Here is a 57,671-nt window from a genome sequence, read left to right on the forward strand (position 1 = left end):
GTCGCCGACGCGCCTTGCTTGTCCGAGTGTGCCGGCACAAGCGCGGCATCCAGATCCACCGTCACCAGGCCACCTTCCCGGCTGCCTGGTGTCCCGGCCAGCGGGCGGCGCTGCTCCCACACCGCTTGCCGGGCGCCTGCTCGGGCTGAGCGGATCGCCGGCAGCGCCGCGTCGATGTCGGCCGCCAACGTGCTGAACAGCCTGGACACCGTGGGATCACTGGCGACCGGGCCGAACAACTCCGGCTGAGCCCGCAGCACCGCCACATCGGCCAGACAATCCCCGCCCAGCGCCACCGCCGTGGCGACATCCAGCAGCACCTTGCCCGGGTCATGGACCGCGCGCCGGCCACGCCACGGCGCCAGCGCCTTCGACAACACTCGATCCAGCCCCGACAACCGGGACACCTGCCGCAACAACACCCCGCCCGAGGACGACACCAACGACTCGCGGACCGAATCCAGAACCACACCACGGGCTCGGCTATTCTTCACCTACGGAGTGCCTTCCACTCGGAACGACTTGGACCTTCGACAAGCCCAATTCTTCCAAGCAGGACAGGCACTTCCGTACTCTCAGGCGCGTGTCACCACAGGCCAGGCGAAATCTCGAGGCTAGAGCGTGTCCTGCGCTACTCGTCTCGTACGGCGCCGTCGACCAGGTGCAAGCGCCGGTCGGCGGCGTCGGCGACTTCGGGGTCGTGTGTCGCGATCACGACGGCGGCGCCGGCCGCCGCGGCCTCCCGCAGGCACGCCACCACCCGGTCGCGGTTGTCGGCGTCCAGCTCCGAGGTCGGCTCGTCGGCCAGCAGCAACTGCGGCTCCACGCACAACGCCCGCGCCACCGCCACGCGCTGTTGCTGGCCGCCCGACAGCTGGTCGATCGGGCGGGTACCGAGCCCGGCCAGCCCGACCCGCTCCAACGCGGCAGCGGCCCGCCGTCCGGCTTCCCGGCCGCCGACACCACGCGAACGCAACCCGACCTCGACGTTCTCCTGCGCGGTGAGCACGCCGAGCAGCCCGTACAGCTGCAGCACCATGCCCACCTGCAACAGGTGCGAACGATCGCCCGGCCGCAACACCGTGCCCTCGGAGGCCCCACGCCCGAACCGCACCGAGCCGTCATCCGCGGCCACCAGCCCGCCCAGCACGCTGAGCAGGGTCGTCTTGCCGGACGCCGACGCTCCCGTCACCGCGAGCACTTCCCCGGCCGCGACCGTGCACGACACTCCGGAAAGGATCCGGCGCCCGGACCGGACGACGACGACCTCCGAGGCCGACGTCCACCAGCCGGTGACGGTACGCGTGGACGACTCCATCCCGTTCACCTCTCGACCTTCGTCAACCGCGCCGCCCCCAGCTCGGGCTCCGGCTCGACGTGGATCAGCGTGCCGGCCGGCCAGTGCGCCAGCAGGCGTTCGGGCAGATGGATCGACCCGTCGACGCCGACCACGGCGTACTCCTCGCCATGCATGCCTTCCGCGCCGACCCGGCCGTCCCTGATCGTGACGGTACGGCCGAGCCGCTGCGCCACGTCGGCGTCGTGGCTCACCACGATCACGGTCGTGCCGAACTCCTCGTTGACGCGTTCCAGCAGCTCGATCACCTGCCATCGGTGGTCGGACGACAGCTGCGAGGTCGGCTCGTCGGCCAGCAGCAGGCCGGGCCCGTTCGCCACGCCGACGGCCAGGGCCACCCGCTGCTGCTCACCACCGGACAGGAAGTGCACGGGCCGGCTCGCCGACGCGTCGAGCCCGAGCGACGCCAGCAGCTCGCGCGCGGCCGGCAGCCGCCGGCGTACGCTGCGCGACAACGCCCGGCGGACGAACTCCACGTTGTCGAGCGCCGAGCCGTACGGCAGCAGGTTGCGCGCGGCACCTTGCAGCAGCGTGCTGACCCGGTTGGCCCGCAGCCCGACCAACGCCGACTCGGCACGGCGGGAGATGTCGTCGCCGTCGATCAGGATCTGGCCCGCGCTCGGCCGCTGCAGCCCGCCCAGCAGGTTGAGCAACGTCGACTTGCCGGAGCCCGAGGGACCGAGCAGCGTGAGCCGTTCGCCGGCACCGATGTCGAGGTCCACGCCGCGCAGCGCCACGACGTCCGTACCGTCGTCGGCGCGGTAGATGTGGACGACGCCGAGGCAGGTGACCGCGACTCCCGTGGTCGTGGTCCCAGTCCCACTTGTGGTCCCCGTTGTGGTCATGGCCGTGCCTCCCTGAGTACCTCCGGCCGGCTGGTCCGGATCAGCCACACGGCCACCAGCCATCCGATCCCGAACAGAACGAGCGTCATGCCGGCGGTCAGCCCACCGAGCTGCGCCCATGGCTGGCCGGGCGCCCGCGGCCCGAACAACGCCGACACGGCGTTCGGTGCGGCCACCGAGATCAGCGGCGTCGACAGGTACGCGCAGCCGAACATCAGCAGGCCCGCGGCCCAGAACAGCGTGATCGCCTCCGCCGCCTCCGCCCACCGAACGCTGCGAGGACTCACGCCGGCCACCGAGAGCGCCGCCACCTCGTAACGCCGTCGCCGGGCCGAGATCACCAGCAGCAGGACCGTGCCGCTCAGCGCCAGCCCGAAGGCCGCGATCGACGCGACCAGGAACACCGTCTGTGCGATCGCGGCTCCGCTGCCGTCGAGCTGGTCCAGCCTGGCCTCGATGCTGCGCTCCGGCCCGATCAGGAAGCCTTCGGCCTCGAGCGTTCGCAGGATCGACGCCGGCGCATCGGCGGTCATCCAGACCTCGGCCTTGGCGCCGAACGGCAGCGGCTGCGCCTCCCGCTCGGCGTACTCCAGATCCATCAGTACGCCCTCACGGCCAAGCCTCGGCAGCAGCTCCGCCTGCCCGGCGCTCCGCACCGGCCGGCCCGCGCTGTCGACACCGCGGCCCGCCAGCAGCCCGCCGGCCGGCCGCTCGATCCCGTCGTACCGTTCCAGCGCCGACTTCTCGGCTCCGTAGAACTGCTCCAGCTGGGTCGTCGACGCACGTACGACCGGCAGCACCGCCGGCAGGTCGCGCGGGGTGAGGCCGAGCTCCTGCGCGGACTGGCCGACGTGCAGGTCGGCGACCAGGCCCTGCCGAGCAGCCGCACCTGCTTTGCCGGCCGGGACCACCACCGCGCGTGGCGGCTGCGACTGCATGCCGCTCAGCGCGAGCGCCGAACGCCAACGGTCGGCGCCGGCGGTGAAGCCCGCGTCGACCGGCTTGCCGTCCACCCGGAGCTCGCGGAACACCAGCCGGGCGTCGAGGGCGACGGGTGTCAGGCGTTCCATCGTGAGCTTGCGCAGGCGGCAGCCGACCTGGCAGCTCGGCAGCTCGGCCCGGTAGGTCCGGACACCGGGACGCAGCTTGCCCAGATCACCCACCAGCTTGGATCCCGGCTTCGATCCGCCGGTCGTCTCGGCCTCGAACCGCAACGAGACCGGCTCGGCGGACTTCAGCTTCGCGGTGTCGACGGTCAGCTCGATCAGGTTGCCCTTGAACAGCACCGAGGACTGGGCCGGCTCGCGCAGCCGCTTGGCCAGATCCGCGAGCGGGCTCGGTCCCCAGCCCGGCGCCCAAGCCGCGACGTTCGCCAGCCGGCTGCTGTCGACGGCGAGGAGCCGATCCCCGCCCCTGCTGTCGCTCGGGGTGTTCTCGACGACGGTCATGGCGTACCGGCCGGCCGGGTCGGCCTGGCGTACCGCCGCCATCAGCTCGGCCGGGCTGCGCAGGTTGAGCTGGACGTCGCGGACGACCGGCGCCGACAGCTCGAAGTACGCCTGCGAACGCCTGGTCTCCATGCCCGTCAAGAGTGCATTGGCACCGAACAGCACCAGCACACCCGAGGTCACCAGCAGGATGACGACCCGTCCGTTGCCGCGCCGCCGCGCCAGCTGGCGTGCGGCCAGCCAGCCCGCGACGCCACGCCTCGCCCGCGACAGTCCGATCCAGCTCCGGGCAAGCAGCATCACCAGCTGTGTCCCGAGGATCCCGGCAGCCATCGCGATCAGGGCGGGCGTCAGCAGCCCGAGTCCGGACGCTGTCACGGTGTCGCCGAGCGAACGCAGCTGATAGATGCCCGCGGCCGCCAGCGTCACCAGCACGGCACCGACCACGAACACCGCGATCCGCCGGCGTACACGCGTGCCGCCACGCAACTGCTCGGCCACCGGATCCCGCGCCAGCCGCCAGCTCGCCAGCACGATCGCGGCCAGCCCACCCACGGCCGTGATCGCGAGCGCCGCGAACGTCGGCCAGCCGAGCGTCACCTCCGTGCCGGGCGGCAGCAGCTGGCCGCGTAGTGCGTTGACCGCGGCCCAGCCGAGCACGGCTCCGATCGGCACGGCCGCGACGAGCACGAGTACGGGAAGCGAGACGCCGAACACGAGAGTGCTGCGCAGCCGGTGACCGCGCAGCTTGGCCAGTGCGAACTGCGCTTCCCGGGCCTCGCTGAACGCCTGCACCATCAGGTAGAGCAGGTACCACGACAGCAACAGGATCTGCAGGACGACCAGCAGGCCGGCGCGCTCGACGAGGATCCGTTCCTTCTCGAACGTGTCCAGCACGGGTACCAGATCGGCTTTGTAGCGCGTGTTGTCGACCCGTGGCGCCTGGCTGAGCGCAGTCAGCTTGGCCGTCAGTACGGACAGGTCGCCGATGTGGACCTTGTCCCGCTGGAGCATCCAGTCGGTGACCGGTATCGCCAGCAGCCGGCGAGCCTGCTCCTCCGAGAGGAGCGGCGATCCGATCCGAGGTGGGGTGGGGGGAACCTGGATCTCCCTGCGGCGCTCGAAATAGCTCCGGTCACCCCAGTACGGATCCTTGGGATCCTTCGGCTGGTACCACCCGACAACCTTGCCCAGGGGTTCCGGGTAACGCGGATCGTTGAGCACGAAGCCGAGCTTGATGCCGAACTGCTTACCGTCGGCAGCCAGCACGGCGATGCCGTCGCCGGCGGTCGGACACGTGCCCCGCACCATGACGACGTGCTCGCACTGGTTCTCGCGCCAGGCGGCCACCGTCCGGGCCTCCTGGGTCTCACTGATCGTCAGCTTGACCGTCCTGCTCTCGATCCCCCGGACAGGCGGCGCGAAGTAGCGGGTGAGCTCCGGATCGGCCACCTTGCGTACGGCCTGGGCGGAGTCGACGTCCGTGATCGACAGCCGGGCGGCCGCGTCCGACGTCTGCGCCAGCCGCTCGCTGAGCATCGCCTCCTGCACCGATGCCGCGTAGATCGACGTTCCCACCGCAGCCGCCACACCGCCGACGGCGACCACCAGCAGCGCCAGCGAAAGCCCTTTCCCCCACAACACGGCTCGCAGGGTCAGCCAGAGTCCTCCCATGGCCTAAAAGCCTGCGGTATGGCAGGGGAAGGTTCGAGCACGACGGACGAATGTGGCTGAACAGTTATGTCGGCAGGCGCATATTACCCGTACATTTTCGACGCTTTTCAGCCCTTCGAGGCACCGCTGGCCAGGCCGCCGATCAGCTGGCGCTCGGCGACCGCGTAGAACGCGAGCGCCGGCACCATCGACAGCGTCACGTACGCCAGGATCTGTGCGGTGTCCTGCCCGTGCTCGGTCGAGAACTGCGTGACGCCGAGCGGGATCGTCCACCATTCCGGGCTGATGAACACGACCAGCGGCAACATGAAGTTGTTCCAGCTCGCCACGATCGCCAGCACCGACACTGTCGCGAGGGCAGGCCGCGCCATCGGCAGCAGGATCCGCCAGAAGAAGCCGAACGTCGTACAGCCGTCCAGCGTCGCCGCCTCCTCGATCTCCGCCGGGATCGCCCGGAAGAACGCGCGCAGGATGATGATCGTCACCGGCAAACCGAACGCCGCCTGCGTGAGGATCACGCCCATCGGATTGTCCAGCAGGCCGAGACCACGCAGTATGACGAACAACGGCAAGATCGCCACCGCGAACGGAAACATCAGCCCGACCGTGAACAGCATGAACAGGAACTCCCTGCCGCGGAACGCGAACCGGGCGAAGACGAACGCCGCCAGCGCCGCGACCCCGACCAGCAGGACCGTGGTGGCCAGTGCGATGAACGCGCTGTTCCACAGCGGTCGCCAGAACGCCGTACCCGAGCCCAGGATCTCGCCGTACTTGGAGAAGATCCACGGGTTGGGCAGCCCGAACGGGTTGGTCGCCAGCTGCCCGTCGTCCTTGAAGCCGCTGATCGCGCCGTACGCGATCGGCACGACGACGAACGCGCTGACCAGCGCGGCGATCACGTACAACACGAACACCTTGGTCCGGCTCATCCCGATCATCGCTGGTCTCGCATTCCGGTGATCGCTCCTTCGATGTCCCTGCGCATGACGAACCGCTGGTATCCGATCGCGAACAGCAGGCTGATCACGAACATCACCATGCTGATCGCACCCGAGTAGCCGACCTGGCGACGGACGAAGCCGACGTCGAACATCGTCACGGCCAGGGTTTCGGACGAGTGCAACGGCCCGCCCTCGGTGAGTACCCACACCAGGTCGAACAGTTGGATGGTGCCGATCACCGAGAGGAAGACGCTGATCCGGATCGTCGGTCCGAGCAACGGCAACGTGACGTAGCGGAAGATCTTCCACTCGCTGCCGCCGTCGATGGCCGCCGCCTCGATCAGCTCGTTCGGGATGTTCTGCCGGCCGGCCAGGTAGAGAATCATGTGGAAGCCGAAGTACTTCCAGGTCATGACGAAGAACAGCACGTACACCACGATCGACGGGTCGGCCAGCCAGGTGATGCCGAGATCGGCCAGGCCCAGCACCTTCATCACCTGGTCGGCGAGTCCGGTGTCCGGCGCGAAGATCATCGTGAACAGGACGCCGGCGATGACTTCGGACAGCACGTACGGCGCGAAGAACAGCAGCCGGAAGAACGCGCGGCCACGGATGCGCTGGTTCAGCAGCAGCGCGATGCCGAGCGCCATCGGCAGCTGGACCACGAGCGACAACACGATGATCAGCCCCGCGTTGCGCAGGTCGCCGAAGAACACCGGGTTGCCGAACAGCTTGGTGAAGTTGTCCAGGCCGACGAAGTCGGTCGGCATCCCGCCGTAGCCGTTCCAGTCGAACAGGCTGGTGTACGCCGCCACCAGGATCGGCGCCAGTACGAGCAACCCGAACAGCACCAGCGCGGGTAGCAGGAACAGTGCGATCGTCACCAGGTTGACCAGCACCCGGCGACGGCGAGCCGGCGAACTGGTTGCCGGCTCAGTCGTCGCGGGTCTGGGCTTTGTCGCCAGGCTCATCTATCGGTCCTCGGGTCGCGTCTGCCCTTGGTTGCCGCCGGTCGCACGCCTCTCCACGCACGACCGGCGGCTGCTCGAAGGTGTTCCACTGTCAGTTGCTCTGGGCTGCTGCCGTGATGTCCTTGGCGACATCCTCCGGACTCTTCTGGCCGGCGATCAGCGCTGCGACCGCATCGTTGACCGTCGAACCGACCTCGGGCGGGTACGCCTGGTCGAGGTAGAGCTGGAACCCGGACGCGTGCGCCAGCGTGTCGGCGATCACCTTGCGGCCCGGGTCCTTGAGCGCGTCCTCTGCACCCTTGGTGACCGGCAGAACGCCGTTGACGGGTGGGGCGGCGAGGTGGCGCTGGTTTTCGACGCTGGAGATGAACTTCAGGAAGTCGACCGCCTCCGCCGGCGCGTCCTTGCCGACGGCGAACCCGCCGCCGCCACCGAACACGTCGCTCGCCGAGCCCTTGCCGCCCTCGACCGCAGGGAACGCGAAGAAGCCGAGGTCCTTGCCGAGGCCCTTCTTGTTCTTGGCGTTCTCGGCGTGCGCGCCAGGTGCCCACTGCCCCATCAGCTCCATGGCCGCCTGGCCGTTGCCGACGATCGCGGCCTCACCAGACGTCGTCCCGTAGGCCGTTCCGAGGTAACCCTTCTGGAACGGGTCGAGGTCCGCGAGCTCCTTCACGTGCTGGCCGGCCTTGATGAAGTCAGGCGTGTTGAAGTTGCCGTCCTCGGCGGCCTGCTTGAGCGCGTCCAGGCCGGCGACGCGCATCGCGAGATACGCCCAGTAGTAGTGGCCGGGCCATTTCTCCTTGCCGGCAAGGGCGATCGGCGTGATGCCGGCGGCCTTCAGCTTGCGTACGGCGTCGAGGTACTCGGTCCAGGTCGTCGGCGGCTGCGTGATGCCGGCCTGGGTGAAGAGCTTCTTGTTGTACCAGAAGCCGACCATGCCGATGTCGTACGGAATGGCGTAGGTCTTGCCGTCGAACTGGTACGGCGAGACGCTCGCCGGCGTCAGCGTGTCGAGCCACGGCGCGACGTCCTTGCTGATGTCCTTGACCAGCCCGGCGTCCAGCTGATCCTTGAGCACGCCGCCGCCCCAGGTCTGGAACAGGTCGGGCGGCGTACCGGCTTGGGTGACTGTGGTCAGTTTCGCCTTGAACGCCTGGTTTTCCAGGGTTGTGATCTTGATGTCTACGTTCTTGTGCTTGGCCTCGTACGCCTTGGCCAGCTTGGCCCATTCCCCCTTCATGGGGTCCTGGTTCTGGATGTGCCACCACTCGATGGTCACCTTGCCGTTGGCGGCTTGTCCGGTCTCGCCGCCACCGTTGTCGCCGCAGCCCGCGAGGAACAACGCGGCCGCGGCTCCCACAATCAGAACAGTCCGTCGAAACCGCGAGATCACAGCTATCACACCACGCCTCACCCAGCCGAAAACTTTCGGCCCTCGATCGGTATTTTTCAGTGGACGCCGGTCACGCTACCGCCAGGTTTCCGCGAGGGTCAAGACTTGTTACCGCAACGATTCGAGTGGCGTTTCGACAAAATGGGAGCGAGACCATTTCCGGCTCGGGACGGGCTCTGCTTCCGGTAATTTTCAGTCGAGTTGCCCAGGTGTACTACCGGCCAGGGCCGATCTAGTCTTCGATGTTGTGACCGATTCGCTTCGCGCTCTTGAACCCGAACTAGCCGCCGTGCCCGGAACCGTGTCGATCTGGTGTGGTTCGGTCTCTTCTGCCGAGCCCGCGTACGCCCGTGTACCCGATGCCATCCACTACGCCGCCAGCACGATGAAGGCGGCCGTGATGGTCGCGGCGTACCGCCTGTCCGACGCCGGCAAGCTCGACCTGGACGACGAGGTGCTCGTCCACGACAACTTCGTGTCGGCGACCGGCACGGGCACGTACCACTCGACGGCCGACTACGACAGCGATCCGGAGCCGTGGGAGCGGCTGGGCAAGACCGCGCCGCTGCGGTGGCTGATCCGGCGGATGATCGTCCGCTCCAGCAACCTTGCGACGAACCTGGTGATGGAACGCGTCGACGGGCTCGCCATCGCCAGTGCCTGGCACCGCGCGGGTGCGAGGCGTTCGGTCGTCTCTCGGGGCATCCAGGACTACGGCGCGCAGGAGGCCGGCCTGTCCAACCTCGTCACCGCGGCCGACCTCGCCGCGTTGCTGCGGTCGATCCAGAACGAGACGATCGCGGAGCCCGAGTCGTGCACGCAGATGCTCGGTGTGCTGCTCGCGCAGGAGATGGACGCCGACGTCGTACGCGGGTTGCCGGCGGGCACTCGGGTGGCGCACAAGAACGGATGGGTGGACAACATCCGGCACAGCGCCGCCCTCGTCCTGCCCGACGACCGGGCACCGTACGTCCTGGCTACGTGCATCTCCGCCGAGATGGACGAGGCCACGGGCCAGGAGTTGGTCGCCAAGGTCGCGGCCGCCAGCTGGGCGGACCGGCACTCGATCTAGAGCGGCGTCGATCACACACGACGAGGGCGGCACCAACCACGGGTGCCGCCCTCGTACAAGTTCACGGGCTTCAGCGGTGCCTGCCGAAGCCCCACTTCTCGATCGCGTCCTTGCGGCCGGTGACGTCCGCGACCTGCACGGCCGTGGCCTTCTCGTCGGCGACCGTGGCGAACACGCGTACCTCGTCGTCCTTCTTCACCGCGCTGATGCCGTCGCGGGTGGAGTTGACCAGGGTGTCGGCGGTGACGGTGTAGGTACGGGAGTAGCCGTCCTCGCTCTTCAACGTGATCGAGGAGGAGCTGACCGCCGTGACCTTGCCGACCTGGGTGGCGACGGTTTGGTAGCCGGAGCCGTCGGACTGCTTCACGACGAACTCGCCGTGCAGGCCCATGCCCATGCCGAAGCGGCCGGGCATGCCGCGCTTGACGTGCTCGCCGGGTTTCGGCGCGTCGGTCGGTGCCGGCGTCTCGGGGCCGGTCAGTGCGGCCGGTGCGGCGTCGTTGGTCTGGTTGCCGCCCTGTCCACCGCTGCCGAGGGCGCCACCTGCCCAGGCGACGCCACCGGCTGCCAGTGCGCCGATCAGGCCGACCGCCGCGACCGTGCCGGCGACCTTCGCCCTTCGAGACCCTGAGCCCTGCTTCGGCCCGGACTGCGGCTCGAACGGGCCCATGGGCGGGGTTGGCTGTTGGTCCATGATTTCGTGGTCCTTCGTGTGGGGTTCCACAGGTTCACCAGAGCATGGACCACCAACCTATGAGAAAGCTGGGTGTTTGCTGGACGGTACGCGAAACCCGTCTGCTACAGCGCGCCACCGGCGGCGTGCGGGGAGTTCTGGTCGGAACCGTTGTCACCGACGGCTTCCCTGGCCAGGAAGTCCTCGACGTGGAACAGGTTGTCGCCCGCGCGGTCCATCACGGCCAGCAGCGTCGACATCGAGGAGACCTCCTCGACCTGTTCCTTGAGGAACCACTGCATGAACTGCTCGCCGACGTAGTCGGCCTCGTCGCGGGCGGCCTTGGCCAGCGCGACGATCTGGTCGGTGACGGTGCGTTCCTGCGCCAGGGCGAGCGCCACCAGGTCGCGGGCGCTGGTGAAGTCGTTGCGCACCTCGTCGACAGCCGGGATCGCTACCTTGATGCTCTGGTCGAGGAAATACTGCACGATCATCATGGCGTGGTTGCGCTCTTCGAGCGCCTGGCGGTAGAAGTGCGCCGCGAGCCGGGGCAGGTCCTGGGCATCGAACCAGACCGCCAGAGCGATGTACTGCTGATGTGCGTTGAACTCGTGACGAATCTGCTCTTGCAGCAACGCGACGAATTTCGAACCGCTGTCCTTTTGCCTGTGCAGTATCGACATGCGCACAACATACAGCGGCCGCAAGCGCGTATCCAGCAAGGTTAGGCATCGCTTTCAGAGGTTGGGCATTGCTCTCTCCCGCGCTTCAGAATCGCTCCCACAGCGGGCGAAGGGCGTCCGCCGCCGCGACGAACGTGTCGTACCGCCGGGCCAGTCGCGCCACACCAGCCGGGTCCGGCTCGTGCCGGCGTCCGATGTCGACGCCCTCGGCGGCATCGCCGAGCGAGTCGTACCACCCGATGCCGAGCGCGCCGAGCAACGCGGCACCTCGTGCACCGGTCTCTTCGCAGGCAGGGACCTCGATCTCCAGGTCGAGTGCGTCAGCGAACAGTTGCGACCAGACGGCACTGCGGGCGGCACCGCCGGACAACCGCGCCACCCGGTCGATGGCGAACCGCTCCCGCAGGCTGTCGACATGGACGCGATGCCCGAGCACGACGCCTTCGTACACCGCGCGCGTGACCTCTCCCCTCCCGTGCCAGCCGCGTAGTCCGAGAAAGGCGGCATTCGCCTTTTCGCCGTACGGAGAGCCGTAAAGGAAAGGATGATAAAGCGGCCCGTCGGATCGCGACAACGCTGCGCGTACGTCGTTTTCCAGTGTGGCGTAGCTTTCCGGCTCGCCGGCCATTCCGAACAGCTCGCGCCACCATTCCAGGTTGGTCGCGGACGACGGCGAGGTCGACATGTTGAGCCGGGTGCCCGGGGTGAGGAACGTCCTGGCCTGCCAGCGCTCGTCGACGCTGACGTCGGTGCTCACGACCTGGTTGATGCTGAACGTGCCCGCCACCAGGCTGAGCCGGCCGGGCGTCACGACGCCCATGCCGAGCGCGGTGCCGTCGACGTCGTGCGCGCCGGTCACGACGGGGGTGCCGGCGGCCAGGCCGGTCTGCGCCGCGGCCGCCGCGGTGACCACGCCCGCGACCTCGTGCGATGCTCGGAGCGGCGGCAGCCGGTCGGCGAGCGAGGCCAGGCCGTAGAGCTCCCAGACGTCGTCCGTGTAGTCCTGCGTACGGACGTCGGTGAACGCGCAGCTCGCCTCGCTCGGATCGGTCGCCAGGCCGGCCGCGCCCGTCAGCCGGAGGCGCAACCAGTCCTTGCAGAACAGGATCCAGCGCGTCCGGGCCAGGACCTCCGGGTTGTGCCGCGCGAACCAGGCCAGCAGCGCCGACGGTGAGCCGGGGTACGGCACCTGGCCGGTCAGGTCGAGCATCCGGCGCCAGCGGGCCGGGTCGGCGCGCCACTCCTCCAGTACGGCGGCGGCGCGGGTGTCCATCGCCGTGACCGCCGGGCGTACCGGTGAGAGCGATTCGTCAACCAGGTAAAGGCCGTCGTTGTGGCCCACGATCCCCACGGCCGCGATCCGTGCGCCGTCGGTTCCGGCGCCGGCGCCGGCCAGCGCGGAACGGATCGCCGCGGTCGTCGCCCGCCACACCTCCTCCAGATCGCGCTCGACCCAGTGTGGTGCCGGGCTGGACACCGCGACCCGGCCGGAGCCCTCGCCGACGGGCCGGCCGGTGCGGTCGAACACGCAAGCCTTCGTGACGGTCTGCCCGGCATCGACGCCCAGTAAGAGATCTGGCTGCATGTAGCGTGCTTACCATGCCCGAGGACTCTTCTCCCGATTGCGTCGGCGCGTTCATCCGCGACGGCCACAACCGCGTCTACGCCCATCGCCGTACCAACGACCGGCGGGTGCTGCCCGGCATCTGGGACGTCGTCGGCGGCCACGTCGAGCCGGGCGAGTCCGCAGAGCAGGCGCTGGCCCGCGAGATCGAGGAGGAGACCGGCTGGCGGCTGCGGCACATCGAGGCCGTGATCGCCGACTGGCAGTGGGAGTACGACGGCGTGGTCCGGCGCGAGCTCGACTACCTCGTCGAGGTCGACGGTGACCTCGACGAGCCGCGGCTGGAGGAGGGCAAGCACGACGCGTACGCCTGGGTCGGGCCGGACAACCTCGAGCAGATGATGGTCGACCGTACCGACGGCGATCGCCGGCTGCGCGACATCGTGGCGAAGGCGACCCGGATCCGCCTGACCTCACGCCTGCGGCTCGAGCCGGTCGGGCCGGAGCATGCGGGCGACCTGTTCCGCGTGCACAGCAACCCGGGAGTCGCGGGATGGTACGGCGACCTGAGCCCCGCCGACATCGACCGGCTCGCGGCGGACATGGGTTCGGCCTGGGAGCAGGCAGGCGTCTCGAAGTGGATCGTCTACGACCGCGGCACCGGCGAGCTGATCGGCCGCGGCGGTCTGTCCCGGATGTCGCCCGACCAGATGATGGCCGGCCAGATCAGGACGGCCCTCGGCCCGGGCAGCACCTGGGGCGACACACGGCTCGAGCTCGGCTGGGCCCTGATCGACACGCATTGGGGCAACGGCTACGCCACCGAAATCGGCCAGGCCGGACTCGACTACGGCTTCGACGTCCTCGGCGGCAGCGAGGTGGTCGCGTTCACGGAGGTGGACAACTCCAAGTCCAGCGCCGTGATGGAACGCCTCGGCATGGAACGGGTCGGCGAGATCACCGGCGCCGGCCAGATCGCAGGCCTCTCCGTCACCCACGACGACGCACCGTTCGTCCTTTACACGAAGCGCCGCTGAACGCGTGGGCGGCAGGCAGCAGCCTTAGGCGCGGACGATCCGCGCGCCATCGACCCGGTCGTGCACCGCAACCCGCTCCAGGTCCTCTGGGCGGATCGCGCGTGCTCTGCTCCCCCACGTTTCCACGGCCACCGAGGCCCAGGCCACCGCTCGCGTCAGGGCGTCGGCTCGGTCGGCGTCGCCTGCGAGGAAGCCGGCCAGCAGGTTGTCGCCCGCGCCGACCGCGCTGCTCACCGCCAGCCGCGTGTCCGAGCGGACCTCCGCGTGCAGCGGCGGCTCGCCGTCAACCAGGACCGCGCCTTCCGGGCCGAGCGTCACCAGCACCGCGCCGCCCGTACGACTGTGCACAGCCTCGGCCGCCTTGACCACCGCGCGCAGCGTGGGCAGCGGCCGCCCGGCCAGCTCCGCGAGCTCCGCGATGTTCGGCTTGACCAGTGCCGGCCGTGCTGCCAGGCCTTCGGCGAGCGCCGATCCGCTGCTGTCGAGCGCGAACCGACCGCCGGCCGCGACCACCCGCTCGCCAAGCCGCGCGTAGAAGTCCGCGCCCACGCCCCTCGGCAACGCGCCCGAGCCCACCACCCACTGGCCGGCCGTGAGCTGCTGCTCGACGGCCTCCACGAGTGCCGTCGCCTCCCGTTCCGAAAGCTTCGGCCCTGGCTCGTTCGCCTTGGTGACGGTCGCCGACGCGCCGGCTCGCCCCAAGTCCAGCAAGGAGATGTTGACCCGGATCGGCTGCTCGATCGGCACCGCGACGTGGGCCACGCCCTCCGCGTCCAGCAGGCCGGCCAGCTGCGCGCCCTCGGCACCGCCGACCGGAAGTACCGCTACGGTATCGATGCCGTTGACCGTCAAGGCACGGCTGACGTTGATTCCCTTGCCGCTCGGCTCGACGTGAACGGCGACCGCCCGGTTCACCTCGCCGGTACGCAACCGGACGAACTCCAGCGTGCGGTCGATAGCGGGATTCGGGGTGACGGTGACGATCACGTCTCGACCTTAGAGGGTCGGCCCGCCCGGACCGCGCAGTACAGGCCGGGGGTACGACGGGCCCGGCGGCTCCCGTAGATTCTTGTTCGTTGGCCCTGAGGGCAGGCTACAGATGGAGGTCGATGTGAAAGCGGTCGTGATCGAGGCGCCAGGAAAGATCAGCGTCGAAACCGTCCCCGACCCCACGCCCGGGCCCAAGGACGTCATCGTCAAGGTCGCCGGGTGCGGCATCTGCGGCACCGACCTGCACATCCTCGAGGGCGAGTTCGCGCCGAGTCTGCCGGTCGTACCCGGTCACGAGTTCGCCGGCGAGATCGTCGAGCTCGGCAGCGACGTCAAGGGCTACGCCGTCGGCGACCAGGTGGCCGTCGACCCGTCGCTGCACTGCGGTGAGTGCTACTACTGCCGGCGCGCCCGCGGCAACCTCTGCGAGAACTGGGCCGCGATCGGCGTCACGACATCCGGTGGTGCCGCGGAGTTCGCCGTCGCACCGGCCAAGAACCTCTACAAGCTCCCCGAGACCGTCGACACTGCCGACGCCGCGCTGATCGAGCCGTTGTCGTGCGCCGTACGCGGCTTCGACGTGCTGCCGCGCGAGCTGGCCGAGCACTACCTCATCTACGGCGCCGGAACGATGGGCCTGATGATGCTGGAGCTCGCCAAGCGCGTCGGCGCGGCCAGCGTGTGCGTCGTCGACGTCAACCCCAACCGCCTCGAGACCGCCCAGCTGCTCGGCTGCAGCTCCGCCGTCGTCGGTGCCGACGAGCTCGCCGAGTCCTACCCCCGCGGCTGGGACGTCGTGATCGACGCCACCGGCGTCGTGGCCGCGATCCAGGACGGCCTGTCGAGGGTCGGGCGCGGCGGTACGTTCCTGCAGTTCGGCGTCGCCAACGAGGCCGCGCAGGCCGTCATCGAGCCGTACAAGATCTACAACCAGGAGATCACAATCACCGGCTCGATGGCCGTGCTGCACAGCTTCGAACGCGCCGGCGACCTGTTCAGCCAGGGCGTGCTGCGGCCGGACGTGATGATCAGCGACCGCTTCCCGCTGACCGACTACGCCGCCGCGATCGAGCAGTTCAAGGCCGGCATCGGGCGCAAGATCCAGGTCGTTCCGTAGCCGCGGCTCCGCTGGCAAAGGCTGCCCGAAAGGGCAACTCCCACTCCCGTTCCCACACCTGAACTTTCCGTGACTGGTGGGGTGAGAGAGCGGCATGGGTTTCTGGCTTGGCTGGCTGGAGCAGCGGCGATCGTGGCGCTCGTCCGCAGTCACCGGGCTGCTGTCGTCGGCGACCGCGATGGTCGCCGGCCAAGACCTACGTGAGCTGACGCCGATCGTCGCGGGACGTTCGGCATCGCTGGCGTCGCCGTGGTCGCCAGCGCGGAGGCGACGCTCGGCGCCTTCGAGCCGGAGCCCAGCCGTGTACCCGCGTCCGGTGCGGGCGGCGGCGTGGACGCCGACAGCGGTGCCGAGCCCCCGGCTCAGGACGAGCTCTTGCAAGCGTTCCTCACAACGGCCAGGGCACCGGTCTCCGCGGCGACGCCTGAGCCGGACGCGTCGTTTGGTCCGCATCGGCCCCGGGCCGGTGCACCCGCGCAGCTCGAGGGCTTCGTACCGGAGTTCATGCGCCACTGGAAGACCAAGATGAGCATGGACGCACAGCTCAACCTGCTCCTGCAGTTTCGTCATGATGATCCTGACGATGGTCGGGCTGCTGTTGTCCATCATCCTGGCGATCGTGACCTGAGCCGCCACGTGTGTCCGTGCCATGTGGCACGCTGTGCGCATGTCGTCTGAGAGTCCCGGCCAGCTGATGCTGCTCGACACCGCTTCGCTCTACTTCCGCGCGTTCTTCGGCGTGCCCGGCACGATGCGGGCGCCCGACGGCTCGCCGATCAACGCCGTACGCGGGCTGCTCGACTTCATCGCCACGTTGGTCGGGCGCTACTCCCCGACCCACCTCGTCGCCTGCTGGGACGACGACTGGCGGCCGGCCTGGCGGGTCAAGCTGATCCCGTCGTACAAGGGTCACCGGGTCGCCTACACCAGGTCCGGCGAGCCCGACGTCGAGGAGACGCCCGACGAGCTCGACGTGCAGGTGCCGGTGATCCGTGAGGTGCTCGCGGCGCTCGGGATCGCGGTGGTCGGCGCGCCCGGCTGCGAGGCCGACGACGTGATCGGCACGCTGGCGACCCAGGCCTCCGGCCCGGTCGACGTGGTCACCGGCGACCGCGACCTCTTCCAGCTGATCGACGACAAACGGTCGGTGCGCATCCTCTACACCGCCCGCGGTGTCGGCAAGCTCGAGGTCGTCGACGAGTCCGTCGTGGTGAAGAAATACGGCGTGACCGGACACCAGTACGCCGACTTCGCCACCCTCCGCGGCGACACGTCGGATGGCCTGCCGGGAGTGCCGGGCGTGGGCGACAAGACCGCTGCCTCGATGATCCAGAAATACGGCGACCTCGAGGGCATCGTCTCCGCAGCCGCCGACGAGAGCTCGGGCCTGTCGCCAACCCTCAAGCTGAAGATCCGCGACTCGATCGACTACCTCGGCAAAGCCCGCGAAGTGGTCCGCGTCCTCACCGACGCCAAGCTCCCCGCCGTCGAGACGGCCCGCCCCGCCGAACCCGCCGACCCCGACCGCTGGTCGGAGCTGGTCGAACGCCTCGGCCTCGGCTCCTCCGCCACTCGCGTCACCGAAGCCCTGGCCGGCGCCTCCTGAGGATCGACTGACTCGCCACCCGGCTTGCCGTCATCGGGTTGGTTCGGCGGCCCTGGCCAGGGCCGCCGTCAGCAGCGCTTGTGCTGACTCCCGCATGAGGCCTGCGGCCTCCGACCGTGACACCGCGGCGACGTCGACCAGCCAGGCCCAGGCCTCGATTCCACAACCGGCGCGAATGGCGACGGCGAGCCGCCTGCGGTCGATGCCCGGATGCGACTCGGCCAGCGGTGCCAGCGCGTCCTCGATCCACGCGATGGCCCTGCCCTGCCGCAGCACCGGACGGGCGTCGCGCGGCGCCTGGGGATCCTGATCGAGCGACATCCGCAGCGCGGCTCGCAGTTGCGGCTCCCACGTTCGCAGGATCTCCGTCTGCTCGGTGATCACCAGGTCGAGGCGCGCGCGGACGTCAGCCGGCGCGTCGTGGGTGAGCAGGCTGGACCGGTCGATGCTCGGCATCGCGGACGCCACACTGGGGCCGTCCACCTCCTGACCCCTGCTCATTCCACGGGAATGGCGGGACCAGCGCAGGTCAGTGCGACGCCATGACCTCGACGCGCTCGCGGACGGAACCGCCCGTGCCCACCCACACCTGATGGATGGCCAGGACGGTCAGCGCCACCAGCAGCGCGTCCCGGATCAGCAGGAGTACGACCATGTCGGTCTCGAGGGCGAAGATCAGGCGGTCGTACAGGATCGGGAAGATCAGCTGGGTCAGGGCGCACAGGGCCAGGAACAGCCAGCTCGCGAACCGCACGGTGCGGCTGCCGTCAGCGGCTACCGCGCCCAGGGCGGCCAGCGCCGCCGCCAGCCAGACGAGGTACTGCGGGCTGAACACCTTGTTGGTCAGCAACATCAGGCAGATCGTGACGATCACCATCCAGGCGATCGTCGCCGCCGAGGGCTGGCGGCCCAGCAGGCCGCGGACCCACAGCACCGCGAGCAGCGCCACCGCCAGCACGGTCGCCACCGTCGCCGCGGTCAGGAGCGTGCCCACCCACGGGCCGAACACCTCGATCGCGACGTACTGTGACTGCGCGCTGGTCCACCGGCCGCGGTCGAACACGTTCGCCACGAGCACCGGCAGCGCGAACAGCGACTCGATCTGCAGACCACGCCCTCGCTGCCAGGTCAACGGCGACAACGTACGGTCGGCACCCAGCAGCAACCAGCCGATCCCGATGCCGGCGACCGCCGTCCCGGCGAACCCGGCCACCAGCCGCCAGCGCCCCTCCCGCCGCAGCCAGAGTGCCGGCAGCACGATCAGCGGGAACAGCTTCACCACGAAGCCCAGCCCGGCCAGCACCCCCGCGACGACCGGACGGCTGCCCGGAGCGTACGACCGCAGCATCACGATCACGGCCGCGCCCGCGAGCGCCGCCGGCAGCAAGTCGAGGCGGGAGTACATGATCGGGCCGAGCGCGGGCGCGAACCACACCCACACGAAGACCCCGGTGCCCGGCCTGCGCCCCGCGCCACGCCACAGCAGCCAGGTGAACCAGATGTCGACCCCGACCATGAACACGATGAACGCCGCCGCGTACGCCTGCTGGTTCGAGCCGGACACCAGCTTCAGCCCAGTGGTGAGCAGCACACTGCTCGGCGGGTACTCCTTGAGTGTCTCGCCCCACCCGACCGCGCCGGACAACAGCTCCGACGCCTTCTGGAAGTAGTACCGAAGGTCGCCGGTCACGGTGCCGTACGTGTACCACAGCAGCAGCGCCACCAAGGCCCGGCTGACCAGCCAGCGCCAAACGATCCACCACGAAGCCCGCGTCACGATCCACCCTCCGGTTCGACCCGCACCCGCCGCCGCCCGCTGATCCACGCCTGCCGGATCGCGACCGCGGTGAGCAACAGCAGCACCGCGTCCCGGAGCGTGATCACCACAACCATGTCCACCTGCATCCGGTACAGCCGGTGATAGAGCGTCGGGTAGAAGATCTGCGTCAGTACGCACGTCACGAGGAACAGCCGGCCGGCTCGAAGCACCGAGGGTGCGTCGGCCACCACGCCGAGCGCGGCCAGCGCGGCCGCCAGCCAGACGAGGTACTGCGGGCTGAACACCTTGTTCGTCACCAGCATCAGGCAGATCGTCGCGACGAACAGCCAGCCGATCGCGGCACTGGACTGGGAGCCGCCGAACGCGCTGCGAAACCACAGCACGGCGAGCACCAGGATGGCCACACCGGTTCCGACGGTGGCCGCGGTCACGAACTGCTCGACGCCAGGCCCGACGACCTCGACGGCCAGATAGGCGCTGTAGTCGCTCTGCCACCGGCCCGGCTGGAAAACGTTCGCCACGAGCAACGGCAGCGCGAACAGCGACTCGATCTGCAGGCTCCGGCCCGACTGCCAGGTCAGTGGCGACAGGGTCCGCTCGCCACCGAACACGACGTACGTCACGGCCACGCCCAGCACCGCGGTGGCTGCGAACGCGCCGGCCAGCCGCCATCGGCCGTCCCGGCGCAGCACCAGTGCGGGCATCGCGACCAACGGGAACAGCTTGACCAGGAACCCCAGTCCGGCGATCAGCCCGGCCAGGACCGGCCGCGCACCGCGCGCCGCCATCGGCCCGGCGCGCCGCAGCGTGAGCACCACGGCCGCACCGGCGAGCACGGCAGCCGCCAGGTCGAGCCGGGCGTACATGATCGGGCCCAGCGCGGGCGCGAACCACAGCCAGACCCAGATCCCCGCGCCCTTACGTCCGTGCGAGCTGCGCCACAGCAGCCGGGTGAACCAGACGTCGATGCCGATCATGACCAGCAGGAAGCTCACGGCGTAGACGTCCTGCTGGATACCGAACACCAGCTTCAGCCCGGTTGTGAACAGCACGCAGAGCGGCGGATACTCCCGCATCACCTCGTCGAACGCGCCGCCGGCCAGCAGCGCGCCCGTGCTCCGGAAGTAGTAACGAACGTCGCCGGTGACCCGGGCGTACTCGAAAGTCAGGAGTAACAACGTGAGGCCGCGGCCGATCAGCCAGCGCCGGACGATCCAGCGCTGCCAGAAGCTCGGCGCGGTGGCCGGCTGCGCGCTGTCGTCGGCGGCGCCGGTGTCGGCGCCGGTTTCAGCATCGGTCGATTCGGCCGTCACGACAGGCCATCCTGCCGGACGCCGCGGTCGAGCGCGACCCGGCCCAGCAGCCTCAGCCGTGCGCCACGACCTGCGCCATCGCCCGGCGGGCCCGCTCGAGACTGCGTGCCAGCGGTTCGTCGAACCGGACAGGGTTGAACGGCGCACGGGTCGAGACGTAGATCCCGCCCGCGACCGCTTCGCTGTAGGCACCGGTGTAGGCGGACGCGACCGTTCCGTGCAGCCGATCCAGGTCGAACCAGACATCCAGGAACAGATCCGGCTCCGGCGTGACCAACAGGTCCTTCGGCGACAGGAACGGAGCTTCCAGCACGATCGATGCGTACAAGGGCCGTAACGTGACCGCGAGCGCCAGCAGGACCTCGCGCAGGCGGTCGCCGAGGTTGTAGGCGGCCTTCTCGTCGGTGTACGGACGTTCCAGCGCGGACCCGTCGACCACGACCTCCACCGGGTCGGCGTCGAGCAGGGCCAGGGAGGTCATCGGCGAGCACCGGCGTACGACCGGGCTGTCGAGGCCGTCGAGTCGTTGCACGACTTCCCTGACCTCCGCGACCAGGGCTTCGTCGCGGCGGCCGGGCACGAACAAGCCCACTCCCGCTGGCTGCCACCCGAGCTCGTGCACAGCTCCAGTGTTGCCCCTTTACTCGCCAGAACACAGTGGTTCGCGCTATAACAAATCCGTGGCTACCGAGGAGATTCCCCGCGACGAGGCCGAAGCGGCCCTGGAGGCGCGGCGCGAGCTCGGCCGCGACTACGAGCCGGCGGTCGTCGACTCGTTCGTCGACCGGCTCGACAAGGTCATCCAGGCGCGGGTGGAGGAGGCTGTAGCCAAGCAAGGCACCGCCGAAAACGCCTCGGCGGCCGCGATCAAGGCCAGGGCGAATCTGGAGAAATCACACGCCAGCTACCGCCTCGCACTGATCATCGTGTCGATGGGCGCGGGCATCCCGCTCACCGCGATCGCCGGGAGCATGATGGGTCCCAACGGGATCATCCTGGTCTGGACCGCGATCGTCATGCTCAACGTCATCTTCGGTCTCGGGAACCGCCGCCGAGACTGAGCCGCGCCTTCAGCACGTCTTCCGGCCGTAACGGCGGCTCGGGGTTCTCGTGCGCGGCTTCGGCCCGCAGACCGTCCAGCAGGAAGTTCAGGTGCCGCCGCCAGGCGTTGGGTGAGCTGTCCCGCGTCGCTTCGATGATCTGAGCGTTCGCCCAGACGATGAACGGCAGGTCCTCCGGGCGGAAGTCGGCCCGCAGGACGCCGCTGCGCTGGGCCCGGCGGATCACCTCGAACGCCTGCTCATGCCCGCATCTCGCGAGCTCGTCGATGGCGGGTGTGTTCTGGAGCTGCCGCGTGAGCAGGTCGTTCAGGCCGCGGTCGGTCGCCTGCAGCTCGCAGATCCTGGCCAGAAACCCGGCGAACGATCGCCACGGGTCGTCGTCGGCCAGCGCCTGCTCCCCCGCCTCGACGTAGGCGGTCAGCCGTTCGGAGAACACGGCGTCGACGAGGTCCTCACGGCTCGGGAACCGGTTGTAGAGCGTGCCGATGCTCACCTGCGCGCGCCGGGCGATCTCCTCCAGCGAAGCGTCGAGCCCGCGCTCGGCGAAGACCTCGGCGGCGGCCGCCAGGATCTTCTCCCGGTTACGTCGCGCGTCGGCGCGCAGGGTCTTCGCGGGCATCTGCCGAGTCCGTTCCAGAAGTTGAGGGCATACTCAGATTATCTGCTACGCTCCCTGACGTGACCTAACTTGAGGTACGCCTCATGTTGAGTCGGACCTGTCGAGCGCAGAGAACGAGGACTTCATCGTGCCCAAGGTACTTGCCATCTTCGGCGCCGGCCCTGGCCTCAGCCGGTCGGTCGCCCACCGGTTCGGACGGGAGGGCTTCCGGGTCGCCCTGGTCGCCCGCGACGCCGCTCGCCTGGAGGGCTTCGTCGCCGAGCTCACAGCGGCCGGCGTCCAGGCCCTCGCCGTGCCGGCCGACCTGCGAGATCGCGACCAGCTCCCCGCGGTGGTCGCCTCGATCCAGCGGGAGCTGGGCGACATCGACGTACTGATGACCAACACCGTCGGCGAGTTCGGCACCCGAACCGGCATCATCGACGCCTCGGTCGAGGACATCCAGACGGTCTTCGACACCGCGGTGCTGTCGACCGTCGTACTCGTTCGCGAGGTGCTGCCCGGCATGCTCGACCGCGGCGACGGCGCGCTCCTGCTGAGCAACGGCGTGAGTGCGACCGTTCCGGTCCCCCAACTCGGCAACGTGGGCGTGGCGTCGGCGGCACGCCGGTCGTACGCGCTGAACCTGCACACCGCCCTCTCCGACCGCGGCGTCTACGTCGGCAGCCTCTCGGTAGGCGCCCTGATCGATCGCAGCGTCCCCGCCCAACTCATCGACGCCGGCGACTTCCCCGGCATCTCCGACCCGGCCACTCTCGAACGCCTGAACCCCGACGACCTGGCCGACACCTACTGGGACATGTACACCAAGCGCGACCGTTTCGAGGTAACGGCCGGCAGCTTCGGCACCTGAGCCGCCGCAAGGCCTGGCTCGGGTCATCGGGACGCGCTCGCGCTGGTCGGCGAAGCGTGGTCGCGCGAGGTGTCAGTCGGCGGTTGGCACTCCGCGCTGGTGCGGGCACGCGGAAGGGCCCCCGCCGTAGTGGCGAGGGCCCTTCCGATGCTCAAGCGAGCTGTGAGCCTCAGCTCTGGCCGGTGAGCTTCTCCCGCAGGGCAGCCAGCGCCTCGTCGGAGGCCAGCGTGCCGCCGCCGGTCTCGTTCGGACGTTCCGGCTCGGTCGAGGAGTAGGACGAGGCCGGCGCTTCGGCGTCGCCGGCGTCGGAGCCGGCGGCCTCTGCTTCGGCCTTGCGGGCCGCCTCGATCTGGCGCTTGTGCGCCTCCCAGCGGCCGTGCGCCTCGGCGTACTCACGCTCCCACTGGTCACGCTGCGACTCGTAGCCCTCGAGCCACTCGCCCGTCTCCGGGTCGAAGCCCTCGGGGTACTTGTAGTTGCCCTCGTCGTCGTAGTCGGCGGCCATGCCGTACAACGTCGGGTCGAAGTGGTCGCCGATCGCTTCGGCAGCCTCGTTGGCCTGCTTCAGCGACAGCGAGATCCGGCGACGCTCCAGCTCGATGTCGATGATCTTGACCATGACATCGTTGCCGACCTGGACGACCTGCTCCGGGATCTCCACGTGGCGCTCGGCCAGCTCGGAGATGTGGACCAGACCCTCGATGCCGTCGTCCACGCGGACGAACGCACCGAACGGCACCAGCTTGGTGACCTTGCCCGGCACGATCTGACCGATCTGGTGGACACGGGCGAACGCCTGCCACGGGTCTTCCTGCGTCGACTTGAGCGACAGCGAAACGCGCTCGCGCTCGAGATCGACCTCGAGCACCTCGACCATGACTTCCTGGCCGACCTCGACGACCTCACTCGGGTGGTCGATGTGCTTCCAGGACAGCTCGGACACGTGCACCAGGCCGTCGACGCCACCGAGGTCGACGAACGCACCGAAGTTGACGATGCTGGACACGACGCCCTTGCGGATCTGCCCCTTCTGCAGCTGGTGCAGGAAGCTCTGGCGAACCTCCGCCTGAGTCTGCTCGAGCCAGAGCCGGCGAGACACAACCACGTTGTTGCGGTTCTTGTCGAGCTCGATGATCTTGGCCTCGAGCTCACGGCCGACGTACGGCTGCAGGTCGCGGACGCGGCGCATCTCGACCAGGGAAGCCGGCATGAAGCCACGCAGCCCGATGTCGAGAATCAGACCGCCCTTGACGACCTCGATGACCGTACCGGTGACGACGCCGTCCTCTTCCTTGATCTTTTCGATCGTGCCCCAGGCGCGCTCGTACTGAGCCCGCTTCTTGGAGAGGATCAGGCGCCCGTCTTTGTCTTCCTTCTGCAAGACCAGGGCTTCGACCGGGTCGCCGACCTTCACGACTTCGCTCGGGTCGATGTCGTGCTTGATCGAAAGCTCCCTGGCGGGAATTACGCCCTCGGTCTTGTAGCCGATGTCGAGCAGGACCTCGTCCCGGTCGACTTTGACAACGGTGCCATCGACAATGTCACCGTCGTTGAAGTATTTGATCGTCTCGTCGATCGCGGCGAGGAAGGCCTCTTCCGAACCGACGTCGTTGACCGCCACCTGTGGGGTCTTCGTCTGGTCCGGGGTCGAGGAGTCGAGCGGGGCCTCAATGCTGCTCGTCATGTGGTTGGTGGCTCCGATTATGGATATTCGTCGGGTTTTCGCGCGGAGGGCCCTTGGATCCGTACTGCCGAGGCTGTGTGTCCGGGCCATGCCGCCATGGGTCGGAACCGGTGATTCGACAGAGCAGAGCGCGAGCCTACTCCGTCCGAGGTCGCGCAGGCCCACAACGCTTGTCAACCAGGATACGGGGCAATGCGGAGCGGGGTCAACGCAGCCCAGCGGCGCGCCGCGATGTGCGCACCGTCTGTGATCAAGTCTTGCACCTTTTAGGGTGAAGACTCCCAGTCTGGCCGTCCAGCTGCCAGGTTTCCGCTTTCGACCGTCGAACGAAGGAGCACATTAGCGAGTTCCACCACTCTGGTGGAGCGTTCCCTCCCAGCCAGATCGACTAACGCGAACAGGTCGGCCGCCCGGCCGAGCTCCAGCATGCCGTCCGAGATGTTCGGAAGGTGCGTGCGGTAGCTCGCGACGACATTGTGGCAGAACTCCCCAACAGTCTCGAATCGGAGCAGGTTGCCGAGATCGGAATGGGGCATGCCGGCATGGGCGTACTCCCAGTCGATCAGGCCGGTGACCTCGCCGGTCTCCGGATCGACGAGGAGGTTCTTCGGGTTGAAATCGCTGTGGCAGAGACACACGCGGTCGTGCGTGTCGAGCAGCACCTGGGCGTCGACGGAGATCTCGAGCAGCGCGGCGAAGTCCTGGGCGTTCCAGCCGGCGAGCCGGCCCTTGGTGCGGTGCGACTCGACGAACTCGGGCAGCCCGTCCATCCCCGGCGGCCAGGGTCGGATCGTCAGATCTTGGTCGGCGAACTCGCCGGACGTCAGGAACGGCATGCCGGACAGCCGGGCCAGGATCGCGCCAGCCTCCTGCCCGGCCCGGGTGAGCAGCGCGGGGTCCTTCTCCTCGGTGATGAACGTGTCGAGCCGGATGCCGGGGAGGCGCTCGAGCAGGACGTAGGCCGGGCCCTCGCCGGTCGCCGGCTTCGCGTCGAGGACGCGTGGCACCGGCAGGATGCCGCGAACCAGCCGCAGCAGCGCGGTGTCGATCTGGGCGCGCTCGGGCTGGCGGTTGTAGAACCGCAGCACGGCCTGCTCGCCGGCGGCGGTGACGAGGAAGGTCTCGCCGCTGTAGCCGCCCTCGAGTGGCCGGACGTCGGCACCCAGCAGCTCTCTCGCCTCGAACACCAGGTCACTCGCGCCGTCGGACATGCGGACGATCCTCGCATCCGGCACCGACATCGACGAAAGTCGCTCAGGTTCTAGCCTCCTGGTTACTGCCGGGCGGGCCTGGGCCGGCCGTACTGTCGCGGCATGCGACAGGCGATCCGGAACAGCCCGTGGTGGCGAGTCGTGATCGTGTTCGGCGCGGTCACGCTGGCGGCCCGCCTGGTCTTCTGGCTGGCGAACGCGTTGTTCGGGCCTTCGTACAGCGTGGTCCGGCACGCGTTCGTCGCCGTCCTGACGGCTGTCCTGCTGGTGACGATCTCGGCGACCGCCCGGCGGTTCGCCGAAGGGCTGCCGTTGCGTCCCGCCGACCCGGCCGAGCGGTCCGGGCCGCGGCGGGTCTGGCGGGTCTGGCGGGTCTGGCGGCAGATCCTGCTCGGCATGGCCTGCTGGCTGCTGCCAGCGGCCGCAGGTGTGGCGGCCTGCCTGGTGCTCGGGCTGGCCGAGGTCACGGCTCTGCGGCCGGCCGGCGAGATCGCCCTGTTCGCGGTCGCGCTGCTGGTACTCGTGTTCTTGTCCGAGGCGCTGCCCGAGGAGCTGGTGTTCCGCGGATACGTCTACCGCAACCTCGCGCAGGTGCTTCCGGTCTGGGCGGCGGTCGTTACGCAGGCCGGCCTGTTCACGTTGTGGGCCTTCCTGACCGGCGTCGTGGGTTCGCCGGTCCGGGCGGTGCTGCTGTTCACCTTCGCCGTACTGCTCGGCGCGGTCCGCGCGATCACGGGCAACGTGCGCTTCGGCGTCGGCTTCCATCTGGCGTTCCAGACCGTGGCGCAGCTGATGTCGCCCGCGCATCCGTACTTCTCTGTCCACGGGCTGGAGCCGCTGCGCGCGGTGGCGTTCTCCCTGCTGCCGTTCGCGCTCGCGATCCCGCTGCTCTCCCTCGTACGGCAGGGGCGGCGCTCGGCTCGCGAGTGGGCAGCCGACGCCGGGGGCATGGTCGGCGGCCTCCTGGTGGGGACGTTGTTCCTGTTCGGGGATCTGATCACCGAACCCGGCAAGCCGATCGACGTCGCCTGGGAGCTCGTGCCGGGTGGCCTCGGATGCCTGCTGCTGTTGCTCTTCCGGCGGCGCCGGCCGGTCGGGGTGGCGCTGGCGCTGCTGCCGATCGCGGCGATGTCGGCGATCGGCGTCGGTGTGGCCGCGATCGCGTTGTTCACCGTCGCCGCGTACCGCTCGCGGCGGATCACCGCGGGCGTCGCCGGGCTGTACGCCGTCACCTTGACGGGTGTCTACTGGCTCGCACTGCCGGGACAGGACTTCTGGGCCGCGGTGGTCTATGTCATGTTCCTGCTGGCGATCTTCGTGGTCTCCGGGCTGCTGGTACGCGCGCAGCGGCAGCTGGCCAGGCGGGCCGAGCTGAACCAGGCACTGCGGATCGAGGAGGCACGCCGGCTCGAGCGCGAGCGGATCGCGCGCGAGATGCACGACGTACTCGGGCACCGGATCTCGCTGCTGACGCTGCATGCCGGAGCACTGCAGTACGCACCGTCCGCACCGGCGGAGGTCGCGCGGGCTGCCGGCGTGATCCGCGAGTGTGCGTACGCGGCGGCCGAGGACCTGCGCGAGGTGGTCCGCGTACTCCGGGCGCCGGACACCGACCGGCCGCAGCCGGCGCTCACCGACCTGCCCGGACTGGTGGACCAGACGCGGGCGACGGGGACTCCCGTCACGCTGGACAACCGGCTGGACTCGCCGGCGGCCGTTCCGGAGAGCGTGGGCCGGCACCTCTACCGCGTCGTACAGGAAGGGCTGACCAACGCGCACAAGCACGCGCCGGGGCGAGCCGTCCGGGTGACCTTGGACGGCTCGCCAGGTGAGGGCGTCTCGGTGTCGTTGCGTAACCCGGCCGGCGGCACGGTTGCCGCCGGTGCGGACGGTGCCGGACTGGCCGGCTTGCGTGAACGCGTCGAGCTGGCCGGCGGGCGGATCTCGCACGGCCGCGTCTCGCCCGGCGGCGACTTCCGGCTGGAGGCGTGGCTACCGTGGCCGCCATGATCGGTGTCCTCGTCGTCGACGACGATCCGCTGGTACGCGCCGGCCTGTCGATGATCCTCGGCGGCACCGACGACATCTCGGTGGTCGCCGAAGCGGGCGACGGCTCCGAGGTCGCGGCGGCGGTCGCCTCGTGCCGGCCCGACGTCGTGCTGATGGACATCCGCATGCCGGGGCTCGACGGGATCGCGGCCACCTCGGCGCTGCTGTCCCGGCCAGATCCGCCGGTCGTGCTCATCCTCACCACGTTCGACACCGACGACCACGTCGTCCGCGCGATGCGGGCGGGCGCGAGCGGCTTCCTGCTCAAGCACACGCCACCGCCGGAGATCGTGCGGGCGATCCGCCGCGCCGCGGCCGGCGAGCCGGCCGTCTCGCCCGGCGTCCTGCGCAAGCTGATGGGTTACGCGGCGGGCGCCGGCCTCGACCCACGGCAGGCTCTCGCCCGGGAGCAGCTCGCGCGCCTGTCCGACGCCGAGCGGCGTACGGCCGAGCTCGTCGCCCAGGGCCTGACCAACAGCGAGATCAGCCAGGAGATGTACGTCAGCGTCGCCACGGTCAAGGCCTACGTGTCGCGAGTGCTGGCCAAGCTGGAGCTGGCCAACCGGGTCCAGATCGCCCTCCTCGTCCACGACGCCGAAGGCGGCTGATCCGTCTGGTCTACGCGGGTGCGAGGAAGGCGGCCAGCGCGGCGGCGTAGAGCGCCGGGTCGAGTGCGCCGGTCAGCTCGCGGGCCGAGTGCATCGACAGCTGGGCCGCTCCCACGTCGACCGTGGTGATGCCGGTGCTCGCGGACGTGATCGGGCCGACCGTGGAGCCGCAGGGCAGGTCCGCCCGGTGGGCGTACCGCTGCAACGGAACGCCGGCCTGCCCACACGCCTGCGCGAACAGCCCCACACCGCGGGAGTCGGTGGCGTAACGGAGGTTCTGGTTGAGCTTGACCACCGGGCCGGCGTTGATCTGGATGTGGTGCTGCGGCTCGTGCCGCTCGGAGTAGTTCGGATGCGTCGCGTGCGCCATGTCGCCGGACGCCACCACCGAGCCCGCCCGGGCCCGCAGCAGGTCCTCGCGATCGCCGCCGGCGGCCAGCACGATCCGCTCCAGCACCGACGGCAGCAGCGTCGAGGCCGCGCCGCGTTCGGAGACGCTGCCGACCTCCTCGTGGTCGAACAGCACGATCACCGGCACCGGAGTGGTCGGCGCCTGCACGGCCGCGACCAGAGCGCGTGTCGCGGCGTAAGCCGTGCAGAGGTTGTCGAGCCGTGGCGCCGCCAGCAGCTCACCCTCGCGGCCGATGCGCCGAGCGGGCTCGACGGAGTGGAGCATCAGGTCGTACGCGACGATCGAGTCGGCGTCGATGCCGAGCTCCTTGGCGATGAACGCGTCGAGGTCACCCGGACCCGTGCCGATCCCCCACACCGGGTCGAGGTGCTGCTGCGGGTTCAGCACCAGACCCTCGCGGACGCTGCGATCGAGGTGGATGGCCAGCTGGGGTACGCGAGCCACCGGCCGGTCGACGGTCAGCAGCAGCTCGGTCGGCCCGCCCTCGGCGCGTACGCTCACCCGGCCCGACATGCCGAGGTCGCGGTCGAGCCAGGAGTTGAGCAGCGGCCCGCCGTACGGCTCGACGTCGAGCACCTGCCAGCCGGCCCGCGCCGCGTCGGCGTTCGGCTTGACCCGCAGGTTGGGGCTGTCGGTGTGCCCGCCGACGATCCGGAACGGCGTGGCCGGCCCGAGCGATGACGTGGCGCCATCGAGGTGCGCCGTGCTCCAAGCGACCAGCGACCCGCCACGGATGACGTAGTAACGTCCCGGCTCCCGAGGCCACCGATCGGTCTCGTTCAGCTGCGTGAACCCGGCCGTGGCCAGCCGCCTGCCGGCCTCGGCCACCGCGTGGAACGGCGAGGGAGAAACGTCGATGAACGCGCCCAGATCGTCGGCGACGGCAGAGGGATCGAAGTCGGCCATGGCCACGATTGTTTCAGGTAACGGCGAGCAGCCCCGTCCCCATGAACTGTGACCAGCCGATGCTCACGAACGCACAGTGACCTTCTCGTCGGCTTCGTCCGAGGTCCATCGCCGCCCGCCGGGTCCTTCGCCGGCCTCAAGCTTCCGGGCGTCCAGCCCAGCTGCCGCGCAGATGAGCCACGTGCCTGCGCATCAGGTCGGCCGCGCCCTTGGCGTCGCCCGCCAGCAGGAGGTCGAGCAGCTGGAGGTGCTCCTTCGCCGAGTCCACCAGTACGCCACGGTCCGCCAGGGACTGCAGGCCATACAGGCGGGACCGCCCGCGTAGTTGGTCGACCAGCTCGACCAGGCGGCGGTTGCCCGCCAGCGCCAGCAGCTCCAGGTGGAACCGCCGATCGGCTTCCAGGTAGGCGATCAGGTTGCCCTCCGCAGCCGAGTCGACGATCTCGGCGGCCAGCGGCCGCAACGCTTCGAAGGCCGACGGCGGCTGGGTTTTCGCCAGCTGCTTGACCGTCGGCACCTCGATCAGCTCACGCAGGTGGGTGATCTCGTCGAGCTCGGTGTCGGACAGCTCGCGTACCCGGAAGCCCTTGTTGCGTACGGTTTCGACCAGCCCCTGCTTGACCAGGTCGAGCATCGCCTCGCGTACGGGGGTCGCCGACACGCCGAACCGGGCAGCGAGCACCGGCGCGGAGTAGACCTCGCCCGGCCGCATCTCGCCCGAGATCAGCGCGGCCCGCAAGGCCTCGGTGACCCGGTCGCGCAGGGACGGCTGGTCGCCGAACGACGGCAGCCGCAGCTGCTGGGCGTTCACAAGAGGAATCCCGCCGGGAACGGGTCGGTCGGATCGAGCATGTACTGCGCGGTCCCGGTCACCCACGCCCGGCCGGTGATCGTCGGCACCACGGCCGGCAGCCCCGCGACCGACGTCTCCTCGACCAGTCGTCCGATGAACCGCCCGCCGATGAACGACTCGTTGACGAACTCCTCGCCCAAGCCCAGCTCGCCAAGTGCGTGCAGCTGTGCCATCCGCGCCGACGTTCCCGTGCCACAAGGTGAACGGTCGAACCAGCCAGGATGGATCGCCATCGCGTGCCGCGAGTGCCGCGCCGTCGACCCGGGCGCCAGGAACTGCACGTGGTGGCACCCGGAGATCTCGGGATTCCCAGGATGCACCGGCAGCCGCTGCTCGTTGATCGACGCCATGATCGCCATCCCCGCGTCGAGGATCGGCTGCTTGTACGCGCGGTCGAACGGCAACTTCACCTGATCGAGGTCGAGGATCGCGTAGAAGTTGCCGCCGTAGGCGATGTCGTACGTCAGCTCGCCGAAGCCCTTCACGTCGACGGTCTGCGAAAGCGCCAGCGAGAACGACGGGACGTTGGTGATCGTCACCGCCTGGGCGGCGCCGTCGGAAACCTCGACCGAAGCCACCACCAGCCCCGCCGGCGTGTCGAGCCGGATCGTGGTCACCGGCTCGGTCACCTCGACCATGCCGGTCTCGACCAGCACCGTCGCGACCCCGATCGTGCCGTGCCCGCACATCGGCAGGCAGCCCGAGACCTCGATGAACAGCACGCCCCAGTCGGCGTCCGGCCGGGTCGGCGGCTGCAGGATCGCCCCGGACATCGCGGAGTGCCCGCGCGGCTCGTACATCAGAAGCGTGCGCAGCTCGTCGGAGTTGGCGACGAACCACTGCCGGCGCTCGAACATCGTCGCGCCCGGCAGCATGCCGACTCCCCCGGTGATCACCCGGGTGGGCATGCCCTCGGTGTGGGAGTCGACGGCGTGGAAGACCCGTTTGGCGCGCATGTGAGCCTCAGCTTAGTCCGGCTGCCAGCGCCTGCTCGGTCGCCGCGCGGACGGCCTTCTCGGCGTCGGGCAGCAACGGCTGCCGCGGCGGCCGGCACGCTCCGCCGTAGCGGCCCACGAGGTCCATCGACAGCTTGATCGCCTGGACGAACTCGGGCTTGGAGTCCCAGCGCAGCAACGCGTGCAGCGTGCGGTACAGCGGCAGCGCCGTGACCAGATCACCGGCGGCAGCGGCGTCGAACAACTGGACACAGGCCCTCGGGAACGAGCTCGGGAACCCCGCGATCCAGCCGACCGCGCCCGCCAGCGTGAGCTCGAGAACCAGGTCGTCGGAGCCCGCGATCAGCTCCAGCCCGGGCGCCTGCTCCGCGATCTCGTAACCCCGGCGGGCATCGCAGCTGAACTCCTTGACCGCAACGATCAGGCCTTCGCCGTGCAGCCGCCCCAGCAGGGAGGGCACCAGGTCGACCCTCGTGTCGAACGGGTTGTTGTACGCCACGACCGGCAGCCCGACCTTGGCCAGCTCGGTGTAGTGCTCGAGCACGGCCCGCTCGTCGGCGCGGTACGCGTTCGGCGGCAGCGCCATGATCGCCGGTGCTCCGGCCTCGGCGGCCTGCTCGGCCCAGCTCCGCGACTCCCGCACGCCGTACGCGCCCACGCCCGGCATGACCGTGAAGCCCTCGGGCGATGCATCGACGGCCGTACGCACCACGGCAGCGCGTTCTTCCTGCGTCAGCACGGGATACTCCCCCAGCGAGCCGTTCGGCACGATGCCGGAGCATCCGCCCTCGGCCAGAAAGCGAACGTGCTCCGCATATCGGTCCAGGTCGAGCTCGCCGTCCTCGCTCCAGGGAGCCGGCGCGGCGACGAGCACCCCATGCCAAGGCTTGACATCGGCCGCCATAAGGGATCCTCTCGATAGGAATAGCACTAGTCTGTGCCATGTACCATTGCACAGGCTACAGGGAGGGTCGAGTGAGCGAACCAGGCAACAAGGCCGGCGAAGCCAAAAGCACCGACGGCGGCGGTACCTCCGGCAACAAGCCGGCAGACGGCACCCGTACGCACGACCCGCTGATCAGCGAGGCATTGCACGAGTTCATGGCCTCCGGCTGGGCTCCCGAGGAAGATGCTTCCGGCGGGCCGCTCGAGGTCGCCGGCTGGGCCGCCAAGCGGCGCGCCAGGCTGTCGGAGTCGTTCCCCGGCGAGCGGCTGGTCATCCCGAGCGGGCCGCTCAAGGTCCGCAACAACGACGTCGACTTCCGCTTCCGTCCGCATTCGGACTACGTGTGGCTTACCGGCGCGCAGGACAGCGACGCGGTCCTCGTCCTGGAGCCGGCCGGGAGTCAGGGCCACGACGCGATCCTGTTCTACCGGCCGCGGCAGCCGCGTTCGGAGTCGATGGAGTTCTGGCGCAACGGCCGCTACGGCGAGTTCTGGGTCGGCCGGCGTCCCACGCTGGCCGAGCTGACCGCCGCGTACGACCTGCGCACGCGGCACATCGACGAGCTGGCAGGCCTGCTGGAGTCCGGTTCGGTGCGCACCCGGGTGAGCCGCGACGTCGACCCGATGGTCGACGCGCTGGTCCCCTCCCGTGACGACGAGGGCGCGGCCGACAAGGAGCTGCGCTCGCGGCTGTCGGTGCTGCGCCTGGTCAAGGACGCGTACGAGACCGAGGAGCTGCAGCTCGCGGTCGACATCACGGTCCGCGGCTTCGAGGACTGCGTACGCGAGCTCCGCCACGCCATCGCACTGGGCGACCAGTCCGGTGAGCGCTGGCTCGAGGGCACGTTCTGGCGGCGCGCCCGGCTGGAGGGCAACGACGTCGGCTACTACTCGATCGTCGGTGGCGGCTCGCACGCGACCACGCTGCACTGGATCCGCGACGACGGCCCGATCCGCGCCGGTGAGCTGCTGCTGATGGACATGGGCGTCGAGACCCGCGGGCTCTACACCGCCGACGTCACCCGTACGTACCCCATCTCCGGCACCTGGACGTCGCTGCAGAAGGACCTCTACTCGCTGGAGCTGGCCGCTGCCGACGCCGGCATCGCCGAGGTGAAGCCCGGCAAGCCGTTCAAGGCCTACCACCAGGCCGCGATGCGGGTCATGGCGCAGGGTCTCGCCGACCTCGGGCTGCTCCCCTGCTCGGCAGACGAGGCGCTCGACGAGAGCAGCCAGGTCTACCGCCGCTGGACGTTGCACGGCTCCGGCCACATGCTCGGCCTCGACGTACACGACTGCTCCGCGTCGCCCAAGGAGGCCTACACCGAAGGCACGCTGGAACCGGGGCACGTCCTCACGGTCGAGCCGGGCCTGTACTTCCAGCCGTCCGACCTGCTGGCGCCGGCGGAAGTACGCGGCATGGGCTTCCGGATCGAGGACGACCTGCTGGTCACCGAAAGCGGCTCCGACGTACTGTCGGCCGGTCTGCCGCGAGACCCGGATCAGATCGAGACCTGGATGGGCAAGCTCACGTAAGTGACAGCCAGGAAAAAGGTGGACGTCGTTGTCGTGGGCGCCGGGGTCGTCGGTGCCGCGTGCGCCTACTTCGCCGCCAAGGCCGGGGTGTCGGTACGTGTGCTCGACAAGGGCCCGGTCTCCGGCGGCACCACCGGTGCCGGCGAGGGCAACCTGCTGATCTCCGACAAGGTGCCCGGGCCCGAGTTCGACCTGATGGTGCTGTCGTTGCGGCTCTGGCAGGCCATCGGCGACGACCTCGGAGCCGACCGGATCGAGCTGGAGACCAAGGGCGGCGTGATGGTGGCGCGGTCCCCGGCCGCGATGACCGAGCTGGCCGCCCTGGCCGAACGGCAGCGCGGCCAGAGCGTCACGGCGACGGTGCTGTCCGGCGACGAGCTGCTGGAGTACGAGCCGCAGCTCGCGCCCGGCCTCGCGGGTGGCGTCTTCTACCCGCAGGACATGCAGGTGCAGCCGATGCTGGCCGCCGCTCATCTGCTGGCTGCCGCCAGGGCGCTGGGCGCGGAGGTACGTACCGGCGTCGAGGTGACCGGGATCAGGCGGTCGTCCGGCGGTGCGGTGACCGGAGTCCTGACGCGGACCGGCGTGCTGTCGTGCGACGCGGTGGTGAACGCCGCGGGAACCTGGGGCGGCGAGGTCTCCTCCAGGCTTGGTGGCGCCCTGCCCATCCAGCCCCGGCGCGGCTTCGTCCTTGTCACCGAGCCGCTGCCGCCGCTGATCCGGCACAAGGTCTACGAGGCGGAGTACCTCGCCAACATCGCCTCCGACGACGCCGGCCTCGAGTCGTCGGCGGTGGTCGAGGGCACCCGCGGCGGCACGGTCCTGATCGGCGCGAGCCGCGAACGGGTGGGCTTCGACCGCACGGTCTCGGTGCCGGTGCTGCGGGTGCTGGCCCGGCAGGCGGTCGCGCTGTTCCCCTTCCTGGCGGACGTTTCGGCGATCCGCGCGTACCGCGGGTTCCGGCCGTACTGCCCGGACCACCTGCCCGTGATCGGGCCGGATCCCAGGCAGCCGGGCTTGTTCCACGCCTGCGGGCACGAGGGCGCGGGCATCGGACTGTCCGCCGCGACCGGTCACCTGATCGCGCAGGCGCTCACCGGGCAGCCGGCCGACCTCGACCTGGCTCCGTTCCGGCCGGACCGGTTCGTGGAGGCGGTCGCATGAGCGCATCCACGGTCACCTCCACGTCCAACTCCACGTTCGACTTCGACGGGCGCGAGATTCCTTACGTGGAAGGGATGACGGTCGGCGCGGCGTTGCTGGCGGCCGGCGTCCGGTCGTGGCGGACGACCAGGGTGGGCGGGCGGCCGCGCGGCATCTTCTGTGGCATCGGGATCTGTTACGACTGCCTGATCACGGTCGACGGCCGGCCGAACCAGCGGGCCTGCCTGACATCGGCCGCGCCCGGGCTGCGCGTGGCGACCCAGGAGGGAACCGGTCATGCCGGCTGACGACTCACACGACGTACTGGTCGTTGGCGCCGGGCCGGCCGGGCTGAGCGCCGCGGTGGCCGCTGCCGGCTGCGGCCGGCACGTCGGCGTGGTCGACGGCGGTACGCGAATCGGTGGACAGTACTGGCGGCACTCCCCCGGCGCCGAGCCCGGCGACCGGGGGTTTCGGCGGCTCGCCGAGGCGTTCCGCGACCACGTCGCCGCCGGCCGGATCGAGCATCTCCCGCAACGCCAGGTGTGGACAGTGTCGAAGCCCGGCGCCGCGTTCGTCGTGCACACGGCACAGGGCGATCTCACGGCTCCGGCGCTGGTGCTCGCGCCCGGTGCGTACGACCGGCAGATTCCCTTTCCAGGCTGGGATCTGCCCGGTGTCTACACCGCCGGTGGGGCGCAGGCGCTGCTCAAGGAGCACGGCGTGCCGGCCGGACGGCGGGTGGCTGTCGCGGGCACCGGGCCGTTCCTGCTGCCGGTCGCGACGGCGCTGGCCCGGCACGGTGTGACCGTCGTCGGAGTCTTCGAGGCGAACCGGCCCACGGGCTGGCTGCGACCCGGCGGGCCGCGTGCGATCGCGCGGCATCCCGGCGCGCTGGCCGACGCGGCCTCGTACGGTGCGACGCTGGCGCGGCATCGCGTACCCATCCGGCTGGGCCGGACGATCGTCGCCGCGCACGGCGAGCAGGCGGTCTCGGCCGTCACTGTGCGCGGGCGCGGAGGCGCCGAACACCGCTTCGACGTCGACGCGGTGGCAGTCGGCTGGGGGTTCACGCCGCAGCTCGAGCTTCCGCTGGCGCTCGGCTGCGGGACGAGACTCGACGTCGACGGCTCGCTCGTCGTCGAGGTCGACGACCAGCAGCAGTCGTCGGTGCCGGGTGTCTTCGTCGCCGGCGAGGCGACCGGCGTCGGCGGCTCTGAGCTCGCGGCCTGTGAGGGCGAGCTCGCCGGGCTCGCGGCCGGAGGTGCACCCTCGGCCGCACCGAGCGGGCTGGTGCGTCGGCGCTCGGCGCTGCGCCGATTCGCCGCGGCGATGCATCGCGCGTACCCCGTTCCGGCGGGCTGGACCGAGCGACTGCCGGACGACACGCTGGTCTGCCGGTGCGAGGAGGTCACCGCCGGCCGGCTGCGTACGGCCGTCGAGCTCGGCGCCGAGACCGCCCGGACCGCGAAACTGCTGAGCCGGGTCGGTATGGGCTGGTGCCAGGGCCGCGTGTGCGGCTACGCCACCGCCTGCCTGACCGCGGCCTGGACGGGCACACCGTACGACCCCTCGGGCCTCGCCGAACGCCCGATCGCCACGCCGCTCACCCTCGGCGACCTCGCCGAGGGTGAGTGACGACAAGACACGGTCGTGGTGAACGGTGGGTCAGCACACGTAGTACGGCGAGTTGGCCCAGTAGGTCAGGGAGGACCAGGTCTGCGGACCGATGATCCCATCGACACCGATTCCGGCGCAGCGCTGGAACCTGACCGTGGCGTTGTAGGTCAGCGGCCCGAAGTCACCGTCGATCGCCAGGTTGTCCCCTGTCATCGACCAGTTCAGGTAGCACTGCGCCTGCCTGACCGCCGCGCCCGTGGACCCTCTGGAGATGGTCGGCCGCGCGGTCGTGTAGTTGCAGATGTCGGCGGCCGTGATCTGCTTGGCCTTCACCTCGGTGGCCGGCGACGGCGGAGGGGCGGCCGACGCTGACGAGGCGAACAGCGGCACTGCCGCAAGCACCAGCCCTGCAAGGACGATCGCGGCTCGCCTTGGGGCGAGCCGGTTCAGGAATGTGTTCATGCCGAGGAGTTTCGGGCCCGGACGTTGGCACTACGTTTGCCGCGCGTTGGCCAACGCGGAGCCAACATCGAACCAACGCGTCGACAACGGCCGCCGGAGAGCTTGCGGACATGGAAACCACGCTGAAGCGGCCCGCCTGGCGGCCGGCCGCGATCATCATCAGTCTCATGCTGGCGGTACTGACCCTCGCCGCCACGTCCACATCCGCATCCGCGTCCGACGGCGGCACCACCGGTACCGGCCTGCGGCCGGACGGCACTCGAATCACCGCCACCGCGGCGCCGGCCACCGTGACGCCGCAGGACAACGAGGGCGCCTGGGTCTCCGGCGTCGGCCAGTGCGACATCAACCAGGCCCGCGACTGCTGGACCTGGGTCAACACCAGCACCGGCACGCCGTGCCCGAGCAGCCACTTCTGCATCTACACCAACGACACCCTCGCCGAGGGCGGCAAGGTGTTCTCGTTCTACCACTGCACCAACGGTGGATCGGAGTGGGCGCTGCAGAACTGGACCGGATACGGGTTCTACAGCAACAGCAACAGCGGCGGTGCCCACGCCCTCATCAAGGACGTGAACCACCGCACCCTGCCGGGCGGTGACATCCCGCCCTACCCCGCCAACGGCTACCACGGCTCGTTCTACTTCCGGCCGGCCTGGTTCATCCGAGCCTGCTGACCTGACCCCTTTCCCGGCCGGCTCAGATGTTCGTCCAGAAGCCGGCCGGGACCGCGGGGCAAGGGTCGGCGACGATCGCGGCCTTCTCCTCCCGCCCGATCCAGCCCAGCTCCACGAGCAGGTCGACCGACTGTCGCCTGCTCTCCGTCGCTCGTACGCGGTCTCCGCGCTCGTGCAGGATCTCCGAACGGCCCCACAGGCACTCGGCCTCGACCAGACGATGGCCGGACACGCGAGCGAGCTCGAGTGCCTGCTCGTAGGTGCGGAGCGCTGCGTCGAGCTCTCCGAACACGTGCAGGCCGGTCGAGAGGCAGCCCGCCGCGATGACTTCGCCGCTTCGGTGCCCGAGCTTCCGATAGAGCTCGAGACTCTTCGCGTACGCCGCGATCGCCTCCTGCTTGCGGCCGAGCCGCTGGTAGGCCAGACCCTGGTGGCCCAGCCCTGACGCCTCGGCGTACGGATCGCCGATGGCGCGGGCGAGCAGCAGGCTCGCGTCGATGCAGTCCAGCGCCAGGTCGTACCTGCCGAGGCTGCCGTAGGTCGTACCGAGATGCCGCAGTGCTGCGGCTTCACCGTCGCTGCGGCCGAGGTCCTGCCACAGGTCTCGCGCCGCGCAGAGGTTGGCCACGGCCTCCTGCGGCTGTTGCGCGTGCAGGACCAGCCCGCTGACGAATGCGGTGATCGCCAGGTGCACAGCGTCTCCCGTCGTGGCCGCCACGTCGCTCGCGATCCGGTTGAAGCCGGCTTGTTCCATGCCCATGCCCGCGTGTGCCAGCGGCGACAGCAACGCGGCGGCCAGGCCGACCGCGATCGCGGGACCGTCACCTGGGAAGTCCGCGGCCTGTTTGACGACTTCGAGCAGATTGCCGTGCTCGAGCTCGACCCAACGGCGCACGTCGTCCCTGCCTGCGAGGTCTGCGCCGGACTGGAGGAGCTTCGACGGCTCGCAGTCGACGCGCCACTCCGACATCGGTTCGACGATCCGCGCCGCCGTACGAGCGGTCGCGAGGTAGAACTCGAAGGCACGCCGGAGCGCGGCCGACCGGTCCGGTTCGGCCTCTTCGGCTCGCGCGCACTCCCTGGCGAACAGCCTCAGCAGGTCGTGCATGCGGTAGCGACCGGGAACGTCGTTGTCCATCAGTTGCGCGTCGACCAGCGCGTCGAGCAGGATCTCGGCCTGCGGAAGCGAACGGTCGGCGATCGCGGCAGCCGCGGGGACACCGAGGTCGAGTACGTCGAGGAGCCCGATGAGGCGGAAGAGCCTGGCCGCCTCCGCGCCGGACGGCTGTTCCCGCAGATCCCGGTAGCTCACTCCGAAGCTGGCGCGGACCGCCCGATCACCGTCGACGAGCTCGTCCAGCCGCCTGCACTCGTCTCGCAGCCGCTCCGCGAACCGCTCCCAGGACCAGCCCGGCCGGGCCACCAGCCTGGCTCCGCTCACACACAGCGCGAGCGGCAGACCGTCGCACAGTCCGCTGATCTCGGCGATCGTCGCGGGATCGCCCGGCGCCCTCTCGTCGCCTGCCACCCGGGTGAGCAGCGCTTCGGCGTCGTGTTCCGGCAACGGCAACAGCCGGAAGTGCGGAAGTCCGGCCGACAGTGCCCGCCGTGCCGTGATGACGACCGCACAGCTCGCCGTCCCCGGCAGCAACGGCCAGATCTGGGACGTGCCGGCCGCGTCGTCGAGCAGGATCAGCACCCGTTTCGACGCGATCGCCGACCGGTACGCCGTCGCCAGCTCGTCGACGCTCGCACCACCGAGCTCGGCACCATCCGCGCCGAGTGACCGCAGGAACCGGGGCAGTACCTCGCTCGGATCGATGGGTTTCGCCCCTGGCGTCGAGCTGTGCAGATTCACGTAGAGCTGGCCGTCCGGAAATCCGTCCGCCAGCCGGTGTGCGAGTTGAACAGCTGTCGCGGACTTGCCAATGCCCCCCGGTCCGCATATGACGACCGCCGCGCCTTCTTCGGTCAACAGCGATGTCAGCCTGCCGATCTCGGCTGATCTACCAGTGAAGCCCGGTGGGGGGATTGGCAGTTCGGCCGGTCCATTCACGACGGAGGCGGGCTGCACCTGGATCGGAGGCGCGGACAGCTCGAGTGCCGGATCCGCGGTCAGGATCGCTTGTTCCAGCTGGCGAAGCTGTGGGCCGGGGTCGATGCCGAGCTCGTCCAGCAACAGGCGCCTGGTGTCCCGGTAGACCTCGAGCGCCTCGGCCTGCCGTCCCGAGCGGTACAGCGCGAGCATGAGCTGCGCGCGGAACCCCTCGCGCAGTGGGTGTTCGACGGCCAGGCGACGAAGTTGCGCCGTCACAGCGTCGTGCCGTCCGAGCCGGAGATCTGCGTCGACCTGAAGGTGGAACGCCGACAGGCGCAGCTCGTCCAGCCTTGCCACCTCGTCGTCGAGCAGCCCGGCTTCCACCTGTACGGTCAGCTCGCCGTATGCCGAGCCTCGCCACAGCCCGAGGGCCTGATGGAGAACGGCGCTCGCCTGGGCGACGTCGCCTCCGTCCATGCTGGCCCTCGCCTCGGCGTACAGGCGCTGGAACCGTACGGCGTCCAACTCGTCGGGCTCGACGACGATCTGGTAGCCGAACGTGTGACGCACCACCCGGCTGTCGTCGGCCAGCGACTTGCGGAGCTGATGGACGTGCCAGCGCAGCATGTTGTCGGAGGATCGTGGCGGCGACTGCCCCCACAGAGCTTCGGCCAGCAGGTCGGCGGACACACCCGAATTCGCTCGACTCAGCAGCACCGCCAGCAAAATCGCCTGCTTGAGCCCCCGTGGTGCGATTGTGTGGCTGCCATCATTGGCGATAACCGGACCGAGCACCCCGAACAGCATCGCTCCCCCATGACGACGGCTGCAGCCCTCCCCAGGGCTGTTTATTCACCCGTCCGAAACCACAGCCTAGCAATGCGGCCAATTCGCGACTCGCGCCAAATTCCAAAGATCCGGGCAAACCTAGCCGTCGCCGTTCAACACTGGTCGCAAATATCCAAGCATCAGCGCCTTCACCTCCGCCAGTAGTGCCGTGCGCATACCGGGCTCGGCCTCCATCACCATCGGCATGGTGGCCTTCCCGGTCGCTACCGACATCGAGGCAACCAGGTGGGCACGGGCCGGATCCAGGCCAGGGCTCCGCAACCGCAGGAGTTGCGCGATCCGGGCGGCGGACCGCTCGTGCAACTCGGCGGCCTTCGCGGCCAGATGGTCGGAGTTGGGCGAGCCGTACAACAGCGACCAGAACGCTGGCCGTTCGGTCTTGAATGCCAGCAGCGCCGACAGCAACCGTTCGACGAACTCCTCCAGCGGAAGCTTGGCCGTCTCGTCGCCCAGGTGAGCCGACCAGACCGAGCCGAGATCCTCGTAGTAACACTCGACCAGCGCGTCGAGGATGTCGTCCTTGTTGCGGAAGAACTGGTAGAGCGAGCCCGGCGACATGCCTGCCCGCGCGGCGATCGAGTTCGTCGTCGCCGCGGCGTAGCCGGCCTCGGCGATCACGGCCTCGGCCGCGTCCAGGATCGCGGCGATTCGGGCCAGGCCGCGCGCCTGCCGGCGGACCGGCTTGGCCGGCTGGCCGTCCGGCTCCCGTTCCGGCTCCCCCGGCGACCCGACCTTCGACATGTCGTCGCGTACCTCCATTGACAAACGCGAGTCCTTGCTCGTATTTTTCCAATCAGGTTCAAACACGAGCACTCTATCGCCTTCTGGGAGGGCACTCCATGCCTCGTACCGTCTTGATCACCGGCTGCAGCAGCGGCTTCGGCCAGCTCACCGCGTTGACGCTCGCCCGCCGCGGCGATCAGGTCTTCGCCACGCTGCGCGACCTGAACAGCCCCGGCGCCAAGCTGCTTCGCGACGCCGCCGAGACCGAGCGGCTGCCGTTGACCGTGCACCGGCTGGACGTCACCGACCCGTCGTCCGTGCAGGCGGTCGTCGACGAGATGGGCCGGATCGACGTCCTGGTCAACAACGCCGGGTTCGCCTACCGTGCGCCGATCGACGCGCTCACCGACGAGGAGCTGCGCCAGCAGTTCGACACCAACGTGATCGGCGTCGCCCGGATGGTTCGAGCCGTCCTGCCGGCGATGCGCGAGCAGGGCGCCGGCACCATCGTCAACCTCTCGTCGGTGGTGGGCACGGTCACCATCCCGTTCGACGGCGCGTACTCCGCCAGCAAGCACGCGCTGGAGGCGATCACGAAGGCCATGCGGTTCGAGCTCGCTCCGTACGGCATCAAGGTGTTCGTGGTGGCGCCCGGCGTGTTCGCGACGTCGTTCGGCGAGAACGCGAAGCTGGGTTCGGAGTTCGGCGCCGAGCATCCGCTCCGGGCGCGTTACGACGAGGCGGTGGAGAAGTACTTCGCGAGCTTCGAGGCCGGCGACCCCGCCGACGTGGTGGCCGCGATCGCGGACGCGATCGATCGTCCGGACGGTCCGTTCCACCGGTTCGTCGGGGCGGAGGCGGACCAGGTCGTCGGGCTGTACCAGCAGCACGACTACGACACGTTCCTCGCGGGCGTGCTGAGCCAGATCGGCGTCGCGGCACCGTGAGACGGCTGGGTTGGTCGTACTCCTCGGGGTCGGCGCGTTCGCGTGCTGGTGCCCGCGTTCATGCGGCTTGCCGGCCGGGCGAACTGGTGGGCACCGGCGCCGCTGCGGTGGTTGCACGCCCGCTTCGGTCTGCGCGAGTCCTGGGCGTCCGCAGCTAGCCGAAGCTGACCTTCGCGTGCCAGGTGTCGAAGAACTCGCGGTCGCCGAGGATGTCGACGCCTGGGGCAGTCGCGGGCCGGCGGCGGTAGAGCAGCAGGAGCAGGTCGGTGAGCGGGGCGCGGACGGCGACCTTCGCCTTCTCGTGTGCGCGGCGCCAGGTGAACACGTCGCCGGTGAGGTCGAGGACCCACTCGGCCCGCAGCTCCGCGGGCGTGTCGGTCGCGTGGAGGTGCAGCGTGTTGCCGGGGCCGATCAGGTCGCGCAGGGCGGGGTTGTACTCGAAGTGGAACGGCAGGCAGCCCAGCTCCAGCCATTCGTCGATGCCGTCGACCGCGACCGCCGGGTCGAGGGTGTAGGCGGCGCCGAGAGCGAGCGTGGCATCGGCGCGGTGGATCACCGTCTCGTGCGCCATCCGGCGGGAGTGGAACTGTGTGGTCTGCGGCAGGTCCGGCACCGGAGCCGGAACCGGCGCCGCCTCCCCGACGGCGACGAGTGTGTCGCGGAGCTCGGTCGCCCCCTCGACCAGCCAAGGCCCGACGACGGCCGGATCCTCGTTGGGGTAGGCGGACAGGTCCCGCCACGACTGGTCCACCTCGGCGAACTCGATCTGCCCCCGGATCGTCTCCACCGCCGACCGGTGAGCACCACCGAGATGCCGGAGCAACTGGCCGACGTTCCATCCGGGACAGGACGGAACGGGCCTGGTGAGGTCACCGCCCTTGATCGTGTCGGCCAGGATCTCGGTCTGGGCGACGATCTCGGCGCAGTAGCGGTCGTAGCTGAGGGTCATGGAGTCGCTCTCTCGTCTCTTCGCGGGCGCGCTTGTCATGAAGACTGTCGGAGCCGGCACGCGGATCTCGACATGCCCACGGGTCGCGGACAGCGGCCTGCTAGTGACCGGCTTCGTGCCAGCTGTTGCCGATGCCGACCGAGACGTCCAAGCCGACCGTGAGGTCGGCCGCGGCTCCCATTTCGCGGCGGACCAGCTCTTCCAGTGCCTCCCGCTCCCCCTTGGCTACTTCGAACACCAGCTCGTCGTGGACCTGGAGCAGCATGCGCGACTTCAGCTCGGACTTGTCGAGCGCCCGCTCGACGTTCAGCATGGCGACCTTGATCAGGTCGGCCGCGGAGCCCTGGATCGGTGCGTTGAGCGCCATCCGTTCGGCCATCTCGCGGCGCTGGCGGTTGTCGGAGGTGAGGTCGGGGAGGTAGCGGCGCCGGCCGAGGATCGTCGAGGTGTAGCCGGTCTTGCGGGCCTCGGCCACGATGCCGCGGAGGTAGTCGCGGACGCCGCCGAAGCGTTCGAAGTATTCGTCCATCAGGCCGCGTGCCTCTTCGACCGCGATGTTGAGCTGCCCCGACAGGCCGTAGGCCGACAGACCGTAGGCCAGGCCGTAGTTCATCGCCTTGATCTTGGCCCGCATCTCGCCCGTGACCTCGGTCGGCGGAACCGAGAAGACCCTGGAGGCGGTGGCCGCGTGGAAGTCCTCGCCGGAGTTGAACGCCTCGATCAGGCCCTCGTCGGCCGACAGGTGCGCCATGATGCGCATCTCGATCTGGCTGTAGTCGGCGGTCAGCAGGCAGTCGTAACCCGGCCCGACGATGAACGCCTCCCGGATCCGCCGGCCTTCCTCGGTGCGGATCGGGATGTTCTGGAGGTTCGGATCGGTGGACGACAGGCGGCCGGTCGCCGCGATCGTCTGGTTGAACGTGGTGTGGATGCGGTTGTCGTCGGCCACGGTCTTGAGCAGGCCCTCGACCGTGGACCGCAGCTTGGACGCGTCGCGGTGGGCCAGCAGGTGAGCCAGGAACGGATGCTCGGTCTGGGCGTACAACCCCTGCAAGGCGTCGGCGTCGGTGGTGTAGCCGGTCTTGGTGCGCTTGGTCTTCGGCATCTGCAGCTCGTCGAACAGCACGACCTGCAGCTGCTTCGGCGAACCGAGGTTGATCTCCTTGCCGATCACTTGGTAGGCCTCGTCGGCCGCGCGCTTCACCGCCGACGCGAAGTGCGACTCGAGCTCCGACAGCCGCTCGACGTCGACCGCGATGCCGGCCTGCTCCATGCGGGCCAGCACGCCCTCGAGCGGCAGCTCCAGCTCGGTGAGCAGCCGCGCGCCTTCCTGCTCGTCGAGCTTCTCGTCGAGAGCCGCGGCCAGGTCGACCACGGCCCGCGCGCGCACCATCGCCGACTCGGACAGGCCGTCGTCGCCCATGCCCTCGAGCGTGAGCTGCCCGCTGTCGGTCTCCTCCGAGCGCAGCTCGCGGCGGAGGTAGCGCAACGTCAGGTCTGCGAGGTCGTAGGACCGCTGGTCGGGGCGTACGAGATAGGCCGCCAGCGCCGTGTCGGACGTCAGACCGGCGATCGACCAGCCGCGCGCGGCCAGGGCCAGCGCCGGCCCCTTGGCGTCGTGCATCGCCTTCGGCTTGGAACGATCGGCCAGCCAGGCACCGAACGCCGAGTCGTCCTCCGGCGTGAACTCGGTCGGGTCGGCGTAGACCGCGGCGCCGTCATGGACCGCCAGCGCGATGCCCGCGACGTCGCCCGTGCCCCGTCCCCAGCTGCCCTGGATGTGGACGCCGGTTCGCCCATCGGTCTTGGTGTTGGTCTCGAGCCAGCCGCCCAGCGCGCCGGGCGCGAGCGTCTCACCGGTGACGTCGAAGCCTTCCTCGGCCTCGGGCTCGGGAGCCTGCAGCGTCTGGAACAGGCGGTCGCGGAGCACGCGGAACTCCAGCGCGTCGAACACCTCGTGGACGGCCTCACGGTTCCACTGGTGGTGCACCAGGTCGCCCGGCGCCACCGGCAGCGCGAGGTCGCGGATGAGCTCGTTGATCTGCCGGTTCTGCAGCACCTGCCCGAGGTGAGCGCGCAGGTTGTCGCCGGCTTTGCCCTTGATCTCCTCGACGTGGTTGACCAGCTCGTCGAGCGAGCCGAACTGGTTGAGCCACTTCGCCGCGGTCTTCGGCCCGACCCCCGGCACGCCCGGCAGGTTGTCGGACGTCTCGCCCACAAGCGCGGCCAGGTCGGGATAGCGCTCGGGCGGGATGCCGTAACGCTTCTCCACCTCGGCCGGGTCGATCCGTGCCACCTCGGACACGCCACGCGTGGGGTAGAGAATGTGGAGCTGGTCGTTGACCAGCTGGAACGTGTCACGGTCGCCCGACACCACCACGACGTCGAAGCCGAGCTCGCAGGCCTGCGATCCGAACGTGGCGATGATGTCGTCGGCTTCGTAGCCCTCGACCTCGAAGTAGGGAATCACCAGCGCCTCGAGCACCTGCTTGATCAGCGCCACCTGCCCGCTGAACTCGTCGGGACTCTTGCTGCGGTTGGCCTTGTAGTCGCTGAACACCTCTGACCGGAACGTCTGCCGCGACACGTCGAACGCCACCGCGATGTGGGTGGGCTGCTCGTCGCGCAGCATGTTGATCAGCATCGAGGTGAAGCCGTAGACCGCGTTGGTGTGCTGGCCGGTGGCGGTGGAGAAGTTTTCCACCGGCAGCGCGAAGAACGCGCGATAGGCCAGCGAGTGGCCGTCGAGCAGAAGCAGACGTGGGGCCGTGGTGGCAGCGGGGGCGTTGGTGCTCACGCGGCGAGCCTAGTAGGCAGCACCGACAGCCGTGACGCGACGCGGCGGGCGGTAGCGTTCCCGCTCATGGACCTGTCCGATCTGCCCGACCAGCCGCTCCACGACAAGCTCGGCATCAAGATCACCGAGCTGACGCCGGAACGGGTGGTCGCCACCATGCCGGTCGAGGGCAACACCCAGCCGTTCGGTGTCCTGCACGGCGGCGCGTCGGCGGTGCTCGCCGAGGGCCTGGCCTCGCTGGGTGCCTGGGCGCACGCCCAGCGTCAGTCGCCGGGAGCGTTGGCCCTCGGCGTCGACCTGAACGCCACCCATCATCGCGCGGCGACGTCCGGGCTGGTCACAGGTGTGGCGAGCGCCATCCACCTCGGCCGCACCACAGCGTCGTACGAAATCGTGATCACCGACGACCAGGACCGGCGGATCTGCACCGCCCGGCTGACCTGTTTCATCCGCCCCGCCTCCGCCTGACGCATCCGGAGGTTGTCGATGCGCCGGCTTCTGCTCCGTCTGGAGCCCGTCCCACGGGCGTGGCTGGCGGAGTTCGTCACCGGCATCCTGCACGCGGTCGAACGGTTGCCGTTCAGGTCCGGACCGCTGGTGTTCGGTGGTGACGAGCCCGTTCTCGACGTCAGACGGCTGACCGACGCTCACGCGATGGCCGGCTCGCGATACGAGTACCGCGTGATCGCTGCTCCCGCCGACCATCCTCCACCCGAAGGCCATCTCACCGTACGGTCCAGGGACCCAGCCGGCACCACAGCGGTGGGCGCCGCCATGACCAACGTGCTGGGCGCCGGAGACCTCGCGACGGCCCAGCTGGAGGTCGGCCCGGACGCCCTGGCCTGCACCGCCTCCTACGACGCGGTCGGGTCGGTGGAGTCCCGGATCGCGGAGTGGCTGCGGCTGCGCGCCCGGATCGACGTCGACTTCGACGGGTGGTGGGACGGCGGCGGCGACGCGGTTCCGCTGCGGATCAGGCTGTCGCACGCGGCGGCCTCGATGATGCTCGGCGCCGAGGTGACGACTCTCCCCGATGGTCGGTGGGAGGTCACGCTCACGCTGGAGACGGACGGTCAGTGGTGGGCGCAGCCGCTGCTGCGGATCGCGCTCGAGTACGTCCAGCGCAGGCTGAGCCATCGCTTCGGCTCCGAGCCCGGCGAGCCGGTGTCGTTCGAGAAAACCGTCGCCGCCATCGAGCAGGCCTGGAACGACGGCATGCCAGGCCTCACCGCGCAGTCACCCAGCCGGCTGGCCGACCAGCTCCTGGCCGACGCCAGGTTCAGCGCAGGCTAGGTCGCCGCGGCGATAGTGTCCCGGCGCGACGCCGAACTCCCGCTTGAACGCGTTGGCGAACGCGAACTCCGAGCTGTAGCCCACCTTCTGCGCGATCGTGCTCAACGGCACGTCGGACTGCCGCAGCAGCAGCGCAGCCGCCGTCATCCGCCACCAGGTGAGGTACGCCAGCGGTGGCTGCCCCACCAGCCCGGTGAACCGCCGCGCGAACGCCGCACGGGACAGCCCCGACTCGGCGCCGAGCGACTCCACTGTCCACGGCCGCTCGGGGTAGTCGTGGATCCCGGCCAGCGCCGCGCTGATCGCGGGGTCGCGCATCGCCGCCGCCCAGTCGACCTCGTGTTCACGGCAGGGCTGGTCGGCGAACCACGCCCGCAGGATCAGCAGCAACAGGACCTCGAGCAGCGCCGGAACGACCACCTCGGCGCCGTTCTGCCGCTCCTGGAGCTCGCCGCTGAGCAGGTCGACCGCCGACCGCAGCTTCGGATGCTGCCCGAGCCGCGCCGGCATGTGGATGACTTCCGGCAGCTGGTCCAGCAGCGGGTGCCGGCGGGCCTGGTCCAGCTGGTACATCCCGCACACCATCACGCACGACGGCGCCGATCCGGCGGCCTCCCCTTCGTCCGGCCCGAGCCGGAAGACGGTGGAGGTGCGGGCCCGCTCGCACTCGGACGAAACGTCCTGGACCGTGACCAGCGGCCGGTCGAGGCTGTCGGCCATGCCGTGCCGCTGCCCGTGCGGCAGCAGGACGACATCGCCCATCGTCAGGTGGACCGGCTCGCCGTCGCTCGGCAGCAGCCAGCACGAGCCCTGCAGCACGATGTGGAAACCGGCGCCGGGAACCTCGGCGTAGCCTCGTCCCCAGGGCGCGTGCGCCTCGATCTGGTACGACCGCGGCTGGCCGGCCCGCATGGCGGCGATCACGGAGCTGAGTACATCCACGCCGACGATCCTACGTCGAGTCTCCAACATGAGACGTTCGCGTATGAAAGGGCGACTCTGAATTATGGGTCGTCTCTCGTTGACGCCGTACGGTCGTACACCATGACGAAGATCGGAATCATCATCGCCAGCACCCGTCCCGGCCGGATCGGTGAGTCGGTCGGTAAGTGGGTCCTCGACCAGGCCGAGCAGCACGGCGGCGCCGACTACGAACTGGTCGACCTGCGCGACTTCGACCTGCCGCACCTCGACGAGGAACTGCCTGCGGCGGCCGGCCAGTACACCAAGCCGCACACTCATCGCTGGGCCGAGAAGGTCGACTCGCTGGACGGTTTCGTGTTCGTGGTTCCGGAGTACAACCACGGGATGCCGGGCGTGCTGAAGACTGCTCTCGACTTCTTGTACAACGAGTGGAACAACAAGGCAGCCGGCTTCGTCGGCTACGGCGTCGACGGTGCACCGCGGTCGATCTCCCAGCTGCGGGCAGTGATGGGCTTCCTGAAGATCGCGGACGTACGCACGCCCGTCGGCCTGTCGCTGTACACCGACTTCGTCGACATGAAGGAGCTCAAGCCCGACGCCCGGCACGAGACCTCGGTCCAGACCATGTTCGACGAGGTGCTCGCCTGGTCCGAGGCGCTGGCGACCCTGCGCACCCCCGTCGCCGCCTGAACCCCGGTCGGCAGACCGCTGTGGACACGCACGAGTACCCACGTCCCGGCGAAGCGGCGTGGGCACTCGCGCGTACGGACGACGAGGCGCTTCAGGACCTGGGCCAGGTCACGTGACCAGGTCCTCGAGGTAGCGGAGCACGGGCGGGTCGGTTCGCAGATCGAACTCGACCCGGCAGCCGAGCGGGAACTGGATCCTCCGGCGCTGGTGGCCGAACGGAACGTCCGTGATCACCGGGAAGTCACCGCCGACGCAGCGCAGCACCAGCTCGCCGACGCCGGGATCGGCGACCAGCCCGACCTCCCAGTCGGCCGGTGCACCGATCACGAGCGCCGCGATCCCGTCGAACAGGCCGAGCAACCTGAGATGGGTGAGCCAGCTGTCGATCTCGGCGAAGCTCGCCCGCTGCGCCTCGAGCAGCAGGACGGTGCCGTCGGTCGAGGGCATCCACCGGGTGCCGGCGATCGGCAGGATCGACGGCAGGTTGCCGCCGACGACCGGCCCGGAGACCGTGCGGCCGGCCGCCCGGTGCACCTGCCACCCCTCGCCCGCGACCTCGCGTCCCACGATCGGGCCGGACACCATCGCCCAGAAGGCCTCCTCGGTCCGCCGCTCGATCTCGGGCTCGAAGAACTGGAAGCCGGCCGTGCCGTGGACGTTCGGCAACCCGGCGCGGGCCAGGAGGGCGTTGCCGAGCGCCGTGGGATTGCTGAAGCCGGTGAAGACCTTCGGGTCGGCCCGGATCGCGTCGTAGTCGAGCAGGTCGACCAGGTGCGCGGCTCCCCAGCCGCCGGTCGCCGGGAGCACCAGGCGTACGTCGGGATCGGTGAACATCGACAACACGCCGGCCGCCCGCCGCTCCGCGCTGCCCGCGACGTGGCCCTGCGCGTCGAGCAAACCGTCGGCCAGCCGGACGGGATGACCGCGACCCTCGAGGTAGCCGACCAGCCGCGCCAGCTTCGCCTCGCTCACCGGCGACGACGTGGCCACCACGCCGACCGGATCTCCGGGCTTGATCCGTGGAGGTTTCAGCACGTCCATGGCCAATGTCCTACCAGTGGCCCGCGAAGGGCACCGACAGGTATCGACTGGACAGCGCTTGTATTCTTGGTCACGAAAGGCATCGACCCGGCCATCACCGGTGAGCCTCCGGAAGAACGGATTCCCTCGGGACTCTCAGTAGAACCGGACGGGTTCGGCCCGTCACAGCCGGCCAACGAGCGGGCGTTCCGCAAGGGCGTCAAGCGAGGTGGTACCGCGGGCAGCGCACCACGGAGGGCGCCGTTCGTCCTCGCGTCCTACGAGCACCACCGAGACCAGGACGAGCGCCCGCAGATGTCAGCTTCCAGTGTTCCCGGCCGCACAGTCACCCCTGCTCCCGATCTCCCCAACGTCGAGCAGGCCGTGCTCGACTACTGGCAGGCCGACAAGACGTTCCAGGCGAGCATCGACAACCGGCCCGCCGACGACGAGTTCGTGTTCTACGACGGCCCGCCGTTCGCCAACGGCCTGCCGCACTACGGCCACCTGCTCACCGGCTACGTCAAGGACGTCGTTCCGCGCTACCAGACGATGCGCGGCAAGCGGGTCGAGCGTCGCTTCGGCTGGGACTGCCACGGCCTGCCCGCGGAGGTCGCCGCCGAGAAGGAGCTCGGCATCTCCGGCAAGCCCGAGATCGTGCAGATGGGCGTCGGTGCGTTCAACGACGCCTGCCGCACCTCGGTGCTGCGCTACACCCAGGACTGGCAGCGCTACGTCAACCGCCAGGCCCGCTGGGTCGACTTCGAGAACGACTACAAGACGCTCGAGACGCCCTACATGGAAAGCGTCATGTGGGCGTTCAAGTCGCTCCACGACAAGGGGCTCATCTACCAGGGCTTCCGTGTCCTCGCGTACTGCTGGCGGTGCGAGACCCCGCTGTCCAACACCGAGACGCGGATGGACGACGTCTACAAGGACCGCCAGGATCCCGCCAGCACGGTGTGGTTCGAGCTGGAGACCGGCGAGCGCGCGCTGGCGTGGACGACGATGCCGTGGACTCTCGTGCCGAACGTCGCGCTCGTCGTCGGCCCCGACATCGACTACGCCGTACTGGAGAAGGACGGCCAGCGCTACATCCTCGCCGAGGCGCGCCTGTCCGCCTACGACAAGGAGTTCGGCGACGCCGAGCGGGTCGGCACGCTGAAGGGGAGCGAGCTGGTCGGCCGCAAGTACACCCCGATCTTCGAGTTCCTCGCCGACCGGATGGCCGGTGTGCCCTCGGCGTTCACCGTGCTGGCGGGCGACTTCGTCTCCACCGAGGACGGCACCGGCATCGTGCAGGTCGCGCCCTCTCACGGTGAGGACGACTTCAACATCTGCACTGCTGCCGGCATCCCGACGGTGATGACGGTCGACGACCACACGCGGTTCACCTCGCTGGCACCGAGGTTCGAGGGCCTGCAGGTGTTCGAGGCGAACAAGCCGTTGCTGCGTGAGCTGCGCGAGCGCGGGATGCTGGTGCGGCAGGACTCCTACGTCCACTCCTACCCCCACTGCTGGCGCTGCGACACACCCCTTGTCTACAAGGCCGTCGACAGCTGGTTCGTCGAGGTGACGAAGTTCAAGGACCGGATGGTCGAGCTCAACGAGCAGATCAACTGGACGCCGTCACATGTGAAGGACGGCTCGTTCGGCAAGTGGCTGGCCAACGCCCGCGACTGGGGAATCAGCCGGAACCGCTTCTGGGGCTCACCGATCCCGGTGTGGAAGTCCGACGACCCGAACCACCCCCGCGTCGACGTCTACGGCTCGCTCGACGAGCTCGAGCGTGACTTCGCCCCCCATGGATTCAGTCGGCCGACCGACCTGCACCGCCCGTACATCGACGAGCTGACCCGTCCGAACCCCGACGACCCGACGGGCAAGTCGACGATGCGCCGGGTGCCCGAGGTGCTCGACTGCTGGTTCGAGTCGGGTTCGATGTCGTTCGCCCAGGTGCACTACCCGTTCGAGAACACCGACTGGTTCGAGAGCCACTACCCCGGCGACTTCATCGTGGAGTACACCCCGCAGGTGCGCGGCTGGTTCTACACCATGCACGTGCTCGCGACCGCGCTGTTCGACCGGCCGGCGTTCCGCAACTGCGTCGTGCACGGCAACATCCTCGGCGACGACGGCCGCAAGATGAGCAAGAGCCTGCGCAACTACCCCGACGTGTTCGAGATGTTCGACCTCTACGGCTCGGACGCGATCCGGTGGGCGCTGAACTCCTCGCCGGTGCTGCGTGGTGGCGACCTGTCGGTCAGCGAGACGCTGATCCGCGACAGCGTGCGGCAGGGAATCCTCCCGCTGTGGAACGCCTACTACTTCTTCACGCTCTACACCAACGCGGAGCAGGCCACGGCGCGCTGGCATACCGACTCCTCGCACGTGCTCGACCGTTACGTGCTGGCCAAGCTGCACGACACGGTGGCGGCGGTGACGTCGAGCCTGGACGCCTACGACATCGCGGCCGGATACTCCGAGGTGCGGGCTTTCCTCGACGTGCTGACCAACTGGTACGTCCGGCGTTCCAGGGAACGCTTCTGGGCCGGCGACCAGGACGCGTTCGACACGCTGTTCACCGTGCTCGAGGTGCTGTGCCGGACGGCCGCGCCGCTGCTGCCGATGGTGACCGAGGAGGTGTGGCGCGGGCTGACCGGTGAGCGTTCGGTCCACCTCACCGACTGGCCGTCGGCGGCTTCGCTGCCGGCCGACTCCGAGTTGGTCACGGCGATGGACGCCGTACGCAGCGTCTGCTCGACCACGCTCGCGCTGCGCAAGACGCGCGGGCTGCGGGTGCGGTTGCCACTGTCGACGCTGACGGTGGCCGCGCCGGACGCCGGAGCGCTGCGGCCGTTCCAGGACCTGATCCGTTCGGAGGTCAACGTCAAGCAGGTCGTGCTCGACGAGAACGTCGGGGCGCACTGCCAGCGTGTGCTGTCGGTCGTGCCGAGGGCGCTCGGGCCGCGGCTCGGCAAGGACGTCCAGCGGGTGATCAAGGCGGTGAAGGCCGGCGACTGGTCGGTGCCGGAAAACGGGTCCGACGGCGCTGTCGTCGCGGGCGGAACGGCTTTGCTGGAAGGCGAGTACGAGCTGAAGCTCGTGCCGACCGACCCGGAGTCGTCAGCGGCGCTGCCCGGCGAGGTCGGCGTCGTCGTACTCGACACCGAGGTGACGCCCGAGCTGGCGGCCGAGGGCCTGGCCCGCGACGTGATCCGCGCCGTGCAGCAGGCCCGCCGTGACGCCGGCCTCGACGTGTCCGATCGGATCCGGCTCGTCCTCGACACCGACGCCGACGTCCAGGAAGCCCTCGAGGCCAACCGGGAGCTGCTGACCGGCGAGACACTGACGACCGAGCTGGTGTTCGGCGAGGCCGAGAACGGTGAGTCGGTCGAGATCGCCGACGGCTCGGCGCTCCGGCTGAACATCACCAAGGCGTAGGTCTGGCTCCGAGCCTCACGCAACCGCGCACCGCTGCCCGCGTCGAACCCCGGCCGAGGTTCGACGCGGGCAGCGGTGCCGGAAGAACACCTAGACGCGGGGCGGATACCAGTACGGGTACGGCACCTCCGGCGCGCTCGCCTTGTCCAGACGTGCCAGGTGCTCGTCCGTGAGCTCCCACTCCAGTGCGGCGAGGGTGGCTTCGAGCTGCTCGAGCGTGCGGGATCCGACGATCGGCGCCGTCACGCCCGCCTGCCGGCGTACCCAGTTCAGCGACACCTGAGCCGCGGGCCGGCCGGTCTCGGCGGCCAGCTCATGTACGATGTCGAGGACTCGCCAGGTCTCCTCGCGGGCGTAGTTGTCCCACTTCATCGTCGAGCCGTGCAGGCTGGCGGCCTCGACCCGGCCGCCCGGCAGCGGCCCGGTGCTCCCCCGCCGGTAGCCACCGGCCAGCCAGCCACCGCGCAGCGGGCTCCACGGGATGACGCCGAGCCCTTCCTCGACGGCGACCGGGATCAGCTCCCATTCGGCCTGCCGGTCCAGCAGGTTGTAGAGCGGCTGCAGGCTGCTGAACGGCTCCCAGCCGTTCGCCCGCTGGAGGTCGACGGCCTTCTGCAGCTGGGCCGGCCGGAAGTTGCTGACGCCGAGATAGCGCACCTTTCCGCTGTCGACCAGGCCGTTCAGCGTCCGCAACGTCTCCTCCAGCCGGGAGGCGCTGTCCCAGTTGTGCACCTGGTAGAGGTCGATGTGATCGGTCTGCAGCAGCCGCAGGCTCCGGTCGACGGCGGACAGGATGTGCTTGCGGGTGAGGCCGGTGTCGTTCACGCCGTCGCCGGTCGGGTAGTGCACCTTGGTGGCGATGACGAGGTCGTCTCTGCGTTGCCGGCGAAGCCAGCGCCCGAGCAGCGTCTCCGACGTGCCGTTGCCGTAGACGTCGGCGGTGTCGATGAAGTTGCCGCCCGCTTCGACGAAACGGTCCGCCACCGCCTTGGCGGCGGCCTCGCTCTCCTCGCGCTCGAACGACATGAATCCCAGGCAGAGCTCGCTGACCTTGAGGCCGGTCGTTCCGAGGAAGCGGTACCGCATGAGATCGCCCTTCTCGCGTTTCGTGGCAGCGGTGGTGGCGGCCGTCGTCGACCTTCCGAAAGCGACCGCCGGAAGTCCCGGGCCAATCCCCGAGCGGCAAACCGGCCCAATTCGGATGGACGCGCGCCAAGCCCGCGTCCGGACGTGGACAGCGCCTGTCCGGTCTTGTCCGGCGGCATCCAGAATGCCTGCGTGGCCTGCGGGAAACCGGTTACCGTAAGCCCATGATCAGCCGGAGAACCTTCAGCCAGCTCGCCGGCACAGCGGCCGTCGGAGCCTTCGTGGCCGGCGGTCAGCCGGCACCGGCCAGTGCCGCCACGGCGCCGCCGACCGTGACGGAGTCCGACACCGAGATCCAGGTCGACAACGGACCGGTGCAACTTGTCGTCGACAAGTCGAACGGCCGCGCCACCGGCATCAGGTTCGGCGGCCAGAACCTCGTCGGCGCCGGTGGACGCGGCAACTACGACATGAACAACGCCCGCGAAGGCGCCGCGCTCCCCCTGCCGCCGGCCGACAACGGCTTCGCGATCCGGCAGCAGGACGACTTCGTCGATGTCGTCTTCGGTTACAGCCCGACCGACAGCGGGCCGTTCTGGCTGGAACGCCACCACATCCTCCGCGGCGGAGAGCCCGGCATCCACCTGGCCAACACGTTCCACCACACCGCCGACCTGCACGGCTTCCGTTCCGACCAGCACCGCTACGTCTTCTATCTCAACCGCGACATCTTCACCCACGGCTGGGTCGGCGACGACCCGATCGGCGTGCGCTGGCGTTCCGCGGCCGCCGAGCTGCCGACGCCGGACGACCTCGCCAACTCACCGATGGTCATGGACGCGACCCACGACCTGCAGGCTGTCGGCTCCCGTTACGCCCGGCGGTACTACACGAAGTACGACTGGGCGGTCTATCTCAAGGACCACAAGCTGCACGGCCTGTACGGCAACGGCCTCGGCATCTGGCTCGTACTCCCCAACAAGGAGGCGTTCAGCGGCGGCCCGGTCCGGCAGGACCTCACACTGCACCAGACCGCCGACCGTCCGGTGCTGCTGGTGGAGCCGCAGGCCACGCACTACGGTTCGCCTCCGGTCCGGGTCGCGGCCGGGCAGGAGTGGCGCAAGACGTACGGACCGTACTTCGTCTACTTCGCCCAGGGCGACGATCCGGCGCGGATGCGCGCGGAAGCCCTGTCCTATGGCGGTTTCGGCGCGCACGCGGCGTTCTACGACCGGCTCGCGCTGTCCGGCTGGAGCGCCTCGACCGAACGCGCGGCCGTCACCGGCCGCGTCCGGATTCCCGGCGCGCGGCGGATGAACGGCGCCGTCGCCGTGCTCTCCGACAACGGTGCCGAGTTCCAGCGCACCGCGCTCGGGCACTGCTACTGGGCGGACGTCGAGGACACTGGCGACTTCCGGGTACGCGACGTCCGGCCGGGCACGTACCGGCTGACGATTCATCGGCCGGGCGTCTGGGGCGAGTACGTCCAGGACGACGTGGTGGTCACGGCCGCCCGGACGCTGCGGCTCGGCGACCTCACCTGGCGTCCGGTCGGCAACGGGCAGACGGTGTTCCAGATCGGGACGCCGAACCGGACCTCGGTGGAGTTCCACAACGGCTCGATCTTCCGGCAGTACGGCCTGTTCCAGCGTTACGCGACGGAGTTCCCGGACGGTGTGACCTACACGGTCGGCAAGAGCACGAACGACGACTGGAACTATGTGCAGTACCAGCGGCCCGGTGGTCCCCCTGCCGTGCCGGAAGGCTCCGCGGTGGTGCCGCCGGGCACACCAGGCGTCTGGCTGTTCGACTGCGGTGGGGCCGGCAGCCCGGTCGCGGCCGGCTACACGCGGCTCGCCAACTCGACGGTCTACTCCGCCGGCCTCGGCTACGGCCTCGACCACGCCGTGGACTTCCGTGACCGCGGTGCACCGGACTCCCTGCGCGGCGACTTCCTGGTCGGCGGCGGCTACACGTTCACCCTCGACGTACCGGCCGGGTCGTACGACGTGACCGTACTCTCCGGCGACGCGATCGCGGCCAACCGCACGACGCTGTCCGTGCAGGGCGGACCGGAGGTGACGCTGAGCACGGCGACCGCGGAGTACGCCGTGCACCGCACCACCGCGACCGTGTCGGATGGCACGCTCGTGCTGGCGTTCGGCGGTGACGGCCGCGCGAACGCGATCGAGGTGACGGCAGCCGGTGCGGCGTACTCCGCCCTGTCGGACCTGTCGGTCGCCGGCTTCGGCCTGACGCCGGCGTTCTCGCGGTTCCGTTCCGACTACGTGGTCGAGGTGCCGTACGACGTCACGTCGCTCGAGGTCACGACGACGGACGCCGGCGGCAGCCACACCCGTACCGTCGAGCTGACCGCGAACGACCAGACGGTCGAGCTCGTCACCCAGGCTCCGGGCGCGGCACCGGCGACGTACCGGCTGCGCGTGCGACGGCAGCAGGCGCCGTGGCGGATCCGCTTCGACCTGGCGGCGAACCCCGGCTCGGTCGCGACCCTGACGATCGCGATCGCGGCCTGGGCGATGGACACCGCCCGCGACGTCCCTGGCGTACCGAGCAACCTGACCATCACGTTGAACGGCGACAAGCAGGTCTGGACCTTCGACCCCGACGAAACCCGCGGCGCGACCTACCGCAGCGGCTGCGGCGGCCGCACGTTCCGCCGCGAGTTCCGCTTCGACAGCGCGATCCTGATGCCGGCCGGCAACGAGATCGTGCTGCGGCTGAACGAGGGCACACCGCCCCAGGTCGGCACCGAGGTCGCCTACGACGCGATCCGCCTCGAGATCGGCGACTAGGGGCACGAGGCGCACCGATGAGTTTTCCTCCCT

50 protein-coding genes are annotated in these 57,671 nt (G+C 69.6%); 20 read left to right on the top strand and 30 right to left on the bottom strand.

Features of this window, described 5'->3' with window-relative positions:
• The 7 genes from ACYVF6_RS33795 to ACYVF6_RS33825 all read right to left on the bottom strand — a co-directional run.
• Nucleotides 1–494: transposase (locus ACYVF6_RS33795; protein WP_460527218.1), on the bottom strand; the 494-nt coding region annotated here is incomplete at its 3' end.
• Nucleotides 495–631: 137 nt separating this feature from the next.
• Nucleotides 632–1,318, bottom strand: a complete 687-nt coding sequence (locus tag ACYVF6_RS33800; RefSeq protein ID WP_460527220.1) for an ABC transporter ATP-binding protein — start codon at nt 1,316–1,318, stop codon at nt 632–634.
• Between the two features lie 5 nt (nt 1,319–1,323).
• Nucleotides 1,324–2,202 (bottom strand): ABC transporter ATP-binding protein, encoded by an 879-nt coding sequence (locus ACYVF6_RS33805; protein WP_460527222.1) that lies wholly within the window; start codon nt 2,200–2,202, stop codon nt 1,324–1,326.
• Nucleotides 2,199–5,324 (bottom strand): ABC transporter permease, encoded by a 3,126-nt coding sequence (locus ACYVF6_RS33810; protein ID WP_460527224.1) that lies wholly within the window; start codon nt 5,322–5,324, stop codon nt 2,199–2,201. The genes ACYVF6_RS33805 and ACYVF6_RS33810 overlap by 4 nt, the downstream gene beginning before the upstream one ends.
• A 107-nt stretch (nt 5,325–5,431) precedes the next feature.
• Entirely contained in the window at nt 5,432–6,256 is an 825-nt protein-coding gene (locus ACYVF6_RS33815; protein WP_460527226.1) for a carbohydrate ABC transporter permease, read from the bottom strand.
• Between the two features lie 5 nt (nt 6,257–6,261).
• Complete coding sequence (locus ACYVF6_RS33820) at nt 6,262–7,239, bottom strand: carbohydrate ABC transporter permease (protein WP_460527228.1); 978 nt, start codon at nt 7,237–7,239, stop codon at nt 6,262–6,264.
• Nucleotides 7,240–7,330: 91 nt separating this feature from the next.
• Nucleotides 7,331–8,599, bottom strand: coding sequence for a type 2 periplasmic-binding domain-containing protein (locus tag ACYVF6_RS33825; protein ID WP_460527230.1), 1,269 nt, complete (start codon nt 8,597–8,599; stop codon nt 7,331–7,333).
• 280 nt (nt 8,600–8,879) lie between these two features.
• Between ACYVF6_RS33825 and ACYVF6_RS33830 the strand changes: the two genes are divergently transcribed.
• The gene (locus ACYVF6_RS33830; RefSeq protein ID WP_460527232.1) at nt 8,880–9,704 is read left to right on the top strand and encodes a serine hydrolase; all 825 of its coding nucleotides are present in this window, start codon (nt 8,880–8,882) and stop codon (nt 9,702–9,704) included.
• 70 nt (nt 9,705–9,774) lie between these two features.
• Here ACYVF6_RS33830 and ACYVF6_RS33835 read toward each other — a convergent pair whose 3' ends face one another.
• From ACYVF6_RS33835 to ACYVF6_RS33845, 3 genes are all read right to left on the bottom strand, one after another.
• The gene (locus ACYVF6_RS33835; RefSeq protein WP_460527235.1) at nt 9,775–10,398 is read right to left on the bottom strand and encodes a hypothetical protein; all 624 of its coding nucleotides are present in this window, start codon (nt 10,396–10,398) and stop codon (nt 9,775–9,777) included.
• 104 nt (nt 10,399–10,502) lie between these two features.
• A complete protein-coding gene (locus ACYVF6_RS33840) occupies nt 10,503–11,060 on the bottom strand; it encodes a ferritin (protein WP_460527237.1) in 558 nt (185 codons plus the stop codon).
• A gap of 85 nt (nt 11,061–11,145) precedes the next feature.
• Nucleotides 11,146–12,645 carry an FGGY-family carbohydrate kinase gene (locus tag ACYVF6_RS33845; protein ID WP_460527239.1) on the bottom strand — a complete coding sequence of 500 codons (1,500 nt, stop codon included), beginning with the start codon at nt 12,643–12,645 and terminating at the stop codon, nt 11,146–11,148.
• Between the two features lie 14 nt (nt 12,646–12,659).
• Here ACYVF6_RS33845 and ACYVF6_RS33850 point away from each other — a divergent pair, with 14 nt between their 5' ends.
• Nucleotides 12,660–13,661, top strand: a complete 1,002-nt coding sequence (locus tag ACYVF6_RS33850; protein ID WP_460527241.1) for a GNAT family N-acetyltransferase — start codon at nt 12,660–12,662, stop codon at nt 13,659–13,661.
• A 24-nt stretch (nt 13,662–13,685) separates the two neighbouring features.
• On the opposite strand, the gene ACYVF6_RS33855 is transcribed toward ACYVF6_RS33850, so the two are convergent.
• Entirely contained in the window at nt 13,686–14,648 is a 963-nt protein-coding gene (locus ACYVF6_RS33855; RefSeq protein ID WP_460527243.1) for a 1-phosphofructokinase family hexose kinase, read from the bottom strand.
• Nucleotides 14,649–14,760: 112 nt separating this feature from the next.
• Between ACYVF6_RS33855 and ACYVF6_RS33860 the strand changes: the two genes are divergently transcribed.
• The 3 genes from ACYVF6_RS33860 (at nt 14,761) to ACYVF6_RS33870 (ending at nt 17,374) form a co-directional block, all read left to right on the top strand.
• On the top strand, nt 14,761–15,768 hold the full coding sequence (locus ACYVF6_RS33860) for a zinc-dependent alcohol dehydrogenase family protein (RefSeq protein WP_460527245.1): 1,008 nt from the start codon (nt 14,761–14,763) through the stop codon (nt 15,766–15,768).
• A gap of 249 nt (nt 15,769–16,017) precedes the next feature.
• Complete coding sequence (locus ACYVF6_RS33865) at nt 16,018–16,446, top strand: hypothetical protein (protein ID WP_460527247.1); 429 nt, start codon at nt 16,018–16,020, stop codon at nt 16,444–16,446.
• Entirely contained in the window at nt 16,436–17,374 is a 939-nt protein-coding gene (locus ACYVF6_RS33870) for a 5'-3' exonuclease (RefSeq protein WP_460527249.1), read from the top strand. The genes ACYVF6_RS33865 and ACYVF6_RS33870 overlap by 11 nt, the downstream gene beginning before the upstream one ends.
• A 30-nt stretch (nt 17,375–17,404) precedes the next feature.
• On the opposite strand, the gene ACYVF6_RS33875 is transcribed toward ACYVF6_RS33870, so the two are convergent.
• The 4 genes from ACYVF6_RS33875 to ACYVF6_RS33890 are packed head-to-tail and all read right to left on the bottom strand — an operon-like array spanning nt 17,405 to nt 21,089.
• The gene (locus ACYVF6_RS33875) at nt 17,405–17,875 is read right to left on the bottom strand and encodes a hypothetical protein (protein WP_460527251.1); all 471 of its coding nucleotides are present in this window, start codon (nt 17,873–17,875) and stop codon (nt 17,405–17,407) included.
• Nucleotides 17,876–17,903: 28 nt separating this feature from the next.
• On the bottom strand, nt 17,904–19,151 hold the full coding sequence (locus tag ACYVF6_RS33880) for a glycosyltransferase 87 family protein (RefSeq protein WP_460527253.1): 1,248 nt from the start codon (nt 19,149–19,151) through the stop codon (nt 17,904–17,906).
• Nucleotides 19,148–20,467: a glycosyltransferase 87 family protein gene (locus tag ACYVF6_RS33885; protein ID WP_460527255.1), complete on the bottom strand. Its 1,320-nt coding sequence runs from the start codon at nt 20,465–20,467 to the stop codon at nt 19,148–19,150. Before ACYVF6_RS33885 ends, ACYVF6_RS33880 begins: the two co-directional genes overlap by 4 nt.
• 52 nt (nt 20,468–20,519) lie before the next feature.
• Entirely contained in the window at nt 20,520–21,089 is a 570-nt protein-coding gene (locus ACYVF6_RS33890) for a hypothetical protein (protein WP_460527257.1), read from the bottom strand.
• A 58-nt stretch (nt 21,090–21,147) separates the two neighbouring features.
• Here ACYVF6_RS33890 and ACYVF6_RS33895 point away from each other — a divergent pair, with 58 nt between their 5' ends.
• Nucleotides 21,148–21,528, top strand: a complete 381-nt coding sequence (locus ACYVF6_RS33895) for a hypothetical protein (protein WP_460527258.1) — start codon at nt 21,148–21,150, stop codon at nt 21,526–21,528.
• Here ACYVF6_RS33895 and ACYVF6_RS33900 read toward each other — a convergent pair.
• Nucleotides 21,494–22,147 carry a TetR/AcrR family transcriptional regulator gene (locus ACYVF6_RS33900; RefSeq protein WP_460527260.1) on the bottom strand — a complete coding sequence of 218 codons (654 nt, stop codon included), beginning with the start codon at nt 22,145–22,147 and terminating at the stop codon, nt 21,494–21,496. The genes ACYVF6_RS33895 and ACYVF6_RS33900 overlap by 35 nt on opposite strands.
• A 127-nt stretch (nt 22,148–22,274) precedes the next feature.
• Here ACYVF6_RS33900 and ACYVF6_RS33905 point away from each other — a divergent pair, with 127 nt between their 5' ends.
• Nucleotides 22,275–23,000: an SDR family NAD(P)-dependent oxidoreductase gene (locus ACYVF6_RS33905; protein WP_460527262.1), complete on the top strand. Its 726-nt coding sequence runs from the start codon at nt 22,275–22,277 to the stop codon at nt 22,998–23,000.
• Between the two features lie 169 nt (nt 23,001–23,169).
• Here ACYVF6_RS33905 and rpsA read toward each other — a convergent pair whose 3' ends face one another.
• Nucleotides 23,170–24,684, bottom strand: coding sequence for a 30S ribosomal protein S1 (gene rpsA / locus ACYVF6_RS33910; protein ID WP_460527264.1), 1,515 nt, complete (start codon nt 24,682–24,684; stop codon nt 23,170–23,172).
• 266 nt (nt 24,685–24,950) lie between these two features.
• Nucleotides 24,951–25,895 carry a phosphotransferase family protein gene (locus ACYVF6_RS33915; RefSeq protein ID WP_460527266.1) on the bottom strand — a complete coding sequence of 315 codons (945 nt, stop codon included), beginning with the start codon at nt 25,893–25,895 and terminating at the stop codon, nt 24,951–24,953.
• A gap of 102 nt (nt 25,896–25,997) precedes the next feature.
• Between ACYVF6_RS33915 and ACYVF6_RS33920 the strand changes: the two genes are divergently transcribed.
• Nucleotides 25,998–27,905, top strand: a complete 1,908-nt coding sequence (locus tag ACYVF6_RS33920) for a histidine kinase (protein WP_460527268.1) — start codon at nt 25,998–26,000, stop codon at nt 27,903–27,905.
• Nucleotides 27,902–28,552: a response regulator transcription factor gene (locus tag ACYVF6_RS33925; protein WP_460527270.1), complete on the top strand. Its 651-nt coding sequence runs from the start codon at nt 27,902–27,904 to the stop codon at nt 28,550–28,552. Before ACYVF6_RS33920 ends, ACYVF6_RS33925 begins: the two co-directional genes overlap by 4 nt.
• A gap of 10 nt (nt 28,553–28,562) precedes the next feature.
• On the opposite strand, the gene ACYVF6_RS33930 is transcribed toward ACYVF6_RS33925, so the two are convergent.
• The 4 genes from ACYVF6_RS33930 to ACYVF6_RS33945 form a co-directional block, all read right to left on the bottom strand.
• Nucleotides 28,563–29,870: a M18 family aminopeptidase gene (locus ACYVF6_RS33930; RefSeq protein ID WP_460527272.1), complete on the bottom strand. Its 1,308-nt coding sequence runs from the start codon at nt 29,868–29,870 to the stop codon at nt 28,563–28,565.
• 136 nt (nt 29,871–30,006) lie between these two features.
• Complete coding sequence (locus ACYVF6_RS33935) at nt 30,007–30,681, bottom strand: GntR family transcriptional regulator (RefSeq protein ID WP_460527274.1); 675 nt, start codon at nt 30,679–30,681, stop codon at nt 30,007–30,009.
• Complete coding sequence (locus ACYVF6_RS33940) at nt 30,678–31,679, bottom strand: proline racemase family protein (protein ID WP_460527276.1); 1,002 nt, start codon at nt 31,677–31,679, stop codon at nt 30,678–30,680. Before ACYVF6_RS33940 ends, ACYVF6_RS33935 begins: the two co-directional genes overlap by 4 nt.
• Nucleotides 31,680–31,686: 7 nt before the next feature.
• Entirely contained in the window at nt 31,687–32,583 is an 897-nt protein-coding gene (locus ACYVF6_RS33945; protein WP_460527278.1) for a dihydrodipicolinate synthase family protein, read from the bottom strand.
• Nucleotides 32,584–32,654: 71 nt separating this feature from the next.
• Here ACYVF6_RS33945 and ACYVF6_RS33950 point away from each other — a divergent pair, with 71 nt between their 5' ends.
• The 4 genes from ACYVF6_RS33950 to ACYVF6_RS33965 are packed head-to-tail and all read left to right on the top strand — an operon-like array spanning nt 32,655 to nt 36,941.
• Entirely contained in the window at nt 32,655–34,160 is a 1,506-nt protein-coding gene (locus ACYVF6_RS33950; protein WP_460527280.1) for an aminopeptidase P family protein, read from the top strand.
• The gene (locus ACYVF6_RS33955) at nt 34,161–35,324 is read left to right on the top strand and encodes an NAD(P)/FAD-dependent oxidoreductase (RefSeq protein ID WP_460527282.1); all 1,164 of its coding nucleotides are present in this window, start codon (nt 34,161–34,163) and stop codon (nt 35,322–35,324) included.
• Nucleotides 35,321–35,611, top strand: coding sequence for a (2Fe-2S)-binding protein (locus ACYVF6_RS33960; protein WP_460527284.1), 291 nt, complete (start codon nt 35,321–35,323; stop codon nt 35,609–35,611). Before ACYVF6_RS33955 ends, ACYVF6_RS33960 begins: the two co-directional genes overlap by 4 nt.
• A complete protein-coding gene (locus ACYVF6_RS33965) occupies nt 35,601–36,941 on the top strand; it encodes an FAD-dependent oxidoreductase (protein WP_460527286.1) in 1,341 nt (446 codons plus the stop codon). Before ACYVF6_RS33960 ends, ACYVF6_RS33965 begins: the two co-directional genes overlap by 11 nt.
• 30 nt (nt 36,942–36,971) lie before the next feature.
• Here ACYVF6_RS33965 and ACYVF6_RS33970 read toward each other — a convergent pair whose 3' ends face one another.
• On the bottom strand, nt 36,972–37,385 hold the full coding sequence (locus ACYVF6_RS33970; protein WP_460527288.1) for a peptidoglycan-binding domain-containing protein: 414 nt from the start codon (nt 37,383–37,385) through the stop codon (nt 36,972–36,974).
• 110 nt (nt 37,386–37,495) lie between these two features.
• On the opposite strand from ACYVF6_RS33970, the gene ACYVF6_RS33975 reads away from it, so the two are divergent.
• Nucleotides 37,496–38,062: a hypothetical protein gene (locus ACYVF6_RS33975; protein WP_460527290.1), complete on the top strand. Its 567-nt coding sequence runs from the start codon at nt 37,496–37,498 to the stop codon at nt 38,060–38,062.
• A 22-nt stretch (nt 38,063–38,084) separates the two neighbouring features.
• On the opposite strand, the gene ACYVF6_RS33980 is transcribed toward ACYVF6_RS33975, so the two are convergent.
• Nucleotides 38,085–40,907 carry an AfsR/SARP family transcriptional regulator gene (locus tag ACYVF6_RS33980; protein ID WP_460527292.1) on the bottom strand — a complete coding sequence of 941 codons (2,823 nt, stop codon included), beginning with the start codon at nt 40,905–40,907 and terminating at the stop codon, nt 38,085–38,087.
• A gap of 120 nt (nt 40,908–41,027) precedes the next feature.
• Complete coding sequence (locus ACYVF6_RS33985) at nt 41,028–41,708, bottom strand: TetR/AcrR family transcriptional regulator (RefSeq protein ID WP_460527294.1); 681 nt, start codon at nt 41,706–41,708, stop codon at nt 41,028–41,030.
• An 80-nt stretch (nt 41,709–41,788) separates the two neighbouring features.
• Between ACYVF6_RS33985 and ACYVF6_RS33990 the strand changes: the two genes are divergently transcribed.
• Nucleotides 41,789–42,619, top strand: coding sequence for an SDR family oxidoreductase (locus tag ACYVF6_RS33990; RefSeq protein ID WP_460527296.1), 831 nt, complete (start codon nt 41,789–41,791; stop codon nt 42,617–42,619).
• A 154-nt stretch (nt 42,620–42,773) separates the two neighbouring features.
• Here ACYVF6_RS33990 and ACYVF6_RS33995 read toward each other — a convergent pair whose 3' ends face one another.
• Nucleotides 42,774–43,568 (bottom strand): maleylpyruvate isomerase family mycothiol-dependent enzyme, encoded by a 795-nt coding sequence (locus tag ACYVF6_RS33995; RefSeq protein WP_460527298.1) that lies wholly within the window; start codon nt 43,566–43,568, stop codon nt 42,774–42,776.
• A 100-nt stretch (nt 43,569–43,668) separates the two neighbouring features.
• Nucleotides 43,669–46,365 carry a DNA polymerase I gene (gene polA, locus ACYVF6_RS34000; protein WP_460527300.1) on the bottom strand — a complete coding sequence of 899 codons (2,697 nt, stop codon included), beginning with the start codon at nt 46,363–46,365 and terminating at the stop codon, nt 43,669–43,671.
• Between the two features lie 66 nt (nt 46,366–46,431).
• On the opposite strand from polA, the gene ACYVF6_RS34005 reads away from it, so the two are divergent.
• Nucleotides 46,432–46,833, top strand: a complete 402-nt coding sequence (locus ACYVF6_RS34005) for a PaaI family thioesterase (protein WP_460527302.1) — start codon at nt 46,432–46,434, stop codon at nt 46,831–46,833.
• An 18-nt stretch (nt 46,834–46,851) separates the two neighbouring features.
• Entirely contained in the window at nt 46,852–47,658 is an 807-nt protein-coding gene (locus ACYVF6_RS34010; protein ID WP_460527304.1) for a hypothetical protein, read from the top strand.
• Here the strand turns inward: ACYVF6_RS34010 and ACYVF6_RS34015 are convergent.
• Complete coding sequence (locus ACYVF6_RS34015; RefSeq protein ID WP_460527306.1) at nt 47,602–48,600, bottom strand: AraC family transcriptional regulator; 999 nt, start codon at nt 48,598–48,600, stop codon at nt 47,602–47,604. The genes ACYVF6_RS34010 and ACYVF6_RS34015 overlap by 57 nt on opposite strands.
• Before the next feature lie 102 nt (nt 48,601–48,702).
• Here ACYVF6_RS34015 and ACYVF6_RS34020 point away from each other — a divergent pair, with 102 nt between their 5' ends.
• Nucleotides 48,703–49,272 carry an NADPH-dependent FMN reductase gene (locus tag ACYVF6_RS34020; protein ID WP_460527308.1) on the top strand — a complete coding sequence of 190 codons (570 nt, stop codon included), beginning with the start codon at nt 48,703–48,705 and terminating at the stop codon, nt 49,270–49,272.
• Between the two features lie 108 nt (nt 49,273–49,380).
• Here the strand turns inward: ACYVF6_RS34020 and ACYVF6_RS34025 are convergent, their stop codons facing one another.
• Entirely contained in the window at nt 49,381–50,313 is a 933-nt protein-coding gene (locus tag ACYVF6_RS34025; RefSeq protein ID WP_460527310.1) for a S66 peptidase family protein, read from the bottom strand.
• 66 nt (nt 50,314–50,379) lie between these two features.
• On the opposite strand from ACYVF6_RS34025, the gene ileS reads away from it, so the two are divergent.
• A complete protein-coding gene (gene ileS / locus ACYVF6_RS34030) occupies nt 50,380–53,736 on the top strand; it encodes an isoleucine--tRNA ligase (RefSeq protein ID WP_460527312.1) in 3,357 nt (1,118 codons plus the stop codon).
• A 90-nt stretch (nt 53,737–53,826) separates the two neighbouring features.
• On the opposite strand, the gene ACYVF6_RS34035 is transcribed toward ileS, so the two are convergent.
• Nucleotides 53,827–54,822 (bottom strand): aldo/keto reductase, encoded by a 996-nt coding sequence (locus tag ACYVF6_RS34035; RefSeq protein WP_460527314.1) that lies wholly within the window; start codon nt 54,820–54,822, stop codon nt 53,827–53,829.
• A 224-nt stretch (nt 54,823–55,046) separates the two neighbouring features.
• Here ACYVF6_RS34035 and ACYVF6_RS34040 point away from each other — a divergent pair, with 224 nt between their 5' ends.
• Nucleotides 55,047–57,638 (top strand): polysaccharide lyase family protein, encoded by a 2,592-nt coding sequence (locus tag ACYVF6_RS34040; protein WP_460527316.1) that lies wholly within the window; start codon nt 55,047–55,049, stop codon nt 57,636–57,638.
• Nucleotides 57,639–57,671 lie beyond the last annotated feature (33 nt).

The sequence above is a fragment of the Flindersiella endophytica genome, from assembly GCF_054779015.1.

Coding starts and splice junctions, on each gene's coding strand:
- ACYVF6_RS33970 (WP_460527288.1), bottom strand. CDS start 37,385: ATGAACACATTCCTGAACCGGCTCGCCCCAAGGCGAGCCGCGATCGTC.
- ACYVF6_RS33875 (WP_460527251.1), bottom strand. CDS start 17,875: ATGAGCAGGGGTCAGGAGGTGGACGGCCCCAGTGTGGCGTCCGCGATG.
- ACYVF6_RS33940 (WP_460527276.1), bottom strand. CDS start 31,679: ATGCGCGCCAAACGGGTCTTCCACGCCGTCGACTCCCACACCGAGGGC.
- ACYVF6_RS33870 (WP_460527249.1), top strand. CDS start 16,436: ATGTCGTCTGAGAGTCCCGGCCAGCTGATGCTGCTCGACACCGCTTCG.
- ACYVF6_RS33815 (WP_460527226.1), bottom strand. CDS start 6,256: ATGAGCCGGACCAAGGTGTTCGTGTTGTACGTGATCGCCGCGCTGGTC.
- ACYVF6_RS33845 (WP_460527239.1), bottom strand. CDS start 12,645: ATGCAGCCAGATCTCTTACTGGGCGTCGATGCCGGGCAGACCGTCACG.
- ACYVF6_RS33995 (WP_460527298.1), bottom strand. CDS start 43,568: ATGACCCTCAGCTACGACCGCTACTGCGCCGAGATCGTCGCCCAGACC.
- ACYVF6_RS33835 (WP_460527235.1), bottom strand. CDS start 10,398: ATGGACCAACAGCCAACCCCGCCCATGGGCCCGTTCGAGCCGCAGTCC.
- ACYVF6_RS33805 (WP_460527222.1), bottom strand. CDS start 2,202: ATGACCACAACGGGGACCACAAGTGGGACTGGGACCACGACCACGGGA.
- ACYVF6_RS33800 (WP_460527220.1), bottom strand. CDS start 1,318: ATGGAGTCGTCCACGCGTACCGTCACCGGCTGGTGGACGTCGGCCTCG.
- ACYVF6_RS34010 (WP_460527304.1), top strand. CDS start 46,852: ATGCGCCGGCTTCTGCTCCGTCTGGAGCCCGTCCCACGGGCGTGGCTG.
- ACYVF6_RS33850 (WP_460527241.1), top strand. CDS start 12,660: ATGCCCGAGGACTCTTCTCCCGATTGCGTCGGCGCGTTCATCCGCGAC.
- ACYVF6_RS33860 (WP_460527245.1), top strand. CDS start 14,761: ATGGAGGTCGATGTGAAAGCGGTCGTGATCGAGGCGCCAGGAAAGATC.
- ACYVF6_RS33980 (WP_460527292.1), bottom strand. CDS start 40,907: ATGCTGTTCGGGGTGCTCGGTCCGGTTATCGCCAATGATGGCAGCCAC.
- ACYVF6_RS34035 (WP_460527314.1), bottom strand. CDS start 54,822: ATGCGGTACCGCTTCCTCGGAACGACCGGCCTCAAGGTCAGCGAGCTC.
- ACYVF6_RS33945 (WP_460527278.1), bottom strand. CDS start 32,583: ATGGCGGCCGATGTCAAGCCTTGGCATGGGGTGCTCGTCGCCGCGCCG.
- ACYVF6_RS33965 (WP_460527286.1), top strand. CDS start 35,601: ATGCCGGCTGACGACTCACACGACGTACTGGTCGTTGGCGCCGGGCCG.
- ACYVF6_RS33915 (WP_460527266.1), bottom strand. CDS start 25,895: ATGTCCGACGGCGCGAGTGACCTGGTGTTCGAGGCGAGAGAGCTGCTG.
- ACYVF6_RS33990 (WP_460527296.1), top strand. CDS start 41,789: ATGCCTCGTACCGTCTTGATCACCGGCTGCAGCAGCGGCTTCGGCCAG.
- ACYVF6_RS33930 (WP_460527272.1), bottom strand. CDS start 29,870: ATGGCCGACTTCGATCCCTCTGCCGTCGCCGACGATCTGGGCGCGTTC.
- ACYVF6_RS33920 (WP_460527268.1), top strand. CDS start 25,998: ATGCGACAGGCGATCCGGAACAGCCCGTGGTGGCGAGTCGTGATCGTG.
- ACYVF6_RS34040 (WP_460527316.1), top strand. CDS start 55,047: ATGATCAGCCGGAGAACCTTCAGCCAGCTCGCCGGCACAGCGGCCGTC.
- ACYVF6_RS33960 (WP_460527284.1), top strand. CDS start 35,321: ATGAGCGCATCCACGGTCACCTCCACGTCCAACTCCACGTTCGACTTC.
- ACYVF6_RS34005 (WP_460527302.1), top strand. CDS start 46,432: ATGGACCTGTCCGATCTGCCCGACCAGCCGCTCCACGACAAGCTCGGC.
- ACYVF6_RS33840 (WP_460527237.1), bottom strand. CDS start 11,060: ATGTCGATACTGCACAGGCAAAAGGACAGCGGTTCGAAATTCGTCGCG.
- ACYVF6_RS34020 (WP_460527308.1), top strand. CDS start 48,703: ATGACGAAGATCGGAATCATCATCGCCAGCACCCGTCCCGGCCGGATC.
- ACYVF6_RS33900 (WP_460527260.1), bottom strand. CDS start 22,147: ATGCCCGCGAAGACCCTGCGCGCCGACGCGCGACGTAACCGGGAGAAG.
- ACYVF6_RS34025 (WP_460527310.1), bottom strand. CDS start 50,313: ATGGACGTGCTGAAACCTCCACGGATCAAGCCCGGAGATCCGGTCGGC.
- ACYVF6_RS33985 (WP_460527294.1), bottom strand. CDS start 41,708: ATGGAGGTACGCGACGACATGTCGAAGGTCGGGTCGCCGGGGGAGCCG.
- rpsA (WP_460527264.1), bottom strand. CDS start 24,684: ATGACGAGCAGCATTGAGGCCCCGCTCGACTCCTCGACCCCGGACCAG.
- ACYVF6_RS33820 (WP_460527228.1), bottom strand. CDS start 7,239: ATGAGCCTGGCGACAAAGCCCAGACCCGCGACGACTGAGCCGGCAACC.
- ACYVF6_RS33810 (WP_460527224.1), bottom strand. CDS start 5,324: ATGGGAGGACTCTGGCTGACCCTGCGAGCCGTGTTGTGGGGGAAAGGG.
- ACYVF6_RS33925 (WP_460527270.1), top strand. CDS start 27,902: ATGATCGGTGTCCTCGTCGTCGACGACGATCCGCTGGTACGCGCCGGC.
- ACYVF6_RS33975 (WP_460527290.1), top strand. CDS start 37,496: ATGGAAACCACGCTGAAGCGGCCCGCCTGGCGGCCGGCCGCGATCATC.